At 64.6% G+C, this 57671-nt stretch carries 52 protein-coding genes and 1 tRNA gene (1 of these 53 running past the window's edge); 26 read left to right on the forward strand and 27 right to left on the reverse strand.

Annotated elements, in window-relative coordinates; all coding sequences use genetic code 11:
* Positions 1–148: 148 nt before the first annotated feature.
* Positions 149–1339 carry a methionine adenosyltransferase gene (gene metK / locus HWY30_RS30040; RefSeq protein WP_090802193.1) on the reverse strand — a complete coding sequence of 397 codons (1191 nt, stop codon included), beginning with the start codon at positions 1337–1339 and terminating at the stop codon, positions 149–151.
* A gap of 285 nt (positions 1340–1624) precedes the next feature.
* Between metK and HWY30_RS30045 the strand changes: the two genes are divergently transcribed.
* The 9 genes from HWY30_RS30045 to hslU all read left to right on the forward strand — a co-directional run bounded on the left by HWY30_RS30045 (position 1625) and on the right by hslU (position 11315).
* A complete protein-coding gene (locus HWY30_RS30045) occupies positions 1625–2509 on the forward strand; it encodes a lipid A biosynthesis lauroyl acyltransferase (protein WP_090802194.1) in 885 nt (294 codons plus the stop codon).
* A 172-nt stretch (positions 2510–2681) separates the two neighbouring features.
* The gene (dapF, locus tag HWY30_RS30050) at positions 2682–3617 is read left to right on the forward strand and encodes a diaminopimelate epimerase (RefSeq protein WP_090805500.1); all 936 of its coding nucleotides are present in this window, start codon (positions 2682–2684) and stop codon (positions 3615–3617) included.
* A 57-nt stretch (positions 3618–3674) separates the two neighbouring features.
* On the forward strand, positions 3675–4433 hold the full coding sequence (locus HWY30_RS30055) for a DUF484 family protein (RefSeq protein WP_090802196.1): 759 nt from the start codon (positions 3675–3677) through the stop codon (positions 4431–4433).
* Positions 4434–4461: 28 nt separating this feature from the next.
* Positions 4462–5385 carry a tyrosine recombinase XerC gene (xerC, locus tag HWY30_RS30060; protein ID WP_090802197.1) on the forward strand — a complete coding sequence of 308 codons (924 nt, stop codon included), beginning with the start codon at positions 4462–4464 and terminating at the stop codon, positions 5383–5385.
* 61 nt (positions 5386–5446) lie between these two features.
* On the forward strand, positions 5447–6649 hold the full coding sequence (locus tag HWY30_RS30065) for a class I SAM-dependent rRNA methyltransferase (RefSeq protein ID WP_090802199.1): 1203 nt from the start codon (positions 5447–5449) through the stop codon (positions 6647–6649).
* Between the two features lie 230 nt (positions 6650–6879).
* Entirely contained in the window at positions 6880–7980 is a 1101-nt protein-coding gene (locus tag HWY30_RS30070) for a CobW family GTP-binding protein (RefSeq protein ID WP_090802200.1), read from the forward strand.
* Positions 7981–8662: 682 nt separating this feature from the next.
* Entirely contained in the window at positions 8663–9082 is a 420-nt protein-coding gene (gene dksA, locus HWY30_RS30075; RefSeq protein WP_090802202.1) for an RNA polymerase-binding protein DksA, read from the forward strand.
* 339 nt (positions 9083–9421) lie between these two features.
* Positions 9422–9958: an ATP-dependent protease subunit HslV gene (gene hslV, locus HWY30_RS30080; RefSeq protein ID WP_027199403.1), complete on the forward strand. Its 537-nt coding sequence runs from the start codon at positions 9422–9424 to the stop codon at positions 9956–9958.
* A 10-nt stretch (positions 9959–9968) separates the two neighbouring features.
* Positions 9969–11315, forward strand: a complete 1347-nt coding sequence (hslU, locus tag HWY30_RS30085) for an ATP-dependent protease ATPase subunit HslU (protein ID WP_090802203.1) — start codon at positions 9969–9971, stop codon at positions 11313–11315.
* 133 nt (positions 11316–11448) lie between these two features.
* Here hslU and HWY30_RS30090 read toward each other — a convergent pair whose 3' ends face one another.
* The 3 genes from HWY30_RS30090 to HWY30_RS30100 all read right to left on the reverse strand — a co-directional run bounded on the left by HWY30_RS30090 (position 11449) and on the right by HWY30_RS30100 (position 13858).
* Positions 11449–11991: a response regulator transcription factor gene (locus HWY30_RS30090; RefSeq protein ID WP_090802205.1), complete on the reverse strand. Its 543-nt coding sequence runs from the start codon at positions 11989–11991 to the stop codon at positions 11449–11451.
* Positions 11988–13298 carry an ATP-binding protein gene (locus tag HWY30_RS30095; protein ID WP_090802206.1) on the reverse strand — a complete coding sequence of 437 codons (1311 nt, stop codon included), beginning with the start codon at positions 13296–13298 and terminating at the stop codon, positions 11988–11990. Before HWY30_RS30095 ends, HWY30_RS30090 begins: the two co-directional genes overlap by 4 nt.
* A 335-nt stretch (positions 13299–13633) precedes the next feature.
* Complete coding sequence (locus HWY30_RS30100; protein ID WP_090802208.1) at positions 13634–13858, reverse strand: cysteine-rich CWC family protein; 225 nt, start codon at positions 13856–13858, stop codon at positions 13634–13636.
* Between the two features lie 265 nt (positions 13859–14123).
* Between HWY30_RS30100 and argB the strand changes: the two genes are divergently transcribed.
* From argB to HWY30_RS30135, 7 genes are all read left to right on the forward strand, one after another.
* On the forward strand, positions 14124–15023 hold the full coding sequence (gene argB, locus HWY30_RS30105; RefSeq protein ID WP_018419098.1) for an acetylglutamate kinase: 900 nt from the start codon (positions 14124–14126) through the stop codon (positions 15021–15023).
* A gap of 157 nt (positions 15024–15180) precedes the next feature.
* Positions 15181–15948, forward strand: coding sequence for a pyrimidine 5'-nucleotidase (locus HWY30_RS30110; RefSeq protein ID WP_090802209.1), 768 nt, complete (start codon positions 15181–15183; stop codon positions 15946–15948).
* Positions 15949–15989: 41 nt separating this feature from the next.
* The gene (gene slmA / locus HWY30_RS30115; RefSeq protein WP_090802211.1) at positions 15990–16700 is read left to right on the forward strand and encodes a nucleoid occlusion factor SlmA; all 711 of its coding nucleotides are present in this window, start codon (positions 15990–15992) and stop codon (positions 16698–16700) included.
* Between the two features lie 321 nt (positions 16701–17021).
* Positions 17022–18167, forward strand: a complete 1146-nt coding sequence (gene metX, locus HWY30_RS30120; protein WP_090802212.1) for a homoserine O-succinyltransferase MetX — start codon at positions 17022–17024, stop codon at positions 18165–18167.
* On the forward strand, positions 18164–18772 hold the full coding sequence (gene metW / locus HWY30_RS30125) for a methionine biosynthesis protein MetW (RefSeq protein WP_090802214.1): 609 nt from the start codon (positions 18164–18166) through the stop codon (positions 18770–18772). Before metX ends, metW begins: the two co-directional genes overlap by 4 nt.
* A 14-nt stretch (positions 18773–18786) precedes the next feature.
* On the forward strand, positions 18787–20181 hold the full coding sequence (locus HWY30_RS30130; protein ID WP_090802216.1) for an AmpG family muropeptide MFS transporter: 1395 nt from the start codon (positions 18787–18789) through the stop codon (positions 20179–20181).
* Positions 20163–21479 (forward strand): M48 family metallopeptidase, encoded by a 1317-nt coding sequence (locus HWY30_RS30135; RefSeq protein WP_090802217.1) that lies wholly within the window; start codon positions 20163–20165, stop codon positions 21477–21479. The genes HWY30_RS30130 and HWY30_RS30135 overlap by 19 nt, the downstream gene beginning before the upstream one ends.
* Positions 21480–21538: 59 nt before the next feature.
* Here HWY30_RS30135 and HWY30_RS30140 read toward each other — a convergent pair whose 3' ends face one another.
* The 5 genes from HWY30_RS30140 to gatC form a co-directional block, all read right to left on the reverse strand.
* The gene (locus HWY30_RS30140) at positions 21539–22318 is read right to left on the reverse strand and encodes an exodeoxyribonuclease III (protein ID WP_090802219.1); all 780 of its coding nucleotides are present in this window, start codon (positions 22316–22318) and stop codon (positions 21539–21541) included.
* 52 nt (positions 22319–22370) lie between these two features.
* Entirely contained in the window at positions 22371–23210 is an 840-nt protein-coding gene (locus HWY30_RS30145) for a PPK2 family polyphosphate kinase (RefSeq protein WP_090802221.1), read from the reverse strand.
* A 143-nt stretch (positions 23211–23353) separates the two neighbouring features.
* Positions 23354–24829 carry an Asp-tRNA(Asn)/Glu-tRNA(Gln) amidotransferase subunit GatB gene (gatB, locus tag HWY30_RS30150; RefSeq protein WP_090802222.1) on the reverse strand — a complete coding sequence of 492 codons (1476 nt, stop codon included), beginning with the start codon at positions 24827–24829 and terminating at the stop codon, positions 23354–23356.
* 5 nt (positions 24830–24834) lie between these two features.
* The gene (gatA, locus tag HWY30_RS30155; protein WP_090802224.1) at positions 24835–26322 is read right to left on the reverse strand and encodes an Asp-tRNA(Asn)/Glu-tRNA(Gln) amidotransferase subunit GatA; all 1488 of its coding nucleotides are present in this window, start codon (positions 26320–26322) and stop codon (positions 24835–24837) included.
* A gap of 158 nt (positions 26323–26480) precedes the next feature.
* Positions 26481–26780, reverse strand: coding sequence for an Asp-tRNA(Asn)/Glu-tRNA(Gln) amidotransferase subunit GatC (gene gatC, locus HWY30_RS30160; protein WP_018419087.1), 300 nt, complete (start codon positions 26778–26780; stop codon positions 26481–26483).
* A 372-nt stretch (positions 26781–27152) separates the two neighbouring features.
* Between gatC and HWY30_RS30165 the strand changes: the two genes are divergently transcribed.
* The 5 genes from HWY30_RS30165 to rodA all read left to right on the forward strand — a co-directional run bounded on the left by HWY30_RS30165 (position 27153) and on the right by rodA (position 33586).
* Complete coding sequence (locus HWY30_RS30165) at positions 27153–28196, forward strand: rod shape-determining protein (protein WP_004189550.1); 1044 nt, start codon at positions 27153–27155, stop codon at positions 28194–28196.
* 154 nt (positions 28197–28350) lie between these two features.
* The gene (gene mreC, locus HWY30_RS30170; protein ID WP_090802225.1) at positions 28351–29487 is read left to right on the forward strand and encodes a rod shape-determining protein MreC; all 1137 of its coding nucleotides are present in this window, start codon (positions 28351–28353) and stop codon (positions 29485–29487) included.
* On the forward strand, positions 29484–29996 hold the full coding sequence (gene mreD / locus HWY30_RS30175) for a rod shape-determining protein MreD (RefSeq protein ID WP_090802227.1): 513 nt from the start codon (positions 29484–29486) through the stop codon (positions 29994–29996). The genes mreC and mreD overlap by 4 nt, the downstream gene beginning before the upstream one ends.
* Before the next feature lie 79 nt (positions 29997–30075).
* Positions 30076–32427, forward strand: a complete 2352-nt coding sequence (gene mrdA / locus HWY30_RS30180) for a penicillin-binding protein 2 (RefSeq protein WP_090802229.1) — start codon at positions 30076–30078, stop codon at positions 32425–32427.
* Positions 32428–32437: 10 nt separating this feature from the next.
* Entirely contained in the window at positions 32438–33586 is a 1149-nt protein-coding gene (gene rodA / locus HWY30_RS30185) for a rod shape-determining protein RodA (RefSeq protein WP_090802230.1), read from the forward strand.
* Positions 33587–33669: 83 nt separating this feature from the next.
* Here rodA and HWY30_RS30190 read toward each other — a convergent pair whose 3' ends face one another.
* From HWY30_RS30190 to def, 14 genes are all read right to left on the reverse strand, one after another.
* Positions 33670–34404 (reverse strand): tetratricopeptide repeat protein, encoded by a 735-nt coding sequence (locus tag HWY30_RS30190; protein ID WP_090802232.1) that lies wholly within the window; start codon positions 34402–34404, stop codon positions 33670–33672.
* On the reverse strand, positions 34401–35183 hold the full coding sequence (locus HWY30_RS30195; protein WP_090802233.1) for an HpcH/HpaI aldolase family protein: 783 nt from the start codon (positions 35181–35183) through the stop codon (positions 34401–34403). Before HWY30_RS30195 ends, HWY30_RS30190 begins: the two co-directional genes overlap by 4 nt.
* Positions 35184–35375: 192 nt before the next feature.
* Positions 35376–35831, reverse strand: a complete 456-nt coding sequence (gene queD, locus HWY30_RS30200; protein WP_090805502.1) for a 6-carboxytetrahydropterin synthase QueD — start codon at positions 35829–35831, stop codon at positions 35376–35378.
* Between the two features lie 9 nt (positions 35832–35840).
* Positions 35841–36473, reverse strand: a complete 633-nt coding sequence (gene queE / locus HWY30_RS30205; RefSeq protein ID WP_090802234.1) for a 7-carboxy-7-deazaguanine synthase — start codon at positions 36471–36473, stop codon at positions 35841–35843.
* A 64-nt stretch (positions 36474–36537) separates the two neighbouring features.
* Positions 36538–37269: a 7-cyano-7-deazaguanine synthase QueC gene (gene queC / locus HWY30_RS30210; protein ID WP_090802235.1), complete on the reverse strand. Its 732-nt coding sequence runs from the start codon at positions 37267–37269 to the stop codon at positions 36538–36540.
* Positions 37270–37664: 395 nt separating this feature from the next.
* Positions 37665–37740, reverse strand: a tRNA-Phe gene (locus tag HWY30_RS30215).
* A 93-nt stretch (positions 37741–37833) separates the two neighbouring features.
* The gene (esaR, locus tag HWY30_RS30220) at positions 37834–38523 is read right to left on the reverse strand and encodes a response regulator transcription factor EsaR (protein WP_090802236.1); all 690 of its coding nucleotides are present in this window, start codon (positions 38521–38523) and stop codon (positions 37834–37836) included.
* Positions 38524–40950 carry a sensor histidine kinase gene (locus tag HWY30_RS30225; protein WP_090802238.1) on the reverse strand — a complete coding sequence of 809 codons (2427 nt, stop codon included), beginning with the start codon at positions 40948–40950 and terminating at the stop codon, positions 38524–38526.
* Positions 40940–41539, reverse strand: a complete 600-nt coding sequence (locus HWY30_RS30230) for a DUF4390 domain-containing protein (protein ID WP_090802240.1) — start codon at positions 41537–41539, stop codon at positions 40940–40942. Before HWY30_RS30230 ends, HWY30_RS30225 begins: the two co-directional genes overlap by 11 nt.
* Positions 41536–42975 (reverse strand): 16S rRNA (cytosine(967)-C(5))-methyltransferase RsmB, encoded by a 1440-nt coding sequence (gene rsmB / locus HWY30_RS30235; RefSeq protein WP_090802241.1) that lies wholly within the window; start codon positions 42973–42975, stop codon positions 41536–41538. Before rsmB ends, HWY30_RS30230 begins: the two co-directional genes overlap by 4 nt.
* Before the next feature lie 199 nt (positions 42976–43174).
* Positions 43175–44032, reverse strand: coding sequence for a zinc metalloprotease HtpX (gene htpX / locus HWY30_RS30240; RefSeq protein WP_018418965.1), 858 nt, complete (start codon positions 44030–44032; stop codon positions 43175–43177).
* Between the two features lie 105 nt (positions 44033–44137).
* The gene (locus HWY30_RS30245; protein WP_090802243.1) at positions 44138–44779 is read right to left on the reverse strand and encodes a LysE family translocator; all 642 of its coding nucleotides are present in this window, start codon (positions 44777–44779) and stop codon (positions 44138–44140) included.
* Positions 44780–44904: 125 nt separating this feature from the next.
* Positions 44905–45891, reverse strand: a complete 987-nt coding sequence (gene fmt, locus HWY30_RS30250; RefSeq protein ID WP_090802244.1) for a methionyl-tRNA formyltransferase — start codon at positions 45889–45891, stop codon at positions 44905–44907.
* Between the two features lie 30 nt (positions 45892–45921).
* Complete coding sequence (gene def / locus HWY30_RS30255) at positions 45922–46425, reverse strand: peptide deformylase (protein ID WP_090805503.1); 504 nt, start codon at positions 46423–46425, stop codon at positions 45922–45924.
* A gap of 277 nt (positions 46426–46702) precedes the next feature.
* Here def and dprA point away from each other — a divergent pair, with 277 nt between their 5' ends.
* The 3 genes from dprA (at position 46703) to HWY30_RS30270 (ending at position 51399) form a co-directional block, all read left to right on the forward strand.
* Positions 46703–47932 carry a DNA-processing protein DprA gene (dprA, locus tag HWY30_RS30260; protein ID WP_090802245.1) on the forward strand — a complete coding sequence of 410 codons (1230 nt, stop codon included), beginning with the start codon at positions 46703–46705 and terminating at the stop codon, positions 47930–47932.
* A 101-nt stretch (positions 47933–48033) separates the two neighbouring features.
* On the forward strand, positions 48034–48411 hold the full coding sequence (locus tag HWY30_RS30265; RefSeq protein ID WP_090802247.1) for a thioredoxin family protein: 378 nt from the start codon (positions 48034–48036) through the stop codon (positions 48409–48411).
* Between the two features lie 321 nt (positions 48412–48732).
* A complete protein-coding gene (locus HWY30_RS30270; protein WP_090802248.1) occupies positions 48733–51399 on the forward strand; it encodes a DNA topoisomerase III in 2667 nt (888 codons plus the stop codon).
* 187 nt (positions 51400–51586) lie between these two features.
* Here HWY30_RS30270 and HWY30_RS30275 read toward each other — a convergent pair whose 3' ends face one another.
* Entirely contained in the window at positions 51587–52693 is a 1107-nt protein-coding gene (locus tag HWY30_RS30275; RefSeq protein ID WP_090802249.1) for a LysR family transcriptional regulator, read from the reverse strand.
* A 39-nt stretch (positions 52694–52732) separates the two neighbouring features.
* Here HWY30_RS30275 and HWY30_RS30280 point away from each other — a divergent pair, with 39 nt between their 5' ends.
* Entirely contained in the window at positions 52733–53023 is a 291-nt protein-coding gene (locus tag HWY30_RS30280; RefSeq protein ID WP_143037123.1) for a hypothetical protein, read from the forward strand.
* Between the two features lie 12 nt (positions 53024–53035).
* On the opposite strand, the gene HWY30_RS30285 is transcribed toward HWY30_RS30280, so the two are convergent.
* Positions 53036–54892 (reverse strand): phosphoenolpyruvate carboxykinase (GTP), encoded by a 1857-nt coding sequence (locus HWY30_RS30285; RefSeq protein ID WP_090802251.1) that lies wholly within the window; start codon positions 54890–54892, stop codon positions 53036–53038.
* Positions 54893–55279: 387 nt separating this feature from the next.
* Here HWY30_RS30285 and HWY30_RS30290 point away from each other — a divergent pair, with 387 nt between their 5' ends.
* Positions 55280–56293 carry a D-2-hydroxyacid dehydrogenase family protein gene (locus HWY30_RS30290; RefSeq protein WP_090802252.1) on the forward strand — a complete coding sequence of 338 codons (1014 nt, stop codon included), beginning with the start codon at positions 55280–55282 and terminating at the stop codon, positions 56291–56293.
* 53 nt (positions 56294–56346) lie between these two features.
* Here the strand turns inward: HWY30_RS30290 and HWY30_RS30295 are convergent, their stop codons facing one another.
* Complete coding sequence (locus HWY30_RS30295; RefSeq protein ID WP_090805505.1) at positions 56347–57225, reverse strand: patatin-like phospholipase family protein; 879 nt, start codon at positions 57223–57225, stop codon at positions 56347–56349.
* A 75-nt stretch (positions 57226–57300) separates the two neighbouring features.
* Positions 57301–57671: the 3' portion of a PaaI family thioesterase gene (locus tag HWY30_RS30300; protein ID WP_018418954.1), read on the reverse strand. The gene runs 34 nt beyond the window's last position; 371 of the gene's 405 nt are visible here — the last part of the coding sequence; its start codon lies beyond the right edge, outside the window — the gene reads right to left on this strand; it ends in the stop codon at positions 57301–57303.

Raw genomic sequence — 57671 nt, forward strand, 5'->3', positions numbered from 1 at the left:
TTTGCCTGCGGCTTCCTTCAGATTCCGCCTTACGACGGACACCCTTGCCGTTCAGCTAGCACTTCCCCTTGCCGGGTGTGCAGAGGACTTTCACCCCCAAGTCATCCGGCTCGCCACCACAGCGGGTCGGACAGCGATCGGCTCGCCCTTATTCGGCAAGCGCCGCGACCGGCTCAGTGCCTGCCGCTTCGGCGAGTGCGAGCGCCTTGTCGGTGGCTTCCCACGTGAATTCCGGCTCTTCGCGGCCGAAATGACCATACGCCGCGCTCTTCTCGTAGACCGGGCGCAGCAGGTCGAGCATCTGGATGATGCCCTTCGGACGCAGGTCGAAATGCTGACGCACGAGTTCCGTGATCGTCGCATCCGACACGCGGCCGCTGCCGAACGTGTTGACCATCACCGAGGTCGGCTGGGCGACGCCAATCGCGTACGACACCTGGATCAGGCAGCGCGATGCGAGGCCCGCGGCCACGATGTTCTTGGCGACGTAACGGCCGGCGTACGCTGCCGAGCGGTCCACCTTCGACGGATCCTTGCCCGAGAATGCGCCGCCGCCGTGCGGCGCCGCGCCGCCGTACGTATCGACGATGATCTTGCGGCCCGTCAGACCGCAATCGCCCTGCGGACCGCCGATCACGAAACGACCGGTCGGGTTCACGAGGAACTTGATGTCACCCTTGATCAGCTCGGCCGGCAGCGTCGGCTTGATCACTTCCTCGATCACCGCTTCGCGCAGCGTGTCGAGCGCGATGTCCGGCGAATGCTGGGTGGACAGTACGACGGTGTCGATCGAATGCGGCTTGCCGTCGACGTAGCGCACGGTGACCTGCGACTTGGCATCCGGACGCAGCCAGGGCAGACGGCCGTCGCGGCGCAGATTCGCCTGACGCTCGACGAGGCGGTGCGACAGGTGGATCGGCAGCGGCATCAGTTCCGGCGTTTCCTCGCACGCGTAACCGAACATCAGGCCCTGGTCGCCCGCGCCTTGATCGAGGTTGTTGTCGTGCGCGCGGTCCACGCCCTGGGCGATGTCCGGCGACTGCTTGTCGTAGGCGACGAGCACCGCGCAGCCGCGGTAGTCGATGCCGTAGTCGGTGTTGTCGTAGCCGATGCGCTTGATCGTGTTGCGCGCGATCTGGATGTAGTCGACGTTCGCGGTGGTGGTGATTTCACCGGCCAGCACGACGAGACCCGTGTTGCACAGCGTTTCGGCCGCGACACGCGAGTACTTGTCTTGAGCGAGGATGGCGTCGAGGATCGCGTCCGAGATCTGGTCCGCGACTTTGTCGGGATGGCCTTCGGAAACGGATTCGGAAGTGAAGAGATAGTCGTTTGCCACGTTGCAGACTCCTGTTAGTGGTTACGGTTGCGTTCCACGTAGCCGACTTCGGGAGTCTGAAGCGGCGACGCTTTAGCGGATTACCTGACCGATGGACGCATAACCCATGAAAACCCATGGACCGCACCCGCCGGCTTCGCCCCGCAAGTTGTCTATTAACTCGGCGAAGCCTTTATTATAGCGACTTCCTTTGAATGTCACAGAGCCGAAACGAGTGCGGTATCACGTCAATTTTTCCGCTTTCCACAATTTCGCCCCCTGCGGCGCCGCGCGCCTGGAGGCTGCATGCTGAGCCGCTACGGCGCGAAGCTCGCGATCGGGCTGCTCAAACTCTTTGCGCTGTTGCCTTACGGATTCGTCGCCCGTCTCGGTGACGGGCTCGGCTGGCTGCTCTACCAGATCCCGAGCCCTCGCAAGCGCATCGTTCATACCAATCTCAAGCTGTGCTTCCCCGACTGGAGCGACGAGCGCCGCGAGGACGTCGCGCAAAAGCACTTCCGTCATGCGATCCGCAGCTATGTCGAGCGCAGCGTGCAGTGGTTCGGCTCGGCGAAGAAGCTCGACAAGCTGATCCAGCTCGACAGCGCGATCGACCTGACGGATCGGAACCTGCCGCCCACATTGTTTCTCGGCTTTCATTTTGTCGGCATCGAGGCCGGTTCGATCTTTCTGAACTACTCGCTGAAGCGCCAGTGCGGCTCGCTCTATCAGCCGATGTCGAATCAGGAGTTCGAGGAAGCCGCCAAAGCAGCGCGCGCGCGTTTCGGCGCGGACATGGCGAGCCGCGCGGATAGCGCGCGCGTCGTGCTGCGCTGGCTGCGCGAACGCAAACCGGTGATGCTCGGCGCGGACATGGACTACGGCGCGCGCAATTCGACGTTCGTGCCGTTCTTCGGCGTGCCGACCTGCACGCTGACCGCAGTCGGTCGTCTCGCCAAGGTCGGGCACGCGCAGGTCGTACCGTTCATCGGCGAGGTGCTGCCGAACTACAAGGGCTACCGGCTCAAGGTCTTCAAACCTTGGGACGACTATCCGACCGGCGACGATGACGCTGATGCGCGACGCATGAACGAGTTTCTCGAAGAGCAGATTCCGCTGATGCCCGAGCAGTATTACTGGGTGCACAAGCGGTTCAAGACACGCCCGCCGGGGGTGCCGGGGGTGTATTGAAGGTGGGGCTGGCCTCCTTGCCTGTCGTACCGTTTCCGATGTGCCAACGTGTATCATCTGCTATTGGCCGAGCACGGCTCCAATGGGTGATTCACCCAACGGCGGTGAGGCCGGGATTTTCGGCTCCGCCCGCACGCGCGAAGCCCTACGCAGCAACGGATACACGGAAAACGTGAAGCTCAAATTCACCAAAATGCACGGCGCGGGCAACGACTTCGTCGTACTCGACGGCTATACCCAGCCGGTTGATCTAACCACGGCGCAGGTGCGCGCGTTGGCGAACCGCCATTTCGGCGTCGGCGCCGACCAGTTGCTGCTGGTCGAAAAGCCGACCGTCGAAGGCGTCGATTTCAGATATCGCATCTTCAATTGCGACGGCGGGGAGGTCGAACACTGCGGCAACGGCGCGCGCTGCTTCGTCAAGTTCGTGCGCGAGCGCGGTCTCACCGACCAGCGCAGCGTGCGCGTGCAGGTCCAGAAAGGCACGATCACGCTGACGATGCAGGACAACGGCGAAGTGATCGTCGACATGGGCACGCCCGTGTTCGATCCCGAACTCGTGCCGTTCGCGATCAAGGGTCTGCAAGGCCGCCGCGAAGGCGAGGATACGCTCTGGCCGCTCGACGTGAACGGCGCGACGCGCTGGATGTCGGTGGTGTCGATGGGCAATCCGCACGCCGTGCAGGTCGTCGACGATGCCGAGGTGTTCCCGGTGCTCGCCGAAGGTCCGGCCATCGAGCGGCACACGCGCTTCCCGCAGCGGGTCAACGCGGGCTTCATGCAGATCGTCAACCGCAACGAGATCAGGCTGCGCGTCTACGAACGCGGCGCAGGCGAAACGCTCGCGTGCGGCACCGGCGCGTGCGCGGCGGTCGCGGCCGGTATCCGGCGCGGGCTGCTGGATTCGCCGGTGCTCGTACATACGCACGGCGGCGATCTGACCATCACGTGGGACAGCGCGCACCCAGGCGCGCCGCTGCTGATGGCCGGCCCCGCAGCCACCGTCTTCGAAGGGGAGATCGAGTTGGCCGAAGAGGCGTCGAGCGCCTCGTCGGACTCGACGCAGCACAATCCGTCCAGCCCGGCCGACATGGCGCCCTCCGTCTAACTCATTGACCGACGCGCCGCCGTGAGGCGGCCGTCCCGTAGTCCTCTAGCCGAAACCATGAACGATCGCGAAGTCGCCGAATACCTGCTCGCCAATCCCGAATTCTTCGTCGAACACGCGGAAACGCTCGCGACGATCCGGCTCGCGAACCCGCACGGCAAAGCCGCGGTGTCGCTGCAGGAGCGGCAGATGGAGATGCTGCGCGACAAGAACAAGCATCTGGAGCGGCGTCTTGCCGAACTGCTGCGCTACGGTCACGAGAACGACAGCATCGCGTCGAAATTCAACCGCTGGACCATCCGTGTGATGGCCGAGCGCGATCCGTACGCGCTGCCGCGCACGATCGCCGGCGGTCTGCGCGACATCTTCGACGTGCCGCAAGCGGCATTGCGCGTGTGGGACGTCGCCGAACCGTATGCGCAAGCGGACTTCGCGCGCCACGTCAGCGAGGAAGTGCGGATTTTCGCGGGCAGCCTGAGCACGCCGTACTGCGGCGCAAACACCGGCTTCGAGGCCGCGCAATGGCTCGCGCAAGCTGCGGTCGCGTCCCACGGGACGACCAACCCGGCGGCAAGCGCGACAACGAGCGCGACCGACGACCTCGGCGTCGCGTCGAACGGGACGGCGCAGAGCACCGAATCGATCGCGCTGCTCGCGCTGCGCGACCCCGAAGGTGTCGAAGACGCGCCGACGTTCGGCCTGCTCGTGATGGGCTCATCCGACCCGCGGCGCTTCCACGAAGGCATGGCCACCGATTTCCTCACGCAGATCGGCGCGCTCGCGAGCGCCGCGCTGAGCCGGCTGCTGCCGCGCTGAGCCGCGCCACGCAACGTCACCGCGTACCGTGAGCGCCGCCGACCCGATCGCCGCCTACCTGTCGCATCTCGAGCACGAGCGGCGGCTGTCGGCGCACACGCTGCGCGGCTACACGCATGAGCTCGCGGAACTGAAGCAGCTCGCCAAAGGCCGAGCGCTCGAAAGCCTCACCGCCGTCGACATCCGCGGCGCCGTCGCGCGCGCGCATGCGGGCGGTCTCACCGCGCGGTCGATCGGCCATCGGCTGTCGGCATGGCGGGCGTTTTATCGCTGGCTCGCGGGCCACGTCGAGTTGCCGGCCAATCCGGTCGCCGCGGTGCGCGCGCCGAAGCAGGCGAAAATGCTGCCGAAGGCGCTTTCCGTCGACGACACCGCGCGCCTGATGGACAGCCCGCCCGCCGACTCGCCCGAAGGCCTGCGCGATCACGCGATGCTCGAGCTGTTCTACTCGTCGGGCCTGCGCCTCGCCGAACTGGTCGGCCTCGACGCGCGTTTCGCCGACGTCGACGGCTATCGCTCGGCCGGCTGGCTGAAACTCGATTCCGGCGAAGTCGAAGTGCTCGGCAAAGGCAACCGGCGGCGCGTCGTGCCGGTGGGCAGCAAGGCGGTCGCGGCGCTGAACGCATGGCTCGCGGTGCGCGAACGGATGGTCCGCCACGATCCGCATCCGCTGTTCCTGTCGGCGCGCGGCAACCGGCTGTCGCCGAACGTCGTGCGCGAGCGCGTGAAGCGCGCGGCGCTCGCCGCCGGCATTCCGGCCAACGTGCATCCGCACGTGCTGCGCCATTCGTTCGCGACGCACGTGCTGCAGTCGAGCGGCGACCTGCGCGCCGTGCAGGAGCTGCTAGGCCACGCGAGCATCACCGCGACGCAGGTTTATACAGGCCTCGATTTCCAGCACCTCGCCCACGTCTACGACAGCGCGCATCCTCGCGCAAAGAAACGCAACTGATCACGCGACTGACGCCGCGCGCCACGACGCGCCGCCTTCGCTTGCACCTTACCTACACCTGATGAATACCGTTACGCTCAAACCGTCGAAAGAAAAATCGCTGCTGCGCCGCCATCCGTGGGTTTATGCCAATGCGATCGAGCACGTCGACGGCCGCCCCGCGCCCGGCGCGACCGTGCTCGTGCGCGCGCACGATGGCCGCTTTCTCGCCCGCGCCGCCTACAGCCCGCACTCGCAGATCCGTGCGCGCGTCTGGAGCTTCGACGAAGCCGAGCCCATCGATCACGCGTTCTTCAAGCGCCGCGTGCAGCGCGCGTTCGCGCATCGTCAGGCGATGGTGCGCGACACCGGCGCCGTGCGGCTGATCTTCGGCGAGGCGGACGGTCTGCCGGGCCTGATCGTCGATTACTACGTCGCCGAGGACGCGGATCAGCGCAGCCAGATCGTCTGTCAGTTCATGGCGGCCGGCGTCGAAGCGTGGAAGGACGCGATCGTCGCGGCGCTGGTCGGCGCAACCGGCTGCCCGAACGTCTACGAGCGCTCGGACGTGTCGATCCGTCAGAAGGAAGGGCTCGAGCAGATCACCGGCGTGCTCGCGGGCGAGCCGCCTTCCGAGAAGCTGATCGCGAGCGAAAACGGCGTGCGCTATCACGTCGACGTGCGCAACGGCCACAAGACCGGCTTCTATGTCGACCAGCGCGATAACCGCCTGCTCGTGCAGCAGTTCGCGAAAGATCGCGACGTGCTGAACTGCTTCTGCTACACCGGCGGCTTTTCGCTCGCGGCGCTCAGGGGTGGCGCAAAGCGCGTGGTGTCGGTCGATTCGTCGGGTGAAGCGCTCGCGCTCGCGCAGCAGAACGTCGCGGCCAACGGCTTCGACGCCGACCGCGCGACCTGGCTCGACGCCGACGCGTTCAAGACATTGCGGCGCCTCTACGACGAAGGCGAACGCTTCGACCTGATCGTGCTCGATCCGCCGAAATTCGCGCCATCGCGCGAGCACGTGGACCGCGCCTCGCGCGCGTACAAGGACATCAATCTGACCGGCCTGAAGCTGCTGCGCCCGGGCGGTTTGCTGTTCACGTACTCGTGCTCGGGCGCGATCGATCCCGAGCTGTTCCAGAAGATCGTGTCGGGCGCGGCCGCCGACGCACGCGTCGACGCACGCATCCTGAAGCGCCTTGGCGCAGGCGTCGATCATCCGCTGCTCACTGCGTTCCCCGAAGGCGAGTATCTGAAGGGGCTGCTGTTGCAAATCGCCTGATCGCCCTCATTTTCCCGGTGATTGCGCGTGGCGGCGGCGGCCCGCCTCCGCGCAGGGCGGCCATCAGCCGGCCGCAGCGCGGCCGCCCCTGCGCCCGCCAGGCAAATATGTTTCAATGACCGGCTGGACGGGGCTCGCGCCATCTGGCTGCGGCGGCCCGCCTAACGCATCTGGCTAGCCTTGCGCTAGCGTCCGATCACGCACCGTTTCACGACTTACAGGCGACCCACATGATTCCAGTCACCATCCTGACCGGCTTTCTCGGCAGCGGCAAAACCACCCTGCTCAAGCGCATCCTGAACGAAAAGCACGGCATGAAGATCGCCGTCATCGAGAACGAGTTCGGCGAAGAGAACATCGACAACGAGATCCTCGTGCAGGACACGAGCGAGCAGATCATCCAGATGAGCAACGGCTGCATCTGCTGCACGATTCGCGGCGACCTGTCGCGCGTGCTCAACGATCTGGCCGCGAAGAAGCAGGCGGGTGAAGTGGACTTCGACCGCGTCGTGATCGAAACCACCGGCCTCGCGAATCCGGGCCCGGTCGCGCAAACCTTCTTCATGGACGACCAGATCGCGAGCGAATTCCTGCTCGACGCGATCATCACGCTGGTCGACGCGAAGCATGCGAACCATCAGCTCGACCAGCACGAAGTGGTGCAGCGCCAGGTCGGTTTCGCGGACCGGCTGTTCATCACGAAGGCCGATCTCGTCGACGAGCGGCACGTGGGCGATCTGCGCCACCGTCTGCTGCACATGAACCCGAAGGCGGCGATCAAGGTCGTCAATTTCGGCGAGGCGGACATCAAGGAAATTTTCGATCTGCGCGGCTTCAACCTGAACTCGAAGCTCGAAATCGATCCGGACTTCCTGAGTGAAGACGAACACGCGCATAGCCACGCGCACGCGCACGACGAGCACGGCCACACGCAAGGCGACCATGACCACGAGCACGCCAATTGCGATCACGACCATGGCCATTGCGATCACGAAGGCCATGATCACGGACATCACCACCATGCGCATCACGACGACAAGATCAAGTCGTTCGTGTACCGCAGCGATCGTCCGTTCGATCCGAACAAGCTCGAAGACTTCCTCGGCGGCATCCTGCAGATCTATGGCGAGCACCTGCTGCGCTACAAGGGCGTGCTGTACATGAAGGGCGTCGATCGCAAGGTCGTGTTCCAGGGCGTGCATCAAATGATGGGCAGCGACCTCGCCGCGAAATGGCAACCGGCCGAGAAGAAGACCAACAAGATGGTGTTCATCGGCATCGAGCTGCCGCGCGATCTGATCACCGACGGTCTCGACGCCTGCCTCGCCTGAGCGGGCGCAGCGCCGTCGCGCAAGCAAGCCTCGGAGCAAGCCCACGACACGCCGCGCGCAGCGCGGCATGCGCCGTGCTACTTCTAGTGCGGTGAGATGCCCGCCGCCGACTGCGCGGGCGTGAATCCTCTGCTGAAACTGCGACGCCGCGACGCCGAGGCCTTTCGAATCCAGGCCATATGAAAAACGCGTGAAAACCCTGCTGTATTAAAGCGTGCACGACCATCGCTTTTTGGCTTTCTGCGCGTTATATTTTCGGGATATCTCAGCGCCGCAGGCTGGCTTTCAGCAGTTGCGGTGCCGTATTGTGATTCAGTTACAATACGTGCCCACTGGAGAATGACAACGAATTGCCCGGTCGCGCGTATCCCGCGACGGGCCTGAAACGGCGCCGGAAAACCTTGTCCGGAGACACGCCGAAAACGCCGGCGGGCACGGCCTGAAAAGGCACGCGCTCGTCGGCGAGCGATGCCTCAGGAGCATGTGTGAATCGGTTTCCAGAGGAGTTCGGCCCCGCAGCGGCGTAGCTAGCAACGCCCGGTGTGTGGGCGCCAGGCGCTTCGGCGTCACGACAGTCCAACGTTCGTGGCCACCCTGCGCTGCGCGTCCGCGCGACGCGTTTGCGGGCAATACGAAAGTGCGGGCCCTATGAGTTTTGCCTCACATTGAAGAAGTAAGCCAGATGACGACGAAACGACTCTTGACCGAAGCCGAAATCCTGAAGATGAGCGACAAGGATTACATGAATGCGGATCAGCTCGCCTTCTTCAAGAACAGGCTCGAACAGTTGCAGGCGGACATTCTCCGCAACGCCGGCCAGACGACCGAGAACCTGCGCGAAACGGTCATCGTGCCGGACCCGGCCGATCGCGCCACCATCGAGGAAGAGCATGCGCTCGAACTGCGCACGCGCGACCGCGAACGCAAGCTGCTGAAGAAGGTGCAGCAATCGATCGCGCGAATCGAGGCGGGCGACTATGGCTGGTGCGAGGAAACCGGCGAGCCGATCGGCATTCCGCGTCTGCTCGCGCGGCCCACGGCTACGCTGTCGCTCGAAGCCCAGGAGCGCCGCGAACTGCGCCAGAAGCTGTTCGGCGACTGATTATCTGCGGCGCGGCTTCGGCTTGGCGCCCTGAAAACGCTGCTTCGTCGAGAGGCGCACGGTGAACCGTGCGCCTTTTCTTTTTGCGCGACATCCGCGCATGCTCCGCCATCCGTCCCGCCCCGCCGTCCCTTCCCGCCTCGTTTCTCAGGCTCCCTGAGCGGATTTTCAGTTTTTCGTCCTATGCCTTCCGGCGGATCTTGATATGACCGCGCGCGCCCTAAAATAGATCGGACATGCGCTCACGAGCGCGCCAGCCGGCGCGCCGTCCGCTGACTGGATTCATGCGGTAGCGCACGGCGCTGCCGCGTTCTACCCGTTTTGCAAAGAGGAACGCATATGGAGCAATTTCACGGCACGACGATCGTTTCCGTGCGCCGCGGCAACAAGGTGGCGCTCGGCGGCGACGGCCAGGTCACGCTCGGCAACATCGTCATGAAAGGCGGCGCGAAGAAGGTCCGGCGCATCTACAACGGCAAGGTGCTGGTCGGCTTCGCCGGCGGCACGGCGGATGCCTTCTCGCTGCTCGACCGCTTCGAGGCGAAGCTGGAAAAACATCAGGGCAATCTGACGCGCGCGGCCGTGGAGCTCGCGAAAGACTGGCGCACCGACCGCATGCTGCGTCGTCTCGAGGCGATGCTGATCGCCGCGGACGCGAGCACCACGCTCGTCATCACCGGCAACGGCGACGTGCTCGATCCCGAAGGCGGCATCTGTGCGATCGGCTCGGGCGGTGCGTACGCGCAGGCGGCCGCGAAGGCGCTTGCCGACAACACCGAGCTGTCGCCGCGCGACATCGTGGAGAAGTCGCTGGAAATCGCCGGCGACATGTGCATTTACACGAACCATAACCGCGTCATTGAGACGATCGAGTAAGGACCCATCGATGAGCACCATGACCCCCGCCGAGATCGTCTCCGAACTCGACAAACACATCATCGGCCAAGGCCGCGCGAAGAAGGCCGTGGCGGTCGCGCTGCGCAACCGCTGGCGCCGTCAGCAGGTCGACGAACCGCTGCGCCAGGAAATCACGCCGAAGAACATCCTGATGATCGGACCGACCGGCGTCGGCAAGACCGAAATCGCGCGGCGTCTCGCGAAGCTCGCGGACGCGCCGTTCATCAAGATCGAAGCGACCAAATTCACCGAAGTCGGCTACGTGGGCCGCGACGTCGACAGTATCGTGCGCGACCTGATCGAAATTTCGGTCAAGCAGACCCGCGAAACCGAAATGCGCAAAGTGCGGACCAAGGCCGGCGATCTGGCCGAAGACCGCATCCTCGACATCCTGCTGCCAACCGCACGGCCGGTCGGCTTCGGTTCGAGCTCGAGCTCGACCGACACCGCCGATGAAGGCAGCACGACGCGTCAAACGTTCCGCAAGCGCCTGCGCGAAGGCCAGCTCGACGACAAGGAAATCGAGCTCGACGTCGAGCAGCCGCAGGTCGGCATGGACATCATGGGGCCGCCGGGCATGGAAGACATGACCGAGCAGATCCGCTCGATGTTCGCCAATATCGGCGGCGGCAAGAAGATGCGCCGCAAGATGAAGGTCAAGGAAGCGCTGAAGGTGCTCACCGACGAAGAAGCCGGCAAGATGCTGAACGACGAAGAGGTGAAGAGCAAGGCGGTGCAGAACGTCGAGCAGAACGGCATCGTGTTCCTCGACGAAATCGACAAGATCGCGTCGCGCAACGAAGCGGGCGGCGGTGAAGTGTCCCGTCAGGGCGTGCAGCGCGATCTGCTGCCGCTCGTCGAAGGCACGACGATCAACACCAAGTACGGCATGGTGAAGACCGATCACATCCTGTTCATCGCGAGCGGCGCGTTTCATCTCGCGAAGCCGAGCGATCTGATTCCCGAGCTGCAGGGACGCTTCCCGATTCGCGTCGAGCTCGATTCGCTGTCGGTCAACGACTTCGAATCGATCCTCGTGTCGACGGACGCGAGCCTCGTCAAGCAATACCAGGCCCTGCTCGCGACCGAAGACGTGCACCTCGAATTCGCCGACGACGGCATCCGCCGTCTCGCCGAGATCGCGTACTCGGTCAACGAGAAGACCGAGAACATCGGCGCGCGGCGTCTTTATACGGTGATTGAAAAACTGCTCGAAGAAGTGTCGTTCTCGGCCGGCAATCATTCGGGCCATGCAGTGCAGATCGACGCGGCGTATGTCGATAGCGCGTTGAACGAAATCGCCGAAGACGAGGATCTGTCGCGCTACGTGCTTTGACATGCGCGGTGACAGCGCGAAGCGCTGATGCATGAAAAACGGGCTGCCTTCGCATAGGCAGCCCGTTTTGTTTTGTGCCGCCCTTCCCGCGGCGGCGCCTCGAACAGCCAACGCCGCGCCAGAAGATCGCCGCCTACTGCTTCACCGGCCGCTTCGCCAACTTGCGCTGCAACGTGCGCCGATGCATGTTCAACGCGCGCGCGGTCGCCGAGATATTGCCGTTGTGTTCTGCGAGCACACGCTGGATATGCTCCCATTCGAGCCGCGCCACCGACAGCGGCTGCGGATGCTCGATCGCCGCCTCGGCCTGCAACGCGCTCGCCTCGCTTTGCAGCGCCGACAGGATCGTCTCGACGTTGGCGGGCTTTGCGAGATAGTTGTCGGCGCCGTCCTTGACCGCCTGCACCGCGGTGGCGATGCTCGCGTAGCCGGTCAGCACGAGCATGCGCGCATCGGGCTGCAGATCGCGTAACGGCGCGACGAGCGTCAGGCCGGAGTCGTTGCCGAGATGCAGGTCCACGGTGATCTCGCTGAACTTCTGCTGATTCGCGAGCCGGATCGCCTCGTCCGCGTTGTGTGCTTCGGTCACCGTGTAGCCGCGCCGCGTCAAGCCCCGCGCGAGGATGCCGGAGAACACTTCGTCGTCGTCGATCACCAGAAAATTCTTCTCGCTCATGCCTGTTTCTCCGTGTTGGATGGCGCGGCGCCATGTGGGCTCGCTCCGGAAATCTTGCGCGCGGCGAGCGGTAGTCGCAGCACCGCACGCGTGCCGCGCGGCCGTCCGCCGTTGACGTCGGTCAGCTCGATCGATCCCTTCAGACGCGCCGCCGCCGAAAACGCCAGATACAGGCCGACGCCGTGACCGCCCTGCGTGCTCTCCACCGGCATCGCGCCGAGCGAGCCGCGCAGCGCGGCCGGAATGCCCGGACCGTGGTCGCACACTTCGAACACGATCTGGTCGCCGCGTGGCGCGAGCACGCAGCACAGTGTCACGTGATCGCGGCTCGCGCGCGCGGCGTTGTCGAGCAGGATCGTCAGTATCTGGCTGACGGCCGCCGTGTCGTTGAGACTGACATCGGCGGGCGGTGTGCCAAGCCGCTCGAACTTCACGTGAGGATGGCGCAGGCGCCATTGCCCGGCAAATGATTCGAGCCATTCGTCGACCGGCTGGCGGTTCGTCGTGGTCGTTGCGCGGCTGCGCAACCGCGCGAGCGCCGACGTGCACAGCATCATCTGCTGCTCGAGCAGCTCGAGATCGGCGCGGTAGGGGGCGAGTCCCGCGTCGGTCCGCGCCGCGTCGCGCAATTCTTCGGACAACATCGCGATTGTAGACAGAGGGGTGCCGATTTCGTGGGCCACGGTGGCCGCCTGCACGCCGAGCGCGACCGCCCGTTCGTCGTGGAGCAAGCGCTGCTGCGCTTCTCCAAGCGCTGCGTCACGTAGCCGCAGCGCTCGGGACATGCGCGCGACGAACCACGCAATCAGCCCCACGCTGACCATGAAGTTGACCCACATGCCCGCGCGGTAGTAGTCGAACAGGTTGGCGGGATTCTCGAGATTGAGCGGCACGGAATCGAAACTGAGCATCGCGTAGCAGGCGACCGCGAACGCCGCGAGCCAGGCCATCAGATACCACGGCAGCACCGCCGCCGCGATCGCAAGCGATGGCAGGTACAGCGACACGAACGGGTTGGTGGTGCCGCCGGACAGGAACAGCAGCGCCGACAACGCCCCGAGATCGACCCAGATCTGCCCGAACAGCTCGAGGTTGGACTCGGGACGCTGCTGCGACACGCGCCACCACGTGAGCGCGTTGAACAGCACTTCGAGCCCGATCACCAGCAGCATCGCGGGCAACGGCAGATTGGCGCCGATGAAGATCTGCACGAACGCGATCGTCAGCAGCTGACCGATGATTGCGAGGCTGCGCAGCCAGAACAGATGACCGAGATTGACGCGGCCGGTGTTGGTTATACGGTGCATGACCCTAGTCTACCCGTTACGCCGCCGCGGCCCGAGCCAGTGGCGCCGCGGCAGATGAAGCCTGTGGCTTCGCCGCCGCGGCCAAACTGCACCCGCTCGACGACGCCCGCCATTATTGCCCCGCTCGACCCGGGAAACGCCGTCGCACAATTGCGCGCCGGCTACACGCTGCGGATGGCCAGCCGGCACGCCGACGCGATCGCCCCGGATCGGCAGCCGCGGTTCGGCGAATGGGAGCCGGCGCCGGAAGCGATTGTGCGCGATCTGCGGGCGCGGGTGGCGCAGCATCGCCGCGCGTCGGCGGTTTCTGATCGGCCCCGGGGCGAATCCGACCATCACGGCCGCTCATGCTCACTCGCCTCGTGTGTCGCCTGTGCAATCTCCGCGGCCAGACACTCCGGGCACAGACACCGGCCGCCTGGCTTTAACCGCTCGACCGGTAGCGGCGGCAGCGCGCGGCACCAGCAGTTGGACGGCTCGGTCTGCATGCCGCAGTCGAAAGCATTGCCGCAGCGCGGACAGCGTGCGCTGCGTTCGGAGCGGGGGGAAGACGATTTCATCGCAGATCGGCGCTCAGGGCCGGGGACATTGATCAAGCCATGATGCCATGACTGACACGCTCAGGTGCAGTCGTCCGTTCGGCCAATGCACAGCCGTCACGCAAGTGCGTTACGCTTGCTGTTCGACACCCCCGCGGCCCGTCATGGTGCGGTACGCCAAGCCTGCACCGCCCGTCGCTCGCGCCGCGGCCGAAAACCCTGTTGCAGCGCGCCAGTCCTGTACAATTCGCGCTGTTTTAACTGTTCCGTGCCCGAGCCTGCCGCCATGTCCGAGCTTCCCGACCTCTCGCAGATTGCGCCCACCCTGAAAGCCGAAATTCTGGCCGAGGCGCTGCCTTACATCCGTCAGTATCACGGTAAGACCGTGGTCATCAAATACGGCGGCAACGCCATGACCGAAGAGCGTCTGAAGCAGGGCTTCGCGCGCGACGTGATTCTGCTGAAGCTGGTCGGCATCAACCCGGTCATCGTGCACGGCGGCGGTCCGCAAATCGACCAGGCGCTTAAGAAAATCGGCAAACAGGGCACGTTCATCCAGGGCATGCGCGTCACCGACGAAGAGACGATGGAAGTCGTCGAATGGGTGCTCGGGGGCGAGGTGCAGCAGGACATCGTGATGCTGATCAACCACTTCGGCGGCCACGCGGTCGGCCTGACCGGCAAGGATGGCGGCCTGATCCACGCGCGCAAGATGCTGATGCCCGATCGCGAAACTCCGGGCCAGTACGTCGACATCGGCCAGGTCGGCGAAGTCGAGTCGATCAACCCGGCGGTCGTGAAGGCGTTGCAGGACGACGCGTTCATTCCGGTCATCTCGCCGATCGGCTTCGGCGAAGACGGCCTGTCGTACAACATCAACGCGGATCTCGTCGCGGGCAAGCTGGCGGTCGTGCTGAACGCCGAAAAGCTCGTCATGATGACCAACATCCCCGGCGTGATGGACAAGGAAGGCAATCTGCTGACCGACCTGTCGGCGCGCGAAATCGACGGTCTGTTCGAAGACGGCACGATCTCCGGCGGCATGCTGCCGAAGATCTCGTCCGCGCTCGATGCGGCGAAGAGCGGCGTGCGCTCGGTGCACATCATCGACGGCCGCATCGAGCACTCGGTGCTGCTCGAAATTCTGACCGAACAGCCGTTCGGCACGATGATCCGCTCGCATTGATCGTTGCGGCATCCCCGGCACAGGGGTTGCGTCCGAGCGGCGCGACGCCTGTGCCCCACCTCGCGGCCGGCAGTCCATGCGCGCCCCCGAGCGTTGATGCGGCAATCTCTGCGCATCCGCAGCATGAAACGCCCGTCAGCGGCTGAAGAAGTTCACCATGTGCACCCACACTTCGCGGCGCCGCCGTCCTGACCTCGCAGGCGGCAAGCCCGTCTGGCTGTTCGATCTCGACAACACGCTGCACCGCGCGTCACATGCCATTTTCCCCGCGATCAATCGCGGCATGACCCAGTACATCATCGACGCGCTGCAAGTCGACATCGACGAAGCCAACCGTCTGCGCACCGGCTACACGCTGCGCTACGGCGCAGCACTGCTCGGTCTCACGCGCCACCATCCGCTCGACGCGCACGACTTCCTGAAGGTCGTGCACACGTTCCCCGACCTCTGCTCGATGATCCGCCACGAGCGCGGCGTCGCGCGTCTGATCGCGGCGCTGCCGGGCCGCAAGATCGTGCTGACCAACGCGCCCGAAACCTACGCGCGCGCGGTGCTCGCCGAGTTGCGCATCGAGCGGCTATTCGAGCGCGTGATCGCGATCGAGCACATGCGCGATCGCCGCCAATGGCGCGCGAAGCCCGATCACGCGATGCTGCGCCGCGCGATGCGCGACGCGCACGTGTCGCTGAAAGACGCGATCCTCGTCGAGGACACGCGTTCGCACCTGAAAAACTATCGACGGCTCGGCATCCGCACCGTGTGGATCACCGGGCACCTGCCGCGCCAGCCGCACGCGGACGGTGTACCGACGCGCCTGCCGGGCACCGGCCGGCCGCATTATGTCGACCGCAGCATTCGTTCGCTAAAATCGCTACGACTGGGCACGCGCTCGGTTCGATGGAAGGGACGCAAGCCGGGACAGTAGGGACGAAAGCCGCCAACGACATCAGCCGGGGGACCATAGCCATGCATCCGATCGACAAGCCTGACGAAACCTCAGCCGCAGCCTCCCCCGCGGCGCCGGCCGCCACACGCTCGCCGCGTCCGAAGCCGGGCGAGCGTCGCGTGCACATCCTGCAGACGCTTGCCAGCATGCTCGAAGCGCCGAAGCGCGAGAAAGTCACCACGGCCGCGCTCGCCGCTCGGCTCGGTGTGTCGGAAGCCGCGCTGTATCGCCATTTCGCCAGCAAGGCGCAGATGTTCGAAGGGCTGATCGAGTTCATCGAGCAGACGCTGTTCGGCCTCATCAACCAGATCACCAATCACGAAAACAACGGCGTGCTGCAGGCGCGCGCGATCGCGCTGATGCTGCTCAACTTTCCCGCGAAAAATCCCGGCATGACGCGCGTGCTGACCTGCGAGGCGCTGATCGGCGAGCACGAGCGACTCACCGAGCGCGTGAACCAGATGCTCGAGCGCGTCGAGGCATCGCTGAAGCAGTGCTTGCGGCTCGCGCAGACCGAAGCGCTTGCCCGTGCGGATAACGACGTCACAGGCAACGCCGGCCCGCAGAGCGCACCGCAATCCACTGCGTTGCCTGCCGACTACGATCCCGCCATTCGCGCGAGCCTGGTGGTGAGCTATGTGATCGGCCGCTGGCATCGCTATGTGCGCAGCGGTTTCGCGCGGCCGCCTGCCGAACACGCGGACGAGCAATTGCTGCTGATTCTTCAGTAGTCCGCGAGGACTCGCACCCTTCGCGCGGCATCGCCCGTGCCGCTGCCGCGCGGAATTTTCCGCTATACTTTGCGCCTGATGTTGCCGCGGCCTTCCGATGCATAACGGACCGCGCCAAGGCATCCCGATACACGTTGCACCCGGTTTCACACCCTTTCACGCGCCGATTTGCTGACTCGATTGCGGGCGCGCGAACCCTTGGCCCCAGGCCCGCGGTTCACTATAAATGCGGCTAAAGAGGTCGTCAGCTGCGCACACCGTCCTTCTCTTCGTGCTTCGCCGACGCCGTTTAGCCGCCCTGTTGACTCAATGGCGGAATGAATGGAATCCATCGGCATCGTCGCTCCCCAAAAAATGCATTTCACCGAGCCGCTGCCATTGCGCAACGGCAGCTCGCTCGCAGGCTACGACCTGATGGTCGAGACCTACGGCACGCTCAATGCCGCGCGCAGCAATGCGGTGCTCGTGTGCCACGCGCTGAACGCATCGCATCACGTGGCGGGCGTGTACGCCGACGATCCGAAGGACATCGGCTGGTGGGACAACATGGTCGGCCCGGGCAAGCCGCTCGATACCGACAGGTTTTTCGTGATCGGCGTGAACAACCTCGGCTCGTGCTTCGGCTCGACCGGGCCGATGAGCATCGACCCCGCGACCGGCAAGCCGTATGGCGCGACCTTTCCGGTCGTCACCGTCGAAGACTGGGTCAACGCTCAGGCGCGCGTCGCCGACGCCTTGGGCATCACGCGCTTCGCCGCCGTGATGGGCGGCAGTCTCGGCGGCATGCAGGCGCTCGCGTGGAGCATGATGTATCCGGAGCGGGTCGCGCATTGCATCGTGGTCGCATCGACGCCGAAACTGTCCGCGCAGAACATCGCGTTCAACGAGGTCGCACGCTCGGCGATCCTGTCAGACCCCGACTTCCACGGCGGCAACTACTACGCGCACGACGTGAAACCGAAGCGCGGCCTGCGCGTCGCGCGGATGATCGGCCACATCACGTATCTGTCGGACGACGACATGGCCGAAAAATTCGGCCGCTCGCTGCGTCGCGCGGAAGGCGCGCTCGATGACTACAACTTCAGCTTCGACGTCGAATTCGAAGTGGAATCGTATCTGCGCTATCAGGGCGACAAGTTCGCCGACTACTTCGACGCGAACACCTACCTGCTGATCACGCGCGCGCTCGACTACTTCGATCCGGCCAAGGCCTTCGACGGCGATCTGACCGCCGCGCTAGCGCACACCACCGCGAAGTATCTGATCGCGAGCTTCTCGACCGACTGGCGTTTCGCGCCGGCACGCTCGCGCGAACTGGTGAAGGCGCTGCTCGACCACAAACGCACGGTCACCTATGCGGAGATCGACGCGCCGCACGGCCACGATGCCTTCCTGCTCGACGATGCGCGCTATCACAACCTGCTGCGCGCCTACTACGAACGCATTGCAAACGAGGTCAACGCATGAACCAGCGAGCACTTGATTACCTGGCATTGCGCCCGGACTTCCGCGCGATCGCCCGCTGGGTCGAACCGCGCGCGACCGTGCTCGATCTCGGCTGCGCGGACGGCTCGTTGCTGTCGCTGCTGAACGAAGAACTGGACGTGCAGGGCTACGGCATCGAGATCAACGACGCCGGCGTGCTCGCCGCGACGCAGAAGGGCGTCAACGTGATCCAGCAGAATCTCGAAGACGGCCTGCGCCTGTTCGAAGACGGCAGCTTCGATTTCGCGGTGCTGTCGCAGACGCTGCAGACGATTCATCAGACCGCGGCGATCCTGCGCGAGACGGTGCGCGTCGGCAAGCAATGCATCGTGTCGTTTCCGAATTTCGGCTATTGGGCGCATCGGCTGTCGGTGTTGCAGGGGCGTATGCCGGTGTCGAAGTCGCTGCCTTATCAATGGCACAACACGCCGAACGTGCGTGTGCTGACGATCAAGGACTTCGAAGCGCTCGCGCCCGAAGTCGGCATCGAGATTCTCGATCGCGTCGTGCTGCATGACGGACAGGTGGTGCGTTGGGGCGTGAACTGGCGTGGTAGTCTTGCGGTCTATCGCGTCAAGAAAAGCTAACGTCACTTATCCACATGTCGAACCCGCCGCACGAGGCGCCCGCACTTACCGCTCACGAAGAACATCCCGGCTGGCGCGCGTTTTTGAATACGCGCATGCTGATTTGCGTCTTTCTCGGCTTCACGTCGGGATTGCCGCTGTTTACGCTCGTCTACCTCGTGCAGGCGTGGCTGCGCTCGGAAGGCGTCAATCTGAAGGAAATCGGCCTCTTCGCGCTGATCCAGTTTCCGTACACCTGGAAATTCGTCTGGGCACCGCTGATGGACCGCTACGTACCGCGCGTGCCCGCCTGGCGGCCCGGCAGACGGCGCGGCTGGATGCTCGTCACGCAATTGCTCGTGGCCGGCGCGATGGCGACGCTCGGTTTCGTGTCGCCACGCGAATCGATCTGGACCGTCGCCGCGCTGACCGCTCTGGTCGCGTTCTTCGGCGCGAGCTCCGACATCGTGATCGACGCGTACCGGCGTGAATTGCTCAGCGACACGCAGCAGGGCCTCGGCAACGCGGTGCACGTGAACGCGTACAAGATCGCGGCGCTCGTGCCCGGTTCGCTCGCGCTGATTTTGTCCGATCATCTGCCGTGGAGCACCGTCTTCATCGTGACGGCCGCGTTCATGCTGCCGGGCGTTCTGATGACGCTGGTCGTGCGCGAGCCCGAGGTGCACGGCGAGCCGCCGAAGAATCTGCGCGAGGCGATCGTCGAGCCGTTCAGGGAATTCATTCAGCGCGACGGCTGGCGCACTGCCCTTTTCGTGCTCGGCTTCATCTTCCTGTACAAGCTCGGCGATACGATGGCGACCACGCTGTCCACGTCGTTCTTCCTCGACATCGGTTTTTCGCGCACGCAGATCGGCGTGATCGCCAAGACCACGGCGTTCGGCGCGAGTCTCGCGGGCGGCATCGTCGGCGGGATCTGGCTGATGAAGATCGGCATCGGCCGCGGCTTGTGGATCTTCGGTTTGCTGCAGATCGTGTCGACGCTCGGCTTCGCGTGGCTCGCGCATCTCGGCCCGGACTCGCCCGGACTTGCCGCGATTTACAACATTGCCGTCGCACTGAGCCAGGGGACGACGAAGCTGCTGTCGTTCGTCGGCATCGACTGGAGCGTGCAGCTCGATCCACGCTCGGTCGCGCTCGCGCTCGTGTACGGCTTCGAGACCTTCGCCACCGGTCTCACGATGGCCGCGTTCACCGCGTATATCGCGAGCACCACCGATCCGCGCTACACCGCGACGCAGTTCGCGCTGTTCACGAGCCTCGCGTCGGTGCCGCGCACGCTCGCGTCGGCGGCGAGCGGCTATGTGGTCGCGCGGATGGGCTGGTTCGACTACTTCATCCTCTGCACCGCGCTCGCGGTGCCCGGCATGCTGCTACTGGTGCGTATCGCGCCGTGGAGGGACCGGTCGTGAAGGTACCGCTTCCGACCCGCGCGCGCCGCACCGCACTCGGCGCCGTAAGCGTCCTCGGTTGCGCGAGCGTCGCGCTGGCGATGCCGGCGGGCGCCTATGCGGCCGGCACGCCGGCGATTGGCGCCAGCCCGGTGAGCGGCGCGCAAGCGCCCGCGCCGGCCGCCGCCGCCGCGACCACCAGCGGTGCGACGCCCAACCCAGCCCCGATGCCTGCGGCCAGGTCCGCGACCAGCGGCACCAGCGCCGCGGAAAACGCGACTTCGGCTGCAGCCGGCAACAGCGGCAACAACAGCGCCGGCGGTGCCAATCCTGGCGCGAATAACAGCACCGGTGCCAACGCCGGTGCCCCGGGCACGCCCAGCGCTAGCGGTAGCGCTCCGGGCGCCGCTACTTCCGGCTCCGCGCCGCAGCCCGCGCACGCCCCCGCCACCTCCAAAGCGCCCGCCGCGGCATCGGCCCCCGCGGCCGTCCCGCCGCCCTACTACGTGAGCCCGCAACTGCGCTACGGTGGCTACATGGTGTTCCGCAACCTGATCCCGTCGTCGATGCTCGAGGCGCAGGCCGCCGAGGAGTTCAACCAGATCGTCTACGGCGCCAGCCACGCGAACCGCCTGTACGGCGAGACGGACGCGCGCGTGACGCGCGTGCGCTCGATCATCGACCGGATGATTCCGTACTCGTTGAAATGGAACGAGCGAGCCAAGCTCTGGAAGTGGGAAGTCGCGGTGGTGCGCTCGAACGACATCCGCATGTACTGCCTGCCGGGCGGCAAGATCGTCGTCTATAGCGGGATTCTCGATCGCGTCCGCCTGAACGATGACGAGGTCGGCATGCTGATCGGCCATGAGATCGCGCACGCGTTGCGCGAGCACGCGCGCATGCGGCTCGGTCAGTTGCAGGCGAGCCAGCTCGATTCGTCCGGCACGATTCCGCAACTGTTCGGCCTCGCCGATCTGGGCATGGCGCCGCTCGGCATCGGTTCGCGTCTGCTGGAAATGAAGTACGAGAGCACCGACGAAACCGAAGCCGACGTGATTGGCAGCGATATCGCGTCGCGCGCCGGCTTCGATCCGCGCGCGGCGGTCACGCTGTGGGATAAGCTCGCGCAGGCGACGCGCGGCAGTCGCAAGCAGGGCTTCATCTACGTGCACCCGTACACGCCGGCGCGCCGCGACGACATCATCAAGCGGCTGCCGGACATGCTGCCGCTGTACGCGAAGGCAATCGGCAAGAGCGTCGATGAGTTGCCCGATTATGCAGGCATCGGTCGGCCGACCCGCAAGCCTGCGCGCGACTGATACCCCGGTTCTACGACTGCCGGCGGGCCACGGCGCTGCACGCGTCGCGGCCGGTGGGCTTACTTTTTGACCTTATGGTCGTAGTCGACGGTCAGCGGCGCATGGTCGCTGAACTTGATGTCGCGGAACACGTCGGTGCGCTTCGCCTTGCTTGCGATGCCCGGCGTCGCGATCTGGTAATCGATCCGCCACCCGACGTTCTTCGCATACGCCTGACCGCGATTGCTCCACCACGTGTACTGCTCGGGCCGCTGGTCGAGCGTGCGGAACACGTCCACATAACCGACTTCGTCGAACAGTTTGTCGAGCCATGCGCGCTCTTCGGGCAGGCAGCCCGAATTCTTCTGGTTGCTCTTCCAGTTCTTGATGTCGATTTCCTTGTGCACGATGTTCACGTCGCCGCACACGATCACCTCGCGCTCCTTCGCCAGCTCGGCGAGATGCGGCATGAACTCGTCCATGAAACGGAACTTGGCCTGCTGGCGCTCGTCGCCGCTCGACCCCGACGGCACATACACCGAGACCACCGACAGCTTGCCGAAACGCAACTCGACGTAGCGCCCTTCCGGGTCGAACTCCTCGCTGCCGAAGCCGATGACCACTTCGTCCGGCTCATGACGCGTATAGACGCCCGCGCCGCTATAGCCTTTTTTCACCGCATGCTGGAAATAGCCGGTGAAATCATGCGGCGCCATGAACTCCGGCGTCATGTCGTCCTGCGAGCATTTGATTTCCTGCACGCAAAGCACGTCGGCGCCCTGTTCGCCGAACCAGTCGAAAAAGCCCTTCTTCGCCGCCGAGCGGATGCCGTTGAGGTTGGCGGTAATCACACGCAACATGTCTTTCCTCTTTTGTTCGATTCGTTTCTGAAGCCAAGGGGCAAGGCCGCGTTCACTCGACCTTGACGCCCTTCAGCGATTCCTTGGCCGGCGGGTATTCGAGCTTCAGCGCGTCGAGCGTGCGCAGCAGCAGTTCGGCGACCATCACGTTGCGATGCGTCTTCGACTCGGCCGGAATCACGTACCACGGCGCGTATTCCGTCGACGTCGCGGCCAGTGTGTCGCGATACGCGGACTGATACGCGTCCCACTGCTTGCGCGCTTCGAGATCCGACACGTCGAATTTCCAGTGCTTCAGCGGATCGTCGATGCGCTCCTGCAAACGCACACGCTGCTCGTCCCTTGAAATGTGCAGCATGCACTTGAGAATCGTCGCGCCGCTGTCGGCGAGCATCTCCTCGAACTGACGGATGTGGCGGCACCGCTGCTGGAACGCCGCGGCGTCGAGCGCGCCCAGCACGGTCGGCACGAGCAGGTCTTCGTAGTGACTGCGGTTGAAGATCGTCAGCTCGCCGGCCGCGGGTGCCTGCGAATGCACGCGCCACAGGAAGTCGTGCGCGAGTTCGACGGGCGTCGGCGCCTTGAACGGCACGATGCGCAAGCCGAGCGGATCGACTTCGTGAAATACCGCGCGGATCGTGCCGTCCTTGCCGCTCGTGTCCATGCCTTGCAGCACTAGCAGAACGCGGCGCTTGCGCTGCGCGTGCAGCCGCTCCTGCAGGTTGTCGAGCAGCAGGCCTACTTCCGACAGACGCGCGCGGTCCGCGTCTTTCGAGCCGCTCGAAAACGGCTTCGCCTTCGGATCGAAATGGTCGAGCGAGAAGTGGTTTTTTTTCTTGCCGTCGTCGAAATACGGCACGCGGAAATCGTCGAGATCGGGTTGCTTTGTCATGCATACACTCCAAGGTCTACGCTTACCTACGCTTAACCGGCTGAAGCGAGTCCGCAAAATAAAACGGGCCGTTGCCCTGCTTCGATCCGGCAACGGCCCGTGGTGACACGGGCGCGATCACGCCCGGCCCGCGGCACTTCAACTCAGGACAACTTCTTCTTGAGCAATTCATTGACCTGAGCAGGGTTGGCCTTACCCTTGGTTGCTTTCATCGCCTGGCCGATCAGCGCGTTGAACGCCTTTTCCTTGCCGGCGCGATATTCGTCGACCGACTTCTGGTTCGCGGCGAGCACTTCGTCGATGATCGCTTCGAGCGCGCCGGTGTCCGAAATCTGCTTCAAGCCTTTCGCCTCGATGATGCGGTCGGCGGCGGCTTCGTCGGTGGCCTTCTCTTCCCAGATCGCGAGGAAGATTTCCTTCGCGATCTTGTTCGAGATCGTACCGTCGGCAATACGTTGCAGAACCAGCGCCAGCTGCGCGGCCGAGACCGGGCACGCGGCAATGTCGAGGCCTTCGCGGTTGAGCTGCGACGACACTTCACCCATCACCCAGTTCGCCGCGACCTTCGCGTTGGCCGCACCGAACTTGGCGACTACCGCTTCGTAGTAAGCGGCCGTCGCCTTGCTCGAGGTCAGCACGTTCGCGTCGTACGGCGTGAGTCCGTACTGCGACACGAAGCGCCGCTGGATCGCTTCCGGCAGTTCCGGCATCTCGCTCTTCACGCGCTCGACCCACGCGGCGTCGATCACGAGCGGCATCAGGTCGGGGTCGGGGAAATAGCGGTAGTCATGCGCGTCTTCCTTGCTGCGCATCGAACGCGTCTCGCGCTTGTCCGGATCGTACAGACGCGTTTCCTGCACCACCGTGCCGCCGTCTTCGATCAGCTCGATCTGGCGACGCACTTCGTACTGGATCGCTTCTTCGAGGAAGCGGAACGAGTTCAGGTTCTTGGTCTCGGTGCGCGTGCCGAATTCCTTCTGGCCGACCGGACGCACCGACACGTTCGCGTCGCAGCGAAACGAGCCTTCCTGCATGTTGCCGTCGCAGATGCCAAGCCACACGACGAGCGTGTGCAGCGACTTCGCGTAGGCAACGGCCTCGGCCGCGCTGCGCATTTCCGGCTCGGTGACGATTTCGAGCAGCGGCGTGCCGGCGCGATTCAGGTCGATGCCGGTCATGCCCGCGAAGTCTTCGTGCAGCGACTTGCCCGCGTCTTCCTCGAGGTGGGCGCGCGTCAGGTTGACGGTTTTCTCGTACGCTTCCTTGCCCGCCTTTTCATTGGCCGGCACCTGGATCGTCACCTGACCGCCCTGCACGACGGGAATTTCGTACTGGCTGATCTGGTAGCCCTTCGGCAGGTCCGGGTAGAAATAATTCTTGCGCGCGAAGATGCTGCGCGGCGCCACCGTTGCGCCGATCGCGAGGCCGAACTGAATGGCGCGTTCGACCGCGCCGCGGTTCATCACCGGCAGCGTGCCCGGCAAGGCCAGATCGACGGGGCTGGCCTGCGTGTTCGGCGCGGCGCCGAATTGGGTCGCGGTGCCCGAGAAGATTTTCGAATGCGTCGACAACTGCGTGTGGGTCTCCAGACCGATCACGACTTCCCATTGTTTGGTCATGGTGCTCACACTCCTGCCGGTGCCTGACGGTGCCAGTCGGTCGCGCGCTGGAACGCGTCGGCCACCTGCAGCATCCGGGCTTCGTTGAAATAGTTGCCGATGATCTGCAGACCGACCGGACGCTGCGCATTCGCGCCCGCGCCGAAACCGCACGGCACGCTCATGCCCGGCAGGCCGGCGAGGCTCACCGACAGCGTGTAGATGTCGGCCAGATACATCTGCACCGGATCGTCGCCCTTCGCGCCGATGTCCCACGCCACCGACGGCGCGACCGGTCCCATGATCACGTCGCACTGCTTGAACGCTTGCTGGAAGTCCTGCGCGATGATGCGGCGGATCTTCTGCGCCTGCAGGTAGTACGCGTCGTAGTAGCCGTGCGACAGCACGTAGGTGCCGACCAGAATGCGGCGCTTCACTTCCGGGCCGAAGCCTTCGGCGCGCGACTTCTTGTACATGTCGAGCAGATCGCGGTACTCGGCCGCGCGATGGCCAAAGCGCACGCCATCGAAACGCGACAGGTTCGACGATGCTTCGGCCGGCGCGATCACGTAGTAGACCGGGATCGACAGTTCGGTCTTCGGCAGCGACACCTCGACGAGCGTCGCGCCGAGCGCTTCGTACTGCTTCAAGGCGGTGTCGATCGACGCGCGCACGTCGCCGGCGAGACCGGGGCCGAAATACTCCTTCGGCAGGCCGATGCGCAGACCGGCGAGCGGCTTGTCCGTGCCGCCGTCCTGCCACGACTTGCCGAGATAGCGCGTGTAGTCCTCGCGCTCGTGCGAGAGGCTCGTCGAGTCGCGCTCGTCGAAGCCGGCCATCGCGTTGAGCAGCGTCGCGCAGTCCGCGGCGCTTTGCGCCATCGGGCCGCCCTGGTCGAGCGACGACGCGAACGCGATCATGCCGTAGCGCGACACCCGGCCGTAAGTCGGCTTGATGCCGGTGATGCCCGAGAACGACGCCGGCTGGCGGATCGAGCCGCCGGTGTCGGTGCCGGTCGCGGCGGGCGCGAGACGCGCGGCCACGGCGGCAGCCGAGCCGCCCGACGAACCGCCCGGCACGGCCTTGCGGTCCCACGGATTCTGCACGGCGCCGAAATACGAATTCTCGTTGGACGAACCCATCGCGAACTCGTCCATGTTGGTCTTGCCCACGCACACCATGCCGGCGTTCTGCAGACGCGCGACCACGGTCGCGTCGAACGGGCTTTCGTAGTTCGCGAGCATCTTCGAGCCGGCCGTGGAGCGCCAGCCCTTCGTGACGAACACATCCTTGTGCGCGATCGGCAGGCCGACCAGCGGGCCCGCATGGCCGGTGTGCAGCAGCGCGTCGGCGGCTTTCGCCTGCGCGAGCGTCAGTTCCGGATCGACCTGAATGAACGCGTTCAGGCTATTGGCCGCGTCGATCCGCTTCAGGTACAGCTGCGCCAGTTCGACTGCGGAGCATTCCTTGGCCGCGAGCGCGGCGCGCAGTTCGCTCAAACTTTTTTCATGCATTGCGTTTTATCCTGGAAAGCGCGGCAGCGTGGTCACGCCGCCGTGGAGGCCTTCGGTTGCCCGTCGGCAGACCGGTCCGGCAAGGTTCGCGGCGAGGACGCGCGTCTGGACCACGGAGGCTCGCGCCGACGCCAGACCCGGGGTCTGCCCGGCGGGTCTTATTCGATCACCTTCGGCACGAGGTACAGGCCGTCCTGAACGGCCGGCGCGGGGCGCTGGAAAGCCTCGCGCTCGACCGTCTCCGTGACGGCGTCGTCACGCAGACGCAGCGCGACGTCTTCGATCTGCTCGATCGGGTGGGCAAGCGGCGCGATGCCGGTGGTATCGACCGCCTGCATCTGCTCGACGAGGCCGAAAAAATCATTGAGCTGGGCACGCGTGTGCTCGGCGTCGGCATCGGCCAGTTCGAGTCGCGCGAGATGCGCGATGCGTTTTACATCGGTCAGGGTCAGAGCCATGCAGTCACCGGAAAGGGTGGAATGTCACAACAGTTAAAAAGTCGCGTTGTAACAGCGGGTTACGACAAGATAGGACAATCCTGAAAAAGGAGCGGCAATGACAAAATGTGCGCTCCGTTTCCTTCAAAACATCCAAAATTATAAGGTATCATTACGCGTTCGACCCAAACCCGGACCGACTTACCAAGGCCTTGCGGACAATTCCAAGAACGTCCGGCGCTTTCCGCCCTGGCTTTGCAACGGCCTCCGGTAGACTCCCCCGCGGCTTCAAGTTCATGTGGCGTCGCTACCGCCCGGTTGAAGCTGTTATTTTTCCGCTGCCGCCCTACGCATACGGTGCGAGGCCCGGCCCCCAGCGAGACAGGATTTTGAATGTTCGGTTTTTTGCGCAGCTACTTCTCTAACGATCTGGCGATTGACCTCGGCACCGCCAACACCCTTATCTACATGCGCGGCAAGGGCATCGTTCTCGACGAACCGTCGGTCGTGTCGATCCGCCAGGAAGGCGGCCCCAACGGCAAGAAGACCATTCAGGCAGTCGGCAAGGAAGCCAAGCAGATGCTCGGCAAGGTGCCGGGCAACATCGAGGCGATCCGCCCGATGAAAGACGGCGTGATCGCCGACTTCACCGTCACCGAGCAGATGATCAAGCAGTTCATCAAGACTGCTCACGAATCGCGCATGTTCTCGCCGTCGCCTCGCATCATCATCTGCGTGCCGTGCGGTTCGACCCAGGTCGAGCGTCGCGCGATCAAGGAAGCCGCGCACGGCGCGGGCGCCTCGCAGGTGTATCTGATCGAAGAACCGATGGCTGCCGCGATCGGCGCGGGCCTGCCGGTGTCGGAAGCAACGGGTTCGATGGTCGTCGACATCGGCGGCGGCACGACAGAAGTCGGCGTGATCTCGCTCGGCGGCATCGTGTACAAGGGCTCGGTGCGCGTCGGCGGCGACAAGTTCGACGAAGCGATCGTCAACTACATCCGCCGCAACTACGGCATGCTGATCGGCGAACAGACCGCCGAAGCCATCAAGAAGGAAATCGGCTCCGCGTTCCCGGGCTCCGAAGTCAAGGAAATGGAAGTGAAGGGCCGCAATCTGTCGGAAGGCATTCCGCGCAGCTTCACGATCTCCAGCAACGAAATCCTCGAAGCGCTGACCGATCCGCTGAACCAGATCGTGTCGTCGGTGAAGATCGCACTGGAACAGACGCCGCCGGAACTCGGCGCGGACATCGCCGAGCGCGGCATGATGCTGACCGGCGGTGGCGCGCTGCTGCGCGACCTCGATCGCCTGCTCGCCGAAGAAACCGGCCTGCCGGTGCTCGTCGCCGAAGACCCGCTGACCTGCGTCGTGCGCGGCTCGGGCATGGCGCTCGAACGCATGGACAAGCTCGGCAGCATCTTCTCGTACGAGTAAGCGAGCCTTCCTCCCATGTCAGTAGCGCGGATCTGGCACACGGCCCCTTGCGGGCCGCTTTGTCGTTGGCTGGGCCGACCAGCCTCCGCTCGCTGACCGCGCGCGCCTTGCGCGTCGCCGTCTCACCCAACCGCTCACGCCCCCGGCGCCGACCATGGAATACAGTCCGCCGCCCCTGTTCAAGCAAGGCCCCTCCGCTCTGGCCCGACTGGTGTTCTTCGTCGTGCTGGCGCTCGCCCTGCTGATCTCCGATGCCCGCTTCCAGACGCTCGAAATCGTCCGCGGCGTGCTCGGCGCGGGTCTTTATCCTTTGCAGCGCGCAGCGCTCGTGCCGCGCGACATCTTCATGGGCGCCGCCGACCTCGCCGTGACGAGCGCCACGCTGCGCGACGAGAACGCGAAACTGCGCGCGAAGGATCTGCGGCTGTCGCAGCAGGCCAATCTGGCCGCGTCGCTCGCCGCCGAAAATGGCCATCTGCGCGCGCTGATGCAACTGTCGCAGAGCCTCACCACGCAATCGCTGCCCGCCGAAATCCAGTACGACACGCGCGATCCGTTCACGCAGAAGGTCGTGATCGGACGCGGCGCGCAGCAAGGCATCCAGAACGGCTCGCCGGTCGTCGACGAAGATGGCGTGATCGGCCAGGTCACACGGGTGTTCCCGCTGCAGGCCGAAGTCACGCTGCTGACGGACAAGGACCAGGCGGTGCCGGTCGAAATTCTGCGCACCGGCTTGCGCAGCGTGATCTACGGTACGCCGAAGGGCGACACGCTCGATCTGCGCTTCGTGCCGATCAGCGCCGACGTCCAGACCGGCGACGAGCTCGTCACGAGCGGCCTCGACGGCGTGTATCCGCCGGGGCTGCCGGTCGCGAAGGTCGTGCGCGTCGACAAGCAGGCCGACACCGCGTTTGCGCGCGTAGTCAGTCTGCCGGTCGCCGCGGTGCGCGGTGCGCGTCAGGTGCTCGTGCTGCACGTCCAGAACAACGCGCCGCCGCGCCCGGCGGACGAACCCGACGCGGCAACCGTCGCGAAGGAAGCGAAAGCGAAGAAGGGCGCCAAAGCAGCGGACGGCAAGGGCGCGGCGGACAAATCCGCCGCCAGGCCAGCCGACAGGAACGCCGCCGACAAAGCGCCGACTGAAAAGCCCGCAGCCAAAGCCGTGGAAAAGGCGCCGGGCAAAGCTGCGGCCGACAAGAAGTCCGACAAGCCCGCAGCCGACAGGAAAGCCGAAAAGCCGGCCGCCGCGAAGAACGTGAAGCCGCAAGCCGAGCCGGGGGCTCAGCCATGAATCGCCCGCAATACATCCTGCAGCCCGTCAACCCGTACTTCATCGCGTTCAGCCTCGCTTCCGCGTTCCTGCTGAACCTGATGCCGTGGGGGCGTCTCGCCGGCGTGCCCGATTTCGTCGCACTCGTGCTGCTGTTCTGGAATGTCCATCAGCCGCGCAAGGTGGGCATGGGCATCGCGTTTCTGCTCGGTCTGCTGATGGACGTGCACAACGCGAGCCTGCTCGGCGAGCACGCGCTCGCCTACACGCTGCTCTCGTACGGCGCGATCACGATTCACCGCCGCGTGCTGTGGATGTCGCTCGGCGTGCAAATGTTCGCGGTGATGCCGCTGCTCGTCGTCGCGCAACTGGTGCCGTTCGTGATCCGGTTGTTGACCGGCGCGGCGTTTCCGGGCTGGAGTTATCTGATCGACGGTTTCGTCGAAGCGGCGCTATGGCCGGTCGCCAGCATCTTGCTGCTGATGCCGCAGCGCCGCCCCGCCGACCCGGACGATACTCGCCCCATTTGATCCCGCATCGGGCCCACCGGCCGCGGCCAGTTTGGGCGCACACTCTTGATGGCCGCATGCCGGCCTTTTGCAGAATCGCATGACCGAATTCAAGGACACTCAACAGCAGCTCACGAAATTCCGCCTGCGCGTCGCGGCGGCGGGCCTGTTCGTGTTTGTCTGCTTCGGGCTGATCGGCTTCCGCTTCCTGTTCCTGCAGGTCTGGCACTACAGCAAGTACTCGCTGCAAGCCGATGAAAACCGCATCTCCGTCGCGCCGATCGTGCCGAACCGCGGCATCATCACCGACCGGAACGGCGTCGTGCTCGCGAAGAACTACTCGGCCTATACGCTTGAAATCACCCCGTCGAAGCTGAACGACACGCTCGATAACGTGATCGACAACCTCGCCACCGTCGTGTCGATCGATGCGCGCGACCGTCGCCGCTTCAAGAAGCTGCAGGAAGACTCGAAGAACTTCGAAAGTCTGCCGATCCGCACGCGCCTGACCGACGACGAAGTCGCGCGCTTCACCGCGCAGCGCTTCCGCTTCCCTGGCGTCGAAGTGCGCGCGCGGCTGTTCCGCCAGTACCCGCTCGGGCCGACCGCCGCGCACGTGATCGGCTACATCGGACGGATTTCGCAACGCGACCAGGACCGCATCGACGACGCCAGCGATCAGAATGACAGCGATCCGGATCACTACGATCCGCGTCTTGACGCGAACAACTACAAGGGCACCGATTACATCGGCAAGATCGGCGTCGAGCAGAGCTACGAGACCGAGCTGCACGGCCAGACCGGTTTCGAGGAAGTCGAGGTGACGGCGGGCGGCCGCCCGGTGCGTACGCTGTCGCGCACCCAGGCGACCCCGGGCAACAACCTCGTGCTGTCGCTCGACATCGGCCTTCAGCAGGTCGCCGAGCAGGCGTTCGCCGGACACCGCGGCGCGCTCGTCGCGATCGAGCCGTCCACCGGCGACGTGCTCGCATTCGTGTCGGCGCCGAGCTTCGATCCGAATTCCTTCGTCGACGGCATCGACCAGCAGAGCTGGGACGAGCTGAACAACTCGCCCGACCATCCGCTCCTGAACCGGCCGCTGCACGGCACCTATCCGCCGGGCTCGACCTACAAGCCGTTCATGGCGCTCGCCGCGCTGACGCTGCACAAGCGCACGCCGAGCTGGGGCTTCCAGGACCCCGGTTACTACACGTTCGGCGGCCACACGTTCCGCAACGACGTGCGCTCGGGCCAAGGCTGGATCGACATGAACCGCGCGATCGTCGTGTCGAACGACACGTACTTCTACATGCTCGCGCACGATCTCGGCGTCAACAACATCGCGAACTTCATGAAGCCGTGGGGCTTCGGGCAGATCACCGGCATCGACATCGCCGGCGAAGCGAAGGGCATCCTGCCGTCGACCGACTGGAAGCGCCACGCGTACCGCCGCCCCGAGCAGCAGAAGTGGTACGAAGGCGAAACGGTCAGCCTCGGCATCGGCCAGGGCTACAACTCGTTCACGATCCTGCAGCTCGCCCATGCCACCGCAACGCTCGCGAACAACGGCGTCGTGATGAAGCCGCACCTCGTGCGCGACATCGAGAATCCGATCACGAAGGACACGCGGCCGGTGGTGCGCGATCCGAGCGACAAGATCGCGGTCAAGCAGCAGGACATCGACTTCATCAAGCGCGCGATGGAAGGCGTGGTCACGAACGGCACGGCGGCCAAAGTATTCGCGGGCGCGCCATATCAGGCGGCCGGCAAGACCGGTACCGCGCAGGTGTACTCGCTGCAAGGCGCGAACTACAAAGGTCACGCGGTTGCGGAGAATTTGCGCGACCACGCGCTGTTCATCGCCTTCGCGCCGGCCGATCAACCGAAGATCGCACTCGCGCTGGTCGTCGAAAACGGCGGTTGGGGCGCGGAGGCGGCCGGTCCGATCGCGCGCAGGGTGCTCGACTATTACCTGGTCGGCAAGAACAAGCCCGGTGCGGAAGAAGCGGCCGTCGCGGTAGCGGCATCGACCACGCTCGAAGCATCCGCGCCGCAGGTCGGCGATACGCCTGTATCGCATGATGGCGCTCAGCCGCTCAAGATTGCGGCGGGCTTCAAGGCACTGCCGATGCCAGGGGCGGCGGCTGCCGCGGTGGCCTCCGGTGCGTCGGCGGCTGTTGCGGCTTCGGGCGCGAATGGCGCGTCTGCGCCGGTGACGGCGTCGGCTGGCGCGGCGGCAACGGTGCCGGCCAGCGCAGCGCGCGCGGCCTCGGCGGCGAAGCCGGCATCGGCTTCGTCCGTGGCAAAGAAATCCGCGTCGCGTACGTCCGGCGCCCCGCACCAACCCCGTCCGGCAAACGAGCCGGCGCCGAGCGTCGCGGCACCATCGCGCGAGGACAGCTTCCAGGGCGCGTCGCCGCGCCAGCCGGCCGCCGGCGGCATCGACGAATAAGGAGAAAGGCATGCAATTCGACAAGCGCGCCTGGCTCGAGCGCATCAAGCGGATGTTCGTAGGCTTCGACCGTCCGCTCGCACTGATCGTGTTTCTGCTGCTGTGCGTCGGCATCGTCACGCTGTACAGCGCGACGCTCGATATGCCGGGCCGTGTCGAAGACCAGTTGCGCAACATCCTGCTCACCTTCGTGCTGATGTGGGGGCTCGCCAATGTGCCGCCCAATACGCTGATGCGCTTCGCGGTCCCGCTCTACGCGTTCGGGATCGCGCTACTGGTCGCAGTCGCGATGTTCGGCCTTACGCGCAAGGGCGCGAAGCGCTGGATCAACGTCGGCGTGGTGATCCAGCCATCGGAAATCATGAAGATCGCCACACCGCTGATGCTCGCCTGGTACTACCAGCGCCGCGAAGGCGTGATGCGCTGGTACGACTACCTGGTCGGCTTCGTGATCCTGATCGTGCCGGTCGGCCTGATCGCGAAGCAGCCCGACCTCGGCACGGCCGTGCTCGTGTTCGCGGCCGGCCTGTTCGTGATTTACTTCGCGGGGCTGAGCTTCAAGCTGATCGTGCCGGTGCTGATCTCGGCCGTGATTGCGGTTGCGTCGATCGCGGCGTTCCAGGACAAGATCTGTCAGCCCGAAGTGCAGTGGCCGCTGATGCACGACTACCAGAAGCACCGCATCTGCACGCTGCTCGATCCGACCTCGGACCCGCTCGGCAAAGGCTTCCACACGATTCAAGCGGTGATCGCGATCGGCTCGGGCGGCCCGCTCGGCAAGGGTTGGCTGAAGGGTACGCAGGCGCATCTGGAGTTCATCCCCGAGAAGCACACCGACTTCATCTTCGCGGTGTTTTCGGAAGAGTTCGGTTTGGCAGGCGGAATCGTGCTGCTCACGCTGTACATGCTATTGATCGCGCGCGGGCTCTACGTCGCGGCCAACGGCGCGACATTGTTCGGGCGATTATTGGCCGGCTCGTTGACGATGGCGTTCTTCACGTACGCGTTCGTCAATATCGGCATGGTGAGCGGGATTCTGCCGGTGGTCGGCGTGCCGTTGCCGTTCATGAGTTACGGTGGCACCGCGCTGACTACATTGGGCGTCGCGATCGGGCTGATCATGAGCGTCGCGCGACAGAAGCGGTTGATGCAGAGCTAACCCGTAGCTAGCGGCACGCTAGCAAACGACAATGCAAAAAAGGGCGCTCGTTGCGAGCGCCCTTTTGCTTTATTGCTGCTTCATTACTGCGGCTTCACTTCCTTCTGATCGCGCAGCTGCGCGCTCAACTGCTGATACTTCAGGCGCGCGGCCGGATCGCCCTGCGCCGCCGCGGCCGCGTAATATGCGCGCGCCACATTCAGATTCCGGTCGACGCCATCGCCGCCACGCTCGTAGAACGAACCGGTCACATACTGCGCGGTCATGTCGCCGCCCTGCGCCGCTTTCTTGTACCAGACGAACGCCTGCTTGTTGTCACGCTCGGTACCGCGTCCGTCGAGGAACTGATTCGCGAGTGCGAGCTCCGCCTGCACATGGCCCTGCGCGGCCGCCTTCATGAACCAGCGATGCGCCTCCACCGGATCGCGCTCGACGAACTCGCCATCGTCGTACATCTTGCCGTACACGTATTGCGCGTGCGACATGTTCGCGTCGGCGGCCTTGCGCAGCCACTTCTTGCCTTCGTCGACGTTGACCGGCGTGCCTTCGCCGTTGAGCAGCATCATCGCGTAGTTGAACTGCGCAAGCCGGCTGCCGCGCTCGGCGGCCTGGCGGAATTCGCTCAGCGCCGCGCCAAGATTGCCGGCGTTGTAGTCGGCCACCGCGGATTGCGTCTGCGGATCGTTCGCCTTGGCGACGTGATCCTGTGCATACGCGGCGTTCCACGCGCCAGTCGCGAGCAGCGCCACCGCCATGGTCACTTGCGCGGTCACTCGCGTGATCATCCGCCCGGCGCCCCCCTGCACTCTGCCGTTCATGACCTCACCTCCTGTAATGCCTGGCGCGTCGCGCGCAACATCCAGATCACGTCGGCGGCTAGCGCGACGAAGCGAAAACCGGCGTCGCGATGCTGCCGCGCGCTCGCCACGTCCATCGCGAAGATGCCGGCGGCAATGCCGGCTTTGTCCGCCGCGCTGACGATACGCGCCATCGCCGCCTGCACGTCCGCGTGTTTCGCGTCGCCGAGATGACCAAGGCTCGCGGCCAGATCGGCCGGCCCGACGAACAGGCAATCGACGCCCGGCGTCGCCGCGATCTGCTCGACCTCCCGCAAGCCGCGCGCCGATTCGATCTGCACAATCGTCGCGATCTGTGCGTTGGCCGTCTGCACGTAGTCACGCCGCATGCCGTAACCGGCCGCGCGCACGACGCCCGCGACGCCGCGCAGGCCGTCGAGCGCCTCGGCGGTCGGATATTGGGTGAGCCGCACGGCGCGTGCCGCGTCTTCAGCGGATTCGATGTTCGGGAACATCAGCGTGCGCGCGCCGGCGTCGAGCACGCGCTTGACGAGCCACGGCTCGCTCGCGGGCACCCGCACCACCGGCTCGCTCGGCAGATGGGCGGCGGCAATCGCGCGCAATTGCGACTCGACGCCGCCGCTATCGTTGGGCGCGTGCTCCATGTCGATCAGCAGCCAGTCGAAGCCGGCGTGCGCGAGTGCTTCCGCGGCGGCCTCGCTGCCGAGCGACAACCACAGCCCGATCAGCGGCGCGTTGTCCTTCAGACGTTGTTTGAGGGAGTTGGTGAAGGTGCTCATCGGCTGGCCTCGCGCAGGTTTGCAATGCGAAGCGGGGCCAGATAGTGGATCAGACAGGCACCGGGGCGCTGACGGCCTCGTTGCCTGCTGCGACGCGATGCGGTGACCGGCATGTCTCGCTCCGTGTGTTGGTCGGAACGATCATACCGTGACAATAACGCGAGAAGTTCGTTCGCGCGGCGGGGCGTGGATTCAGGTGGGAAGCGAGTCGCGGACCACCTCGGCCCAGCAATTCGGCGTCTCGTACAGACGCACTTTGTGCAGGCGCAGGTTCACGCCGTAGTGCGCGTCGTAGACGTTCGCGAGAATGTCGAACGCAACCGCGGCGAGGTTTTCGACGGTCGGAATGCGATCGATCACGACCGTCTTGTGATCCGCCATGCTGTCGAGGAAGCCACGCACCTGCGTGTCGCCTTCGTAGACGAGAAACGCGTGGTCCCACTTGTCGACCAGGTGCTCGTTGGCGAGCGACTTCACGTCGGCGAAGTCCATCACCATGCCGCGATCGGGCGCGCCTTCGGTGTCGACCAGATCGCCTAGCAGCGTGATTTCGAGCACGTAGCGATGGCCATGCAGATTACGGCACTGGCTGCGGTGATCGGGAATGCGGTGGCCCGCGTCGAATTCGAGTTTTCGGGTAATCGTCAGCACGGCAAATCAGGGAATGTTCAGATACTTGTGAGTCTGCATCGACAGGCGCCACTGCGGATGACGTTTGCACCAGTCGATCGCGAGCTTCGTGTTGATGTCGCGCGACGGGCCGTCCATCGGCTGGACGAGGAAATACTCGAAGTCGAGCTTGGCGTAGTCGGCGAGGCGCTGGTTGTCCTGCGGGATCACGACCTTCAGTTCGTTGCCCTTCGTCACGACGAGCGGCGCGTCGGCCTTCGGGCTCACGCAGATCCAGTCGATCGTGTCGAGCACCGGCAGCGAGCCGTTGGTCTCGATCGCGATCTCGAAGCCGGCCGCGTGCAGCGCGTCGACGAGCGGCTGATCGAGCTGCAGCATCGGCTCGCCGCCAGTGCACACGACGAAGCGTTCGCCCTCGCCTTGCGGCCATTGCGACGCGATCATCGCGACCAGTTCGTCAGGTGTGCGGTACTTGCCGCCGTTCTCGCCGTCGGTGCCGACGAAGTCGGTGTCGCAGAAACGGCAGACGGCGTCCGCGCGATCCTCTTCGCGGCCGGACCACAGATTGCAGCCCGCGAAACGGCAGAACACGGCCGGCCGCCCGGCATTCGCGCCCTCGCCCTGCAACGTGTAGAAAATTTCCTTGACCGCGTACGTCATGCTGCTTTCTGTCCTGTGTTCCTGAATCAACGATGCTCAATGATGGGCGCTCTCGCGCGAGCCGTCAGACCGGCTCGGTGACTTTTTCGCCGGCGAGGTAGGCCTCATAGCCACGTTTGCGCAACCGGCATGCCGGGCATTCGCCGCAGCCGAAGCCCCATGAGTGCAACTCGGCCCGTTCGCCGACGTAGCAGGTATGCGTCTCGACGCGCACCAGTTCCACCAATGCGTCGCCGCCGAGCGCGCGCGCGAGGCGCCACGTGTCGGCCTTGTCGAGCCACATCAGCGGCGTCTCCAGCGCGAAACGCGCGTCCATGCCGAGATTCAGCGCGACCTGCAGCGCCTTCATCGTGTCGTCGCGGCAATCGGGGTAGCCCGAGAAGTCCGTCTCGCACATCCCGCCGACCAGCACCTGCAAACCGCGCCGATACGCGATGGCCGCGGCGATCGTCATGAACATCAGATTGCGGCCCGGCACGAACGTGTTCGGCAACCCATTGGCCGTGGCTTCGATTTCGATCTCGCGCGTCATCGCGGTGTCGCTGATCGCGCCGAGCAGCGACAGGTCGATCGTGTGATCGTCGCCGAGACGATCGGCCCACGCCGGAAACGCACGCACGACGGCCTGACGGAATCCTTCGCGGCATTCGAGTTCGACACGATGACGCTGACCATAATCGAAGCCGACCGTTTCGACCGTGTCGTAACGGTCGAGCGCCCACGCAAGACACGTGGCGGAATCCTGGCCACCGGAAAACAGCACGAGCGCGCTACGCTTAGCGTCTTTGCGGATCACCGTGATACTCCGTGAATGAGAGTGCCACGTCGCGCTGCGCGAGGTGCGCCATGCAAGCAACGCGGCGCGACGTGTGCCGGCACTGTGCCGGCCCAAAGCAGTATAGGTCGCGCGTTGGGCGGGAACGTGGCTGGGCGCTTATACCGCCGATCGTCGGGCGAAGGATTGGGTGCTTCGGTGCGACATGCTCGGCACTGCATTCGCGCGGCGCACGACCGCGTGCGATGCCTGCATGCAAGTCCTTGAACTGGCGCGATTTTATCACGCGACACCGAATGTCGCCGACGCCAGCTGTCCCACCCGCGCGGCTTCAACTGCATGGCAAGCCGAAGTGACGACTTGTCCGCCAAACGGAAAAGCCCCAGGGAATCTTGCGATTTCCTGGGGCTGAATCCTGGTGGCCTGGGGCGGAATCGAACCACCGACACGCGGATTTTCAATCCGCTGCTCTACCAACTGAGCTACCGGGCCAACGAAGAACGAAACTATATCAAGCGATCCGCAGTTCAGCAAGCCCTTTCATAAACAATCTGCCGGGCCGCGTTCGCATGCAACACGTGGCGCTCACTCCCCTTTGTTCTTGCCGAGATCGACGCCGAGTTGCTTCAGCTTGCGATAAAGATGCGTGCGCTCGAGACCGGTCTTCTCCGCGACACGCGTCATGCTGCCGTTCTCGCGCGCGAGGTGATATTCGAAGTACGCGCGCTCGAACGCATCGCGCGCATCGCGCAGCGGAATGTCGAACGAGATCGACGCGGTTTGCGCGACGAGCGTGCCGCCGCCGACGCCATCGGACGACAGTATCGGCAACGCGGCCGCCGACGCGACTGACGATGCGCTGACCGGCAACGCCGGCTTCGCAGCCACGCCGCCAGGCACGGCCGCCGCGTTACCACGCGCGAGTCCCTGCTCGACCGCCTTTAATAGCTTCTGCAACGCGATCGGCTTTTCGAGGAAGTTGAGCGCGCCGATCTTGGTGGCCTCGACCGCGGTGTCGATCGTCGCGTGACCGGACATCATGATCACGGGCATCGTCAATTGACCGTGCGCGGCCCATTCCTTGAGCAGCGTCACGCCGTCGGTGTCCGGCATCCAGATGTCGAGCAGCACGAGGTCCGGCGCCTGACGCAGACGGAACTCGCGCGCCTCCTGCGCGTTTTCAGCGGCCTCCACGACGTGTCCCTCGTCGCTGAGGATCTCCGAGAGCAGTTCCCGGATGCCCATTTCATCATCTACCACCAGGATGGTTGCCATTTATGCTGCCCTTGTCTGCACTGTTGCTTTTGTCGTTCCCTGCGACGCGCCGCCGTGCGCCGGATGGGCACCCGAACCAGGTGCACCCGGCTGCGCGGGGTCGTCCGCCAGTTGAAGGAAGAGAATCGAAATCTGCGCGCCTTCGATCACGTCGCCGGCCTTCATGCGATTGCGAATGTCGATGCGCGCGCCATGTTCGTCGACGATCTTCTTGACCATCGCAAGCCCTAGACCCGTACCCTTGGCCTTGGTCGTCACGTACGGCTCGAACGCGCGCGTGAGGATACGCGCGGGGAAGCCTGGTCCGTTGTCCGACACTGTCAGACGGACCGCGACGCGCGCCTTGCCTTGCGCGTCGGGGTCTCCGTATTCTACTGTCCTCGTCTCGAGCAAAACACGCGGATGCGCGACTTCGGCGACCGCGTCCTGCGCGTTCTGCAGCAGGTTGTGGATCACCTGACGCAACTGCGTCGCGTCGCCGCGTATCGCGGGCAAGGCCGCCAGCTCGACCTGGATCGCGCCCTTGCCTTCTTCGATACCGTACAGCGTGAGCACCTCGCTGACCAGACCATTCAATTGCAGATGCGCGAGTACCGCGGGCGGTGTGCGCGCGTAGTCGCGGAAATCGTCGACCATCTGCTTCATCGCGGCGACCTGATTGACGATCGTCGTCGCGCCGCGCTTCAGCACGTCCGCATCCGACGGCTCGAGCTTGTCGGCGAGCTTCATCTGCAATCGTTCGGCCGACAGTTGAATCGGCGTGAGCGGATTCTTGATCTCGTGCGCGAGGCGCCGCGCGACTTCGCCCCATGCGATCGAACGCTGCGCGGAGATCACGTCGGAGATGTCGTCGAACACGATCACGTAGCCCGCGGTCTGCATGCCTTCAGCGTCGCGCTCGTTCGCCGCGAGGAGGCGCGCGCCGCGCACGAGCAGCGTGAGCGGCTCGGTTTCGCCGGGCACCGGCACCGAGAACTGCTGCTGCCAATGGCCGTTGTCGTCATGGCCGTCTTCACTCGCCGCTTCGCGATCGGCGAATGCCTTGCGCACAATCGCGCCGAATTCGCCGAGCACGCCGATCTGATCGAGCGACGAGCCGAGCACCGTCTGGAACGGCTGACGGAAAATCCGCTCGGCGCCTCGATTCGCGGTGGTCAGCCGGAATTGCCGGTCGAACACGAACACACCTGCGGTCAGGTTCGCGAGGATGCTCTCGAGATACGCCTTCGAATGCTCGAGCGCGATACGATTTTTCTCGACCGCCCCGCGCGCTTCCGACAACTGCCGCGTCATCGCATTGAACGACTGCGTGAGGAAACCGAGTTCGTCGCGCGACTTGATCTCGCGCTTTGGCGTGTAGTCGCCCTCGGTGATTTCCTTCGTGCCCTGCGCGAGCAGGAATAGCGGCCGCGCGAGCTGATTGCCGAGCGCCAGCGCGAGCATCATCGCGATGAAAGTCGCGAGAAACAGCGACAGGGTCAGCGTGCCGATGTACATCTTGCGCAAGCCGGTGCGGCCGAGCGCCTTCTCCTGATACTCGCGATACGCGCGCTGCACCGAGTCGGCATTGCGCGCGAGTGTCGTCGAGACCGGCTGCGTCAGTTGCAGGAAGCGCTCGGCGGGCTGCAAGAGCGACGCGTTCGCATCGGGAATACGCTGCACCACGCGCAGACGCAGCGCTCCCTTGCCGCCGTGCGCATTCGGATCGCCGTCCACTTCGCCTTCGATCGCCGCATAGCCGTGGCCACGCGCCTGCTCGATCATCAGCGGTGTCGGCAGATCGTTCGGCAGCAGCATCGCGTAGTTGCCGGACGCCTGCGCGACCACGTGCATGTCCGGCGTCGCGCCAGACATGCTGCGGGTCGGCTCGACGATCGTCGCGTCCTGCACACCGAACTGGTCGCGCAAACGCAGCAGCGTCAACGTGGTGCCGGCCGCATCCGCGCTCGCGAGCTGCTCGGACATCAGACGCGCCTTCGTCTGCAGATCGGACAGCGACGCGTCGAGCATGCCGCGCCCGAGGTTGAGGCCGGACGCGAGCGCGGTTTCGACGTTCACGTCGAACCACGACTCGATGCTGCGCGACACGAACTGATACGACACGATGTAGATGATGCCGCCCGGCACCACACCGACCAGCGCCATGAAGAACGCGAGCTTCGCGAGCAGCCGTGTGCCGAATTTGCCCGTGCGTAATCGCACGATGATGATGACGACGAGCGTCGCCACCACCAGCAGAAAGATCAACGCGACCGCGACGTTGGCCGCATACAGCCACTGGTAATAGCGGTCGAAGAATTCGGTGTTCGCGCTGGCGGCGGCCAGCAACACGAGCAGCAACACGGCCGTCACCGCGACCGTCGACACGAGCACGCGCACGACGATGCTGCTGACACTGGTGGAAGATGAGCGCACTTTATTTAGCACGATCGGCGGCCGTGAAAGTGAAGCGCTTCCAATCCGAGGCGAGGTTCCAGTCGCGGTTGTTCACCGCGTCGATCTGGAACGGCTTGGGCATCAGCCCGATGTCGAGTTGCATGCGCACGGACGCGTTATAGGTCTCGCCGACCCGCACCTGATTGCGGTCGATCACGTGCCACGACGTCACGTGCTTGATCACCGCGAGCGCATCGTTGAGCGTGGAAAAGCCGAGCTGCAAGCCGCCCGACTGCACGCTCGACACGCGATATTCGCGCGTGAGTGGCTGGAACGACAGCCGCAAACTTTGCGACACGCTGACCGGCTGCTCGTCGAACCAGTACCAGCGCGGCCGGCTCAGTTCGAAATCGGTCGTGAAATAAAGCGGAATGCCTTTGTTGACCGCGTCTTCGAGATTGCTGTTCAGCTCGAATTCGAAATGCGCGTCGAGACTCCAGCCGCCGTTGTCGGCCTGCAGCGACGCCCGCTGCACCGCGATCGAGTCAGCGTGCGCCGCGCCCGGCGCTGCAAGCCAGACGGCCAGCGCGATCCAGAGCACGGCAGCGAGCCGAAGCGGGAAGAAGCGTTTTATGGTCACCGTTTCTGAAAGCGCGCGTAGAAAAATCCGTCGTGGTCTGAGTTCGTGCCGGCGCTGAATTCAGCGGGTCGTCCAGCATGAGAACCGGCCGATGGGTCGGCGGGCGCGCGGGCAACTGAGGGTAAAAGCTGCCCCGGCGCGTCCAATCGTACCGCATCCTGGTGCTGGTTTCCAAACCACTGTGCCTGCAACTCGCCCTCTTCGGGGAAGATCGAACAGGTGACGTAAAGCAACTCGCCGCCCGGTTTCACGAGCGGCCACAGCGCGTCGAGAATGCGGCGCTGTTCGGCGACGAGCGCGGCGATATCGGACTGACGACGCAGCCAGCGAATATCCGGATGACGCCGCACGATGCCCGACGCCGAGCACGGCACGTCGGCGAGGATGCGGTCGAACGGCTGGTCGAGGTCGTCGTGCCATTGCGCGGGGTTGCCCGCGTCGCCGATGCGCACTTCCGCTTCGAGCTTCAGACGCCGCAGGTTTTCGCCGATGCGGCGCGCGCGAGACGCATCGCTTTCGAGCGCGACCACTTGAATGTTGGCGAGTTCGAGCAGATGCCCGGTCTTGCCGCCAGGGGCCGCGCATGCGTCGAGCACGCGCATGCCGTCGCGCACGCCGAGCAATTGCGCGGCGAGTTGCGCCCCTGCGTCCTGCACGGACACGACACCTTCGCTGAAGCCCGGAATGCGCTCGACCGGCATTGGCGTCGCGAGCGTGACCGCGTACTCACCAGCCTTGCTTGCGGCGATCTGCTGGCGTTGCAGCACTTGCAGATAGGCGTCGACCGTCGAATGGCGCGCGTTCACGCGCAACGTCAGCGGACCTTGCGTGTTGCCGGCGGCCAGCACCGATTGCCACGCCTCGGGCCATGCGCGCTTCACCGCGTCGATCCACCAGGACGGATAGTTCCAGCGCGCTACTTCATCGGCTTGCACGGAGGCGAGCAACGTGTCGCGCTCGCGCAAGAAGTTGCGCAGCACCGCGTTGACGAGCCCCTTCGCGAACGCGAACTCGCGACGCGCGCCAATCACCCTGACCGCCTGGTCGACGACCGTGAACGGCGTGTAGGCGGCGCTCGCTTCGTCGTCGACGAGCAGCGCGAGCGCGCACGCGAGCACATGCGCGACGTGCGGCGGAGGCGCCGTCTTCACCAGCTTCGCGATCAGCCACTCGGCGGTTGCGAGACGGCGCATCGTGCGATAGGCGATATCCTGCACCGCGCCGCGCGCCGCTGCGGCGTTGTCCTCGGGCACCACCACGAAAACGCTTTGCAGCGCCGCGGGCAAGGCCGCGCCGAGACGCACGGCGCCAACGGCCTGGGCCGCGCAATCGAGTGCGAACCCGAGCGATTCGGGCGACAGTTGCAGCGTCGACAAACGGGATTCGCGCGAACGCGCCGACGAGGAAGCAGAACGCGAAGAAGGCTTTGGAGTCATGAAGGGAGCAAGGGCAAGCCGCACGGTGCGCGCGGCGCAATCAGCGCACATTGTAGCGTGGCGCCGGTGGGGCGCCGCCATGCGTGGGTGGTGGCCGCAGACGCTGTCGTGCAGTGGCGACGAACAGTGTGAAAAAAAGCGGGCCTCGCGGGCCCGCTCTTCAGTACTTCAGGCTCGACGCGCCGAGCGACGCGGCGCCTCAGTCGAAGCGCCCGGTGCGCGCCATTTCCATCAAACGCGCGATGCGCTCCTCGGTCGCCGGGTGCGTCGAGAACAGACTCGCGATACCGCCGCCCGACAGCGGATTCATGATCATCATCTGCGCGGTGGCCGGATGCGCCTCGGCCGTCGGGAACGGAATGCCGCTCGCATAGCGATGGATCTTGTCGAGCGCCGACGCCAGTGCCTGCGGGTCGCCCGAAATCTGCGCGCCGCCCCGGTCGGCTTCGAATTCGCGCGCACGCGAAATCGCCATCTGGATCAACGCACCGGCAATCGGCGCGAGCAGCGCAACCGCGATGCTCGCGATCGGGTTCGCGGGACGGCCGTTTTCGTCGCGGCCGCCGAAGAACATCGCGAAGTTCGCCAACGCGGAAATCGCGCCGGCCATGGTCGCCGAAATCGTCGAGATCAGAATGTCGCGATGCTTCACGTGCGCGAGTTCGTGCGCCATTACGCCGCGCATTTCGCGCTCGGACAGTACGCGCAGAATGCCGGTGGTCGCCGCGACTGCCGCGTGCTCCGGGTTGCGGCCGGTGGCGAACGCGTTCGGCGCGTCTTCGTTGATCAGGTAGACGCGCGGCATCGGCAGGTTCGCGCGCGTGGCGAGATCGCGCACCATCCGATAGAACTGCGGCGCGCTGTTTTCGTCGACTTCCTGCGCGTTGTACATGCGCAGGACCATCTTGTCGGAGAACCAGTACGAGAAGAAATTCATCCCAAGGGCGATCACGAGCGCGACCATCATGCCGCGCGACCCGCCGATCATCCCGCCGATCACGATGAAAAGGGCCGTAATCGCGGCCATCAACATCGCGGTTTTCACCCAGTTAAACATGTCTGCAACTCCTTGCCCCGAGCGTGGCCTTCATCTCCGTGCCGCGCGATTGCGGCGCCAGATTGTAAGCGAAATGTTAGATATGGGCGATGCGGGAAAATTCAATCATCGCGAGGCGCTCGCGAGTTTGATGCCCAGGCCGACGAACGCGCTGCCGACGCCGCGATCGAGCCAGCGCTTGACCGCCGGTTTGCCCGAGAAACGCTGCGTGACGCTTCCCGCGATCCACGCGACGAAGCTGTTCCAGACCATGCTCATCAGCACGAAGACCGCGCCGAGCGTGAGAAACGCGAAGGTCTTGTGTTCGCTGCCCGTCGTGACGAATTGCGGGAAGAACGACACGAAGAACAGCACGACTTTCGGGTTCAGAACGTTGGTCCAGAAGCCTTGCAGGAACAACTGCCGCAGCGACTTCGGCGTGGACGACGCGCGCGCATCGCCGGCGGGCGCATCCGCGGCCGGCTTCGCGAAAATCAGGCGCACCCCCAGATAGATCAGATAAATCGCGCCGACGAATTTGACGATGGTGAACGCCGTAGCCGACGCGGCCAGCAGCGCGGTCAGTCCAAACGTGCAGGCAAGCGAGTGAATGCAGCAGCCCGCCGAAATGCCGAGCGCCGACATCAGCCCCGCGCCGCGGCCCTGGGCGACGCTGCGCCCGACGATATAAGCGGTATCCGGCCCCGGCGTGATGTTCAGGAGAAAAACCGCGACGATGAAAAACTCGAAATGGACGATGCCGAACATGTGATGCACCCTCGAAAACCTGGTCTGCTGCATGGAGGATTCTAACGCGCGTCGCGCTCGCGGCGGGCGCGGAGAACACCGGCCGAATGGACGATGCTCCGGCGTGCGAGACGCGCTTATTGCGCCTAAGGAAGCTGGAAGCGCTGGCCTGCGGCGAGCGGCGAGCCAGCAATGAATTCGCGCACCGGCAGGCGCTTGCCGCCGGGCTTCTGCAATTGCGTCAGACGCAGTGCACCTTCGCCGCAAGCGACCAGCACACCATCGGGCGCAACCTCGACGATGGTGCCTGGCGCCTTGTTGCTGCCCGACGCCGGCGAGGCTACGGCGGTGGCGGCCCAGATCTTGACGGTGCTGCCGTCGTCGAGCGTGCCGGCGCCGCCGGGGAACGGGTCGAACGCGCGCACCTGACGCGCAAGCGCCTCGGCCGGCCGGCGCCAGTCGAGCGCCGCTTCGTGCTTGGCGATTTTCTCGGCGTAGGTCACGCCGTCGGCCGGTTGCGGGATCGACGTCAGCTTGCCGCTGCGCTCGAGCTCGATCAGTGCGTCGACGATCAGTTGCGCGCCGTCCGCGGCGAGGCGGTCGTGCAGCGTGGCGGTGGTGTCGTCGGCGGAGATGGGGGTGCGTACTTCGGAAAGCATCGCGCCGGTGTCGAGTCCAGCGTCCATCTGCATCAGCGTGATGCCGGTTTGCGCGTCGCCCGCCTCGATCGCGCGATGAATCGGCGCCGCGCCGCGCCAGCGTGGCAGCAGCGACGCGTGGATGTTGATGCAGCCGAAGCGCGGAATGTCGAGCACTTCCTGCGGCAGGATCAGCCCGTAGGCGGCGACAACCATCACGTCGTGCGGCGTCGCGCGCAGTTGCTCGATGCCGGCGGCGGCTTCCTGTGGATATTTGCCAGCGCGGCGCAGCGACGTGGGCTGCGCAACCGCGAGGCCGTGCTCCTGCGCGTAGCGCTTGACCGGACTCGCCTGCAGCTTCATGCCGCGACCCGCCGGCCGGTCCGGCTGCGTCAAGACGAGCGGCACGGCAAACCCGGCGCCATGAATCGCGGCCAGCGCGGCCGCGGCGAATTCCGGTGTGCCGGCAAAGATGACGCGCAACGAATGGCTCATGAATGGGGCGGTAGGCAAGTTGAAAGCGCGTTACATCGCGTGGGCGAGCTTCTTCATCTTGCTCTTGATGCGCGTTTGCTTCAGCGGCGACAGATACTCGACGAACACGTGGCCCATCAGGTGATCCATTTCGTGCTGAATGCACACGGCGAGCAGCCCCTCGCAATCGAGCTCGAACGTTTCGCCCTTCTCGTTGAGCGCACGCACGCGCACTTTCTCGGCACGCTCGACGTTGTCGTAGATCCCGGGCACCGACAGGCAGCCCTCTTCCGACAACTTCCTCTCATCGCTCGACCAGACGATTTCCGGATTGATGAACGCGAGCAGTTCGTCGTGCGTTTCCGACACGTCGATCACGATCACGCGTTCGTGCACGTCCACCTGGGTGGCGGCGAGGCCGACGCCGGGCGCCGCGTACATCGTTTCGGCCATGTCCGCGACGAGACGGCGGATACGGTCGTTGACCTCCGGGACCGGCTTCGCCACCTTGTGCAGCCGTTTGTCCGGGTAATTGAGGATGCTCAGTAAAGCCATGATTTCGAGTGTGATTTGAGACGCCGCCAACCGTTGGAGGCTCGCGTTGGCCATTTGGCCAGGTTGTGAGCCCGTCGTAATACGCAGAGGATAGATGATGTCGAACCGGTTCGATTCAACGCGCCTCGTGCGCCCGACGACGAACCCGCGCCGGTAAGCGCGGCGCCGCGATTATTCGCGGCTCATTGCCGTTTTATTTCCGCGTTTTTATTTCGGATGATGAAAATTTTAGCATGGCGCCCGCCTGCCCGCAGGCCCCGCCAGAGGAGCGACCCGCATGCAGACCTTGCCCGCGACCCGTATCGAACTTGCCGCCTGGCTGCGGTTGTCACTTGCGCCGGGCCTAAAACCCGCGGCGTTGCGCCTGTTGCTGGGCGCATTCGGGCTGCCGCAGGCGCTGTTGGCGCAGTCGCCGGAGACGCTCGCGGAGGTCGCCGGTGACGCCGCGGCGCGCGCGGTGCTGGCGCCGCCCGGTCCAGCGTTCGACGGCCAGCTCGATGCGGTGCTCGCATGGCGCGAGCAGCCGGGCAACCAGATCGTCACGCTCGACGATCCCGCCTATCCGCCCGCGCTGCTGACGTTGCCCGATCCGCCACCGCTCCTATATATAAAGGGCCGGCTTGATCTGCTGCATACGCGCGCGGTCGCGCTGGTAGGCAGCCGCAGCGCGACGCCGCAGGGCATCGAGGATGCGCGGCGGTTCGCGCGAGAGCTGTCGGCGGCGGGCGTGACGGTCGTATCGGGGCTCGCACTCGGCATCGACGGCGCCGCGCATCGGGGCGGGTTGGAAGGTGTCGGCGGAACGGTCGCGGTGGTCGGCACCGGCGCGGACCTCGTCTATCCCGCCGCGCATCAAGCGCTCGCGCGGCAGATCGCGGCGCAGGGTGCGATTCTCTCGGAGTGGCCGCTCGGCACGCCGGCACGCGCCGCCAACTTCCCACAGCGCAACCGGCTGATCGCTGGGTTGGTCAGCGGAGTCGTGATCGTCGAGGCGGCTATGCGTTCCGGTTCGCTCATTACCGCGCGGCTTGCCAATGAGATGGGGCGCGACGTGTTCGCGTTGCCCGGATCGATTTACGCGCCGTTGTCGCGCGGCTGTCATCGGATGATCAAGCAGGGAGCGCGGCTCGTGGAAACGCCTGACGAGGTGCTGGAGGAGCTCGGTTTTGCCCGGCGGCCGGCGGGCGATGCGAGACGCTCGGCGAAGCGGGCCGTGCCGCTGGAGCATGCGGGTTTGCACGTTTCGTCGGGTGGGACCGCTTTGCCCGCTACGACCGCAGCCTTCGCCGACTCACCGGCGTCCGGGCCGGCCCCGCAGCCGGCGCTCGCCCCTGACGCACAGCGTCTGCTCGCCGCGCTCGGCCATTCGCCGACCACGCTTGAAATTCTCGCCGCCCGCACCGAGATGGAGAACGCCGCCCTGCACGCCGCCTTGCTCCGGCTCGAACTCGCCGGCGAGGTCACGCTGCTGCCCGGCGGCCGCTTCATGCGAGCCCATCATGACTGAGCCGAGACTGACCGGCGTCAATGCAGATTGGCAACTTTTCGCGACCGGCCATGCTACATTCGCGCCAAAGCACCCGACAAAACACACAAGGAAATCACTTCATGCCCGCGCTGAACCTCGACACCGACCAGGACCGGATCGCCGAGCGCGTCAACGAACCCGACACGCTGTTCGTTGCATGCCTGTGCGCGGAGTGGTGCGGAACGTGTCGCGAGTACCGGGACTCCTTCAACCAACTGGCCGAGCGGCACCCGGAAGTCTGTTTCGCATGGATCGACATCGAAACTCATGCGGATCGGTTCGACGATCTGGACGTCGAGAATTTCCCGACCGTCCTGATCGAAGACTCGGTGACGACACGGTTTTTCGGTACGGTTTTGCCACAGGTGTCGATCGTCGAGCGGATGCTGTCGGATCTGACCGCGCTGCCCGGCGTAACCGGTGCGCCGAAGCTGCGGCCGACGCTGGCGGTCGCCTGAAGGCGGCCTCGCGCGCCGCCCGGTCAAACGGAAAGCCTCGCGACGCGCGGCTTGCGGCACAGGCCCCCGCCGATCATTTGGGACAGCATCGCGGCTGGCATCGCGGCTGGCATCGCTGTCCGCACGCGGCGTGTGCCGCAGTTGATCAACCGCTGGACGCGCAATTATGATGACGCGCTTTTATGGCACTTGGCCCGTTGGGTTCGCACCTTGTGCTATAAAGCGGTCGTTATTGGGTCGAAAGAGGTCTCAAAGCGAGCGCCGCGCGCCATGTTGGCGCTCAAGGCCACCAACCCGGATCTACCAACCTCACATCGAGTCATGTCCAAAGCACTGATCATCGCCGAAAAGCCTTCTGTCGCGAACGACATCGCGCGCGCTTTGGGCGGCTTTACCAAGCATGACGAGTACTACGAAAGCGACGACTACGTCCTTTCGTCGGCAGTGGGCCACCTGCTGGAAATCGCCGCGCCCGACGACTACGAAGTCAAGCGCGGCAAGTGGAGCTTTGCCAATCTGCCCGTCATTCCTCCGCATTTCGATCTGAATCCGATCGCGAAGAGCGAGTCGCGCCTGAAGGTGCTGACCAGGCTGATGAAGCGCAAGGACATCGACCGTCTGATCAACGCATGCGACGCGGGGCGCGAGGGCGAACTGATTTTCCGCCTGATCGCGCAGCACGCGAAAGCCAAACAGCCGGTGCAACGGCTGTGGCTGCAGTCGATGACGGCCGGCTCGATCCGCGACGGTTTCGCGCGTCTGCGCAGCGACGAAGAGATGCAGCCGCTCGCCGACGCGGCGCGCTGCCGCTCGGAGGCGGACTGGCTCGTCGGCATCAACGGCACGCGCGCGATGACCGCGTTCAACAGCAAGGGCGGCGGCTTTTTCCTGACCACGGTCGGGCGCGTGCAGACGCCGACGCTTTCGATCGTCGTCGAGCGCGAAGAGAAGATTCGACGCTTCGTGCCGCGCGACTACTGGGAAGTGAAGGCGGAGTTCGTCTGCGCGGGCGGCTTCTACGAAGGCCGCTGGTTCGATCCGAAATTCAAGCGCGACGAGTTCGATCCGGAGAAGCGCGATTCGCGCCTCTGGGCGTTGCCAGCGGCAGAGACGATCGTCGCGGCTTGCCGCGGACAGCTCGGCACGGTGACCGAGGAGTCGAAACCGTCGACACAGCTGTCGCCCGCGCTCTTCGACCTGACCAGTCTGCAGCGAGAAGCCAACGGCCGCTTCGGCTTTTCGGCGAAGAACACGCTGGGTCTCGCTCAGGCGCTGTACGAAAAGCACAAGGTTCTGACCTATCCGCGTACCGACGCGCGCGCGCTGCCGGAAGACTATCTGGACACGGTCAAGCAGACGCTCGGCATGCTCAAGGAGAGCAACAACTACCTGCCGTTCGCGAAGCAGGTGCTCGACAAGGGCTGGGTGAAGCCGAACAAGCGCATCTTCGACAACTCGAAGATCAGCGACCACTTCGCAATCATCCCGACGCTGCAGGCGCCGAAGAATCTGTCCGAGCCGGAGCAGAAGCTCTACGACCTCGTCGTGAAGCGCTTCCTCGCCGTGTTCTTCCCTGCCGCCGAATCCCGAGTGACGACGCGTATCACCGAGGTGGTCGGCCATCACTTCAAGACCGAAGGCAAGGTGCTCGTCGAGCCGGGTTGGCTGCAGATCTACGGCCGTGAAACCAGCGGCGATGACGCGAACCTCGTGCCGGTGCAGAAGGACGAAAAGGTCAAGACCGACAAGATCGCCGCGCAGCAACTGATCACGAAGCCGCCCGCACGCTACAACGAAGCGACGCTGCTGTCGGCGATGGAAGGTGCGGGAAAACTGGTCGAAGACGACGAATTGCGCGAAGCGATGGCGGCCAAGGGGCTCGGCACGCCGGCAACGCGCGCGGCGATCATCGAAGGTCTGCTCACCGAAAAGTACCTGATCCGCGAAGGCCGTGATCTGATTCCGACCGCCAAGGCCTTCCAGCTGATGACGCTGCTGCGCGGCCTCGGCGTGAAGGAGCTGACTGCGCCGGAGCTAACCGGCGAATGGGAATACAAGCTGTCGCAGATGGAGCGCGGCAACCTGCCACGCGACGCGTTCATGCAGGAAATCGCGCGCATGACGCAGACTATCGTCAAGCGCGCGAAGGAATACGATTCCGACACGATCCCGGGCGATTACGCGACATTGCAGACACCTTGCCCGAATTGCGGTGGCCAGGTGAAGGAAAACTACCGGCGTTTCGCGTGCTCGAAGTGCGAGTTCTCGATCTCGAAGATTCCGGGCGGCCGTCAGTTCGAGATCGCCGAAGTCGAAGAACTGCTGCAGAACAAGACGATCGGGCCGCTGTCGGGCTTCCGCAGCAAGATGGGGCGGCCGTTCTCGGCGATCCTGAAACTGTCGCTCGACGACGAGATCAAGAATTACAAGCTCGAGTTCGACTTTGGCCAGGACGCGGCCGGCGAAGACGGCGAGCCGCCCGACTTCTCCGATCAGCAGCCGGTCGGCGCGTGTCCGAAGTGCCAAGGCCGCGTTTTCGAGCATGGCATGAGCTACGTCTGCGAAAACTCGGTGGCGAATCCGAAGTCGTGCGACTTCCGTTCCGGCAAGGTGATCCTGCAGCAGGAAATCGCCCGCGAGCAGATGGCCAAACTGCTCGAGGAGGGTCGCACCGATCTGCTGACGAACTTCAAGTCGTCGCGTACCGGCCGTAACTTCAAAGCTTTCCTCGTCAAGCAGAACGACGGCAAGATCGGCTTCGAATTCGAGAAGAAGGAGCCGGCGGCGGCGAAGACCGCAGCGGCGAAGACTTCGGGTGCTCGTTCCGCGGCCAAGGCGATGCCGGAAGCGGACGAAGGTGATACCGCGGTCGCCGTGAAGGCCGAGCCGGCGGAAAAGAAGGTGGCGGCGAAGAAGGCGCCCGCCGCCAAGACCGCGGCGGCCAAGAAGGCACCGGCGAAAAAGGCCGCGGCGCGAAAAACCGGCTAGTAGGGCGAGATTCGGATCGGCGGCTCGCGGTGGTAGCAGGAATAGCTACATTAGCCACCGCAGTCGGCGATCCGTGCACAGCCCGCGGTGTAGTCCGCATCTGTCCATGAAAAAGGCGCAGTCACTTGAGGTGACTGCGCCTTTTTAATGCCCGCCCGCATCGCTGCGGGCTTCGACATTCAGCGATTTACAGCGGCGATAACGCCGTCGGGCGTGGACTGCGATTGGACGACTTCGTCATCGGCTTCGGCACGGCCGGCGACAGCTCGCTATCGAGAAGCCGCGACAGCGGCTCGGCGCCATCGAACGCTTCCGGTGCGCGCGACTCGGCAGTCTCGAACGCGGCCGACGTCGCCGGACGCTCCAGACCGTCCTTGATCCACTGCTCGCCGAGCACGCTGTTCGGCGTCTGGTTGAAGTGCTCGACCAGATGGTCGATGAACGTGCGCACCTTGGCCGGCAGGTGACGGCGGCTTGGGTACGCAATATTGATCTCGACCTGCGGCAAACGATAATCGCCGAGCAAACGCACGAGCCGGCCGCGCGTCATGTCGCGACCGATCAGATAGCTCGGCAGAATCGCAGTGCCCATGCCGAGCAGCGCAAACTGTCTCAGCATCTCCGTGTTGTTCGCGACGATCACGTTCGACGGCCGCACGCGCACTTCGCCTTCCGGCCCCGTAAACACGCGTTCATCGCCCCAGTATTCGGATGGCAGGCTCAGGCACGGGTGCTCGAGCAGATGTTCGGGACGCGTCGGCATGCCATGCTTTTCCAGATAAGCCGGCGTCGCGCAGACGGTCATGCAGCCCGTGGTCAGACGCCGCGTAACGATACTCGCGCTGCGCATTTGCCGCGCGATCACGACGCCGACGTCGAAGCCCTCCTCGACGAGGTCCACCTGACGATCGACCAGCGTGACGTCGGGAATGACTTTCGGATAGCGCTCCGCGTACGTTTGCAGCACGGGCGCGAGGTTATGCAGCCCGAACACGACGGGCGCGACGATGCGTAGCGTGCCGACGGGTTCGTGATTGCGAGCGACCACCATCTGTTCGACGTCTTCCAGTTCGTCGAGAATCTGACGGGCGCGCTCGAGGTAGACCTGACCGGATTCGGTCAGCGACAAGCTGCGGGTCGTGCGATTGAGCAGCCGCGTACCAAGACGGCCCTCGAGGTCGGCAACGTGACGGGTGGCGACCGCGTTGGAAATATCCATGGCGCTCGCGGCGCGGGCAAAACTGCCGAGATCCGCCACCTTGACGAAAACTCGCATCGACTGCAAATGATCCATAGGACAACTCCCTGCCTTGTTACTGCTTCCTGACAATTGGTGAAAACCAGTGAAGCGAACTTGGAATTCTCCTACGACTCGCAAAATCGCGCAGAAGTTGCCCGCAAAATAGGAAATATTGTCAATTTTGGTATGACTGTGTCGATAAAACCGGGGTCCGACCAGCGATTATTCCCAAATCAAAAACAATCTGCTGCGCTGCATCTTGCTGTGTCTTTTTTGTTCGAACAGACGCAACGGTCGTTCGGCCGTTGCGGAACTCGAAAAAACGGAAATAAACCGGGCGCCCAAACGAAAAAACCGCCCGAGGGCGGCTTTTATGCTGAGTGAGCACTCACATAATCAAGCTGTGAGTTTTTCCTCGAGCGCGCGCTTCGCCTCAGTCAGTGCCGGCGGCAGACCGTGTTGCAGCGTGTCAAACAGCTTCGTGTGCAACACGAGCTCGTCGCGCCATGCAGCGTCATCGACGGAAATCACCTGCTCGAACTGCTCGCGGCTGAAGTTCAGCCCGCTCCAGTCGATGTCCTCATAGTGCGGCGAAATGCCGAACGCATGCTCTTCGCCCTGCGCGGTGCCTTCGATGCGGCCGACCATCCAGCTCAGCACGCGCATGTTCTCGCCGAAGCCAGGCCACACGAACTTGCCGTCCGCGCCCTTGCGGAACCAGTTCACGCAGAAGATTTTCGGCAGCTTCGCGCTCAACTGCTGCAGACGCTCGCCGGTCTTCAGCCAATGAGTGAAATAGTCGCTCATGTTGTAGCCGCAGAACGGCAGCATCGCGAACGGATCGCGGCGCACCACGCCCTGCTGTCCAGCCGCCGCGGCGGTGGTTTCAGAGCCCATCGTCGCCGCCATGTAGACGCCCTCGACCCAGTTGCGCGCTTCAGTGACGAGCGGCACGGTGGTCGAGCGGCGGCCACCGAAGATGAATGCGTCGATTGCGACACCGGCCGGGTTTTCCCAGTCCGCGTCGATCGACGGGCACTGCGAAGCCGGCGCCGTGAAGCGCGCGTTCGGATGCGCCGCCTTGCGGCCGGTTTCCTTTGCCTCGGCCGGCGTCCAGTCCTTGCCCTGCCAGTCGATCAGATGCGCCGGCGGCTCGTCGGTCATGCCTTCCCACCAGACGTCGCCGTCGTCGGTCAGCGCGACGTTCGTGAAGATCACGTTTTCCTTCAACGTGGCGAGCGCATTGTAGTTGGTCTTTTCGCTCGTGCCCGGCGCAACGCCGAAGTAGCCGGCTTCCGGATTGATCGCGTACAGGCGGCCGTCCTTGCCCGGCTTGATCCACGCGATGTCGTCGCCGATCGTCGAGATTTTCCAGCCGTTCAGGCCCGCCGGCGGGATCAGCATCGCAAAGTTGGTCTTGCCGCACGCCGACGGGAACGCCGCCGCCACGTGATGCTTGCGCCCGTCCGGCGAGGTGACGCCGAGAATCAGCATATGTTCGGCGAGCCAGCCCTCGTCGCGGCCCATCGTCGATGCGATGCGCAGCGCGAAGCACTTCTTGCCGAGCAGCGCATTGCCGCCATAGCCCGAGCCAAAGCTCCAGATTTCGCGCGATTCGGGGAAATGCACGATGTACTTGGTCTTGTTGCAAGGCCACGACACGTCCTGCTCGCCCGCCGCGAGCGGCGCACCGACCGAATGCACGCACGGCACGAACTCGCCGTCCTCGCCGAGCACGTCATACACCTTGCGGCCCATGCGCGTCATGATGCGCATATTGGTCACGACATACGGGCTGTCGCTCAACTCGACGCCGATATGCGCGATCGGCGAGCCGAGCGGGCCCATCGAGAACGGCACCACGTACATCGTGCGGCCGCGCATCGCGTCATCGAACAGGCCGTCGAGCGTCGAGCGCATTTCGGCCGGGGCGATCCAGTTGTTGGTGGGGCCGGCGTCCTCGGCGCGCTGCGAGCAGATGAAGGTGCGATCCTCGACGCGCGCGACGTCGGACGGATCGGACCAGGCGAGATAGGAATTGGGACGCTTGGCGGGGTTGAGTTTCTTCAGCGTTCCGGCTTCGACCATCTGCGCGCACAGGCGGTCATATTCTTCCTGCGAGCCGTCGCACCAGACCACTTTTTCAGGCTTGGTCAGCGCGGCGATGCGCTGGACCCAGTCGATCAGCTTGCGGTGTTTGATCCATGTGGGCGCCTCGATAGTGGGCTGGCCTTCGAACGAGGGATGATTCATCGACTTGTCTCCGTTTGAAGCAATAGAAAAACGGTACAAGCCCGCGGGACGCTGCATGCGAGTGGCATTGAATTCATCGCGCCGACGTGTCAATTTTCCACTGGCGGCGCATGATTGCGCAGATCGTCCTGGGCCACACAGCTTGCCAGGCGGAGGCGCGCTTCCTACAAGGCTTCTGCAACCTTGTGTAAAGCGGCTTGCCTCAACACGCAACAAACTGCTAAAAACGTTCTCAATTCGCCCTCACGTAGCGTTGCCGTTCTTTTGTGTGCGACAGCTTCTACGGTAGGGCATCTAGCCAGACTAACGTGTGACCTAAGTCACATGGTGGGACAGTCAGCATAACATTCGGTTCGCACCAATGAGGTGCGCCGCAAATTACATACCATGAAGATTGCCATCCTCGACGATTACCAGGACGCCGTTCGCAAGCTCGACTGCTTTCAATTGCTGGCCGACCAGGAAGTCAAAGTATTCAACAATACCGTGCGCGGTCTCGGACAACTTGCGAGCCGTCTTGCGGAAGTCGACGCCCTCGTCCTGATTCGCGAACGTACCCGCGTCACGTCGCAACTACTCGACAAGCTGCCGCGTTTGCGCATGATCAGTCAGACTGGCAAAGTGTCGAGCCACATCGATCTAGGGGCCTGTACCGAGCGCGGCATTGCCGTGCTCGAGGGCAGCGGTTCGCCGGTCGCGCCGGCCGAACTGACGTGGGCACTCATCATGGCCGCCCAACGGCGTATTCCGCAATACGTGGCAAACCTTAAACAGGGCGCCTGGCAGCAGTCGGGGCTGAAGACGTCGGCGCTGCCGCCGAACTTCGGTTTGGGGCAAGTGCTGCGCGGACAGACGCTAGGGATCTGGGGCTACGGCAAGATCGGCCGACTGCTCGCTGGCTACGGCAAGGCGTTCGGCATGAACGTGCTGATCTGGGGCCGCGAGCACTCGCGCGAAGCCGCTCGAGCCGATGGTTACAGCGTCGCGGCGAGTCGTGAGGAACTGTTCGGGACCAGCGATGTGCTGTCCCTGCATCTGCGTCTGCACGACGACACGCGTGGCATCGTCAAGCAGGACGATTTGATGCGCATGAAACCGACCGCGCTGCTCGTGAACACGAGCCGCGCCGAGCTGCTCGAAGAGAGTGCGCTGGTGAACGCGCTGTCGCACAACCGTCCGGGGATGGTCGCGATCGACGTCTACGAAAGCGAGCCGATCCTGCAAGGCTATAGCCTGCTGCGCATGGAGAACGTGATCTGCACGCCGCACATCGGCTACGTGGAGCGGGAGAGCTACGAACTGTATTTTTCGGCGGCGTTCAACAACATCCTCGCGTTCGATGCCGGCGATACCGCCAGTGTCGCAAATCCGGAGGCGTTGCAGGGCGGGCGCCGGCGGTGATTGGTGGGCGAGGCGGCCGGCGGATCAGATGTGTGCCCGCCCCGCCGCGTCGCTCATCGCGCTTCGTGCGCTCCCGCCTCCATCAATGCAGGGATACGTTCAAGGAAGACCTCACCGTCGGCACGGCCAAGGTTATAGGCGTGCACCATCTGCGACGGACTCGTGTAATCCCAACTCGAAATCGGCACCTTGCGCGACGGTTGCACGTAAAGCCGCTGCTGCACGCCGTGTGGCACGACGAACATCTGCGGCCGCGGATAAAGACGCGTGACCATCACGAGCACGTTGCCCGGCGCGTCGGCATCTAGCGCGCCGACCGGCACGTTGTCGACCATGCCGCCGTCCAGCACCGGCCGGCCGTTGCGCCGCAGAACCGGCGTGAACGGCGGTGTACTCGACGATTGCAGGATCAGGTCGGCCAACTCGTCGACGCTCGCGCAATCCTGCGCGCGCACGAATTCCGGATGAAAGCCAAGCGTCCGACCGAGCGTCGGATGCAGCGTCTTGCGCACGTATTTTTCGATGTTGTACGCGACCAGCCCTGCCGCGACCGCACTTCTCGCGCCGAGCCAGCGCGGCAGATGCGACACGCCGATGCGGATTTCCGGCGCCTGCGCGAGCCTGGAAAACTTGTCGCCATAGATATCGAGCAGCGCCTGACGGTAGATCCGGTAATGCGGGAACACCGACTCGCCGCGCAGCAGATTGCCCCAGTAGGCGTTGCGCGTGTTATGGCGCAGTGCGTCTTCGTAATAGCGCATAACCCAGTCGGCGTCGCCGCGCGTGTAAATCATGCACGCGGTTGCGGCGCCGGCCGAAATGCCGGTGATCACGCGCGGACGGATGTCGAGCTGCGGCTGCACGACGTCCCAGAAACCCGCCTGCCACCAGCAGCGGTTGCCGCCGCCCGCGAATACGACCTGATCGAACATGCTGCTTTTCCTTGCTTTCCTTTGCTCTTGCTGCGCGCAGATTGTGTTGGCGGCCCCCTCGGGTCCGACGCGCATTCACTCGAGCAGCGCGTAAGTCGTAGTGGCTTGAACCGCCATGTTGCCGCCTTCGTCGAACAGTTCGACTTCGCCAAACACGAGATTGCGGCCCATGCGCAGCACGCGCGCCTTGATCAGCACATCGCCCTTGCGGACCGCGCGCATGAAGTTGATGTTCAGCGACACCGTGCTCATCGGCTTGAAGCCGCCGAGCGCGGCGGTGATGGCGACGACCATCGCCGTATCCGCGGCCGCCATGAATACCTGGCCGCTGATCATGCCGCCCGAGTGTCGCCACTCGCCAGAGAACGGCAGACGCAGCGTGGCACTTTCCTCGTCGACCTTGATCGGCGTCAACGTGAGCGCCCGGACCCATGGGGCGAGAACTC

The organism is Paraburkholderia tuberum STM678 (genome assembly GCF_902833905.1).
Classification (GTDB): domain Bacteria; phylum Pseudomonadota; class Gammaproteobacteria; order Burkholderiales; family Burkholderiaceae; genus Paraburkholderia; species Paraburkholderia tuberum.

Excerpts from the sequence above, each read along its gene's own strand:
- gatC (WP_018419087.1), bottom strand. The coding sequence starts at position 26,780 with ATGGCTCTGACCCTGACCGATGTAAAACGCATCGCGCATCTCGCGCGA.
- HWY30_RS30165 (WP_004189550.1), top strand. The coding sequence starts at position 27,153 with ATGTTCGGTTTTTTGCGCAGCTACTTCTCTAACGATCTGGCGATTGAC.
- hslU (WP_090802203.1), top strand. The coding sequence starts at position 9,969 with ATGAGCACCATGACCCCCGCCGAGATCGTCTCCGAACTCGACAAACAC.
- hslV (WP_027199403.1), top strand. The coding sequence starts at position 9,422 with ATGGAGCAATTTCACGGCACGACGATCGTTTCCGTGCGCCGCGGCAAC.
- HWY30_RS30055 (WP_090802196.1), top strand. The coding sequence starts at position 3,675 with ATGAACGATCGCGAAGTCGCCGAATACCTGCTCGCCAATCCCGAATTC.
- HWY30_RS30295 (WP_090805505.1), bottom strand. The coding sequence starts at position 57,225 with ATGTTCGATCAGGTCGTATTCGCGGGCGGCGGCAACCGCTGCTGGTGG.
- HWY30_RS30065 (WP_090802199.1), top strand. The coding sequence starts at position 5,447 with ATGAATACCGTTACGCTCAAACCGTCGAAAGAAAAATCGCTGCTGCGC.
- HWY30_RS30285 (WP_090802251.1), bottom strand. The coding sequence starts at position 54,892 with ATGAATCATCCCTCGTTCGAAGGCCAGCCCACTATCGAGGCGCCCACA.
- htpX (WP_018418965.1), bottom strand. The coding sequence starts at position 44,032 with ATGTTTAACTGGGTGAAAACCGCGATGTTGATGGCCGCGATTACGGCC.
- def (WP_090805503.1), bottom strand. The coding sequence starts at position 46,425 with ATGGCTTTACTGAGCATCCTCAATTACCCGGACAAACGGCTGCACAAG.
- HWY30_RS30070 (WP_090802200.1), top strand. The coding sequence starts at position 6,880 with ATGATTCCAGTCACCATCCTGACCGGCTTTCTCGGCAGCGGCAAAACC.
- HWY30_RS30195 (WP_090802233.1), bottom strand. The coding sequence starts at position 35,183 with ATGAGCACCTTCACCAACTCCCTCAAACAACGTCTGAAGGACAACGCG.
- gatB (WP_090802222.1), bottom strand. The coding sequence starts at position 24,829 with ATGACCAAACAATGGGAAGTCGTGATCGGTCTGGAGACCCACACGCAG.
- HWY30_RS30090 (WP_090802205.1), bottom strand. The coding sequence starts at position 11,991 with ATGAGCGAGAAGAATTTTCTGGTGATCGACGACGACGAAGTGTTCTCC.
- gatA (WP_090802224.1), bottom strand. The coding sequence starts at position 26,322 with ATGCATGAAAAAAGTTTGAGCGAACTGCGCGCCGCGCTCGCGGCCAAG.
- HWY30_RS30270 (WP_090802248.1), top strand. The coding sequence starts at position 48,733 with ATGTCCAAAGCACTGATCATCGCCGAAAAGCCTTCTGTCGCGAACGAC.
- HWY30_RS30190 (WP_090802232.1), bottom strand. The coding sequence starts at position 34,404 with ATGAACGGCAGAGTGCAGGGGGGCGCCGGGCGGATGATCACGCGAGTG.
- HWY30_RS30140 (WP_090802219.1), bottom strand. The coding sequence starts at position 22,318 with ATGTTGCGTGTGATTACCGCCAACCTCAACGGCATCCGCTCGGCGGCG.
- HWY30_RS30100 (WP_090802208.1), bottom strand. The coding sequence starts at position 13,858 with ATGAAATCGTCTTCCCCCCGCTCCGAACGCAGCGCACGCTGTCCGCGC.
- HWY30_RS30145 (WP_090802221.1), bottom strand. The coding sequence starts at position 23,210 with ATGACAAAGCAACCCGATCTCGACGATTTCCGCGTGCCGTATTTCGAC.
- mreC (WP_090802225.1), top strand. The coding sequence starts at position 28,351 with ATGGAATACAGTCCGCCGCCCCTGTTCAAGCAAGGCCCCTCCGCTCTG.
- metX (WP_090802212.1), top strand. The coding sequence starts at position 17,022 with ATGGAATCCATCGGCATCGTCGCTCCCCAAAAAATGCATTTCACCGAG.
- HWY30_RS30045 (WP_090802194.1), top strand. The coding sequence starts at position 1,625 with ATGCTGAGCCGCTACGGCGCGAAGCTCGCGATCGGGCTGCTCAAACTC.
- HWY30_RS30130 (WP_090802216.1), top strand. The coding sequence starts at position 18,787 with ATGTCGAACCCGCCGCACGAGGCGCCCGCACTTACCGCTCACGAAGAA.
- slmA (WP_090802211.1), top strand. The coding sequence starts at position 15,990 with ATGCATCCGATCGACAAGCCTGACGAAACCTCAGCCGCAGCCTCCCCC.
- esaR (WP_090802236.1), bottom strand. The coding sequence starts at position 38,523 with ATGGCAACCATCCTGGTGGTAGATGATGAAATGGGCATCCGGGAACTG.
- mreD (WP_090802227.1), top strand. The coding sequence starts at position 29,484 with ATGAATCGCCCGCAATACATCCTGCAGCCCGTCAACCCGTACTTCATC.
- queE (WP_090802234.1), bottom strand. The coding sequence starts at position 36,473 with ATGACGTACGCGGTCAAGGAAATTTTCTACACGTTGCAGGGCGAGGGC.
- dprA (WP_090802245.1), top strand. The coding sequence starts at position 46,703 with ATGCAGACCTTGCCCGCGACCCGTATCGAACTTGCCGCCTGGCTGCGG.
- dksA (WP_090802202.1), top strand. The coding sequence starts at position 8,663 with ATGACGACGAAACGACTCTTGACCGAAGCCGAAATCCTGAAGATGAGC.
- HWY30_RS30110 (WP_090802209.1), top strand. The coding sequence starts at position 15,181 with ATGTGCACCCACACTTCGCGGCGCCGCCGTCCTGACCTCGCAGGCGGC.
- HWY30_RS30245 (WP_090802243.1), bottom strand. The coding sequence starts at position 44,779 with ATGTTCGGCATCGTCCATTTCGAGTTTTTCATCGTCGCGGTTTTTCTC.
- rodA (WP_090802230.1), top strand. The coding sequence starts at position 32,438 with ATGCAATTCGACAAGCGCGCCTGGCTCGAGCGCATCAAGCGGATGTTC.
- mrdA (WP_090802229.1), top strand. The coding sequence starts at position 30,076 with ATGACCGAATTCAAGGACACTCAACAGCAGCTCACGAAATTCCGCCTG.
- HWY30_RS30275 (WP_090802249.1), bottom strand. The coding sequence starts at position 52,693 with ATGGATCATTTGCAGTCGATGCGAGTTTTCGTCAAGGTGGCGGATCTC.
- argB (WP_018419098.1), top strand. The coding sequence starts at position 14,124 with ATGTCCGAGCTTCCCGACCTCTCGCAGATTGCGCCCACCCTGAAAGCC.
- HWY30_RS30290 (WP_090802252.1), top strand. The coding sequence starts at position 55,280 with ATGAAGATTGCCATCCTCGACGATTACCAGGACGCCGTTCGCAAGCTC.
- HWY30_RS30095 (WP_090802206.1), bottom strand. The coding sequence starts at position 13,298 with ATGCACCGTATAACCAACACCGGCCGCGTCAATCTCGGTCATCTGTTC.
- metW (WP_090802214.1), top strand. The coding sequence starts at position 18,164 with ATGAACCAGCGAGCACTTGATTACCTGGCATTGCGCCCGGACTTCCGC.
- fmt (WP_090802244.1), bottom strand. The coding sequence starts at position 45,891 with ATGAGCCATTCGTTGCGCGTCATCTTTGCCGGCACACCGGAATTCGCC.
- HWY30_RS30265 (WP_090802247.1), top strand. The coding sequence starts at position 48,034 with ATGCCCGCGCTGAACCTCGACACCGACCAGGACCGGATCGCCGAGCGC.
- rsmB (WP_090802241.1), bottom strand. The coding sequence starts at position 42,975 with ATGACTCCAAAGCCTTCTTCGCGTTCTGCTTCCTCGTCGGCGCGTTCG.